General features: G+C 44.5%; 46 protein-coding genes and 2 pseudogenes. 31 read left to right on the forward strand and 17 right to left on the reverse strand.

All coding sequences use genetic code 11. The features are described 5' to 3' along the window. Positions 1–18 precede the first annotated feature (18 nt). Together AB4323_RS18665 and AB4323_RS18670 are read left to right on the forward strand one after the other, a co-directional pair. Positions 19–786: pseudogene (locus AB4323_RS18665) on the forward strand (PTS ascorbate transporter subunit IIC); the annotation flags it as partial. After that, positions 783–1,232: a PTS sugar transporter subunit IIA gene (locus tag AB4323_RS18670; RefSeq protein ID WP_017070990.1), complete on the forward strand. Its 450-nt coding sequence runs from the start codon at positions 783–785 to the stop codon at positions 1,230–1,232. The pseudogene AB4323_RS18665 and the gene AB4323_RS18670, both read left to right, overlap by 4 nt. A 134-nt stretch (positions 1,233–1,366) precedes the next feature. Here the strand turns inward: AB4323_RS18670 and AB4323_RS18675 are convergent, their stop codons facing one another. After that, the gene (locus AB4323_RS18675) at positions 1,367–2,632 is read right to left on the reverse strand and encodes an HD-GYP domain-containing protein (RefSeq protein ID WP_372153081.1); all 1,266 of its coding nucleotides are present in this window, start codon (positions 2,630–2,632) and stop codon (positions 1,367–1,369) included. A gap of 226 nt (positions 2,633–2,858) precedes the next feature. Between AB4323_RS18675 and AB4323_RS18680 the strand changes: the two genes are divergently transcribed. Beyond that, complete coding sequence (locus tag AB4323_RS18680; protein WP_017064876.1) at positions 2,859–3,395, forward strand: GNAT family N-acetyltransferase; 537 nt, start codon at positions 2,859–2,861, stop codon at positions 3,393–3,395. 145 nt (positions 3,396–3,540) lie between these two features. On the opposite strand, the gene AB4323_RS18685 is transcribed toward AB4323_RS18680, so the two are convergent. Both AB4323_RS18685 and AB4323_RS18690 read right to left on the reverse strand, forming a co-directional pair. Further along, positions 3,541–4,890, reverse strand: coding sequence for a sensor histidine kinase (locus AB4323_RS18685; protein ID WP_372153083.1), 1,350 nt, complete (start codon positions 4,888–4,890; stop codon positions 3,541–3,543). Beyond that, positions 4,883–5,572, reverse strand: coding sequence for a response regulator transcription factor (locus AB4323_RS18690; protein ID WP_017060591.1), 690 nt, complete (start codon positions 5,570–5,572; stop codon positions 4,883–4,885). The genes AB4323_RS18685 and AB4323_RS18690 overlap by 8 nt, the downstream gene beginning before the upstream one ends. 182 nt (positions 5,573–5,754) lie before the next feature. Here AB4323_RS18690 and AB4323_RS18695 point away from each other — a divergent pair. From AB4323_RS18695 to AB4323_RS18735, 9 genes and pseudogenes are all read left to right on the forward strand, one after another. Beyond that, a pseudogene (locus tag AB4323_RS18695) lies at positions 5,755–7,143 on the forward strand (putative bifunctional diguanylate cyclase/phosphodiesterase); the annotation flags it as partial. A 250-nt stretch (positions 7,144–7,393) separates the two neighbouring features. After that, positions 7,394–7,873 carry a type II secretion system protein gene (locus tag AB4323_RS18700; protein ID WP_372153085.1) on the forward strand — a complete coding sequence of 160 codons (480 nt, stop codon included), beginning with the start codon at positions 7,394–7,396 and terminating at the stop codon, positions 7,871–7,873. Between the two features lie 835 nt (positions 7,874–8,708). Then, the gene (locus AB4323_RS18705) at positions 8,709–10,454 is read left to right on the forward strand and encodes an EAL domain-containing protein (protein WP_372153087.1); all 1,746 of its coding nucleotides are present in this window, start codon (positions 8,709–8,711) and stop codon (positions 10,452–10,454) included. Between the two features lie 223 nt (positions 10,455–10,677). After that, positions 10,678–11,049, forward strand: coding sequence for a GntR family transcriptional regulator (locus AB4323_RS18710; RefSeq protein WP_102331995.1), 372 nt, complete (start codon positions 10,678–10,680; stop codon positions 11,047–11,049). Further along, positions 11,046–11,900, forward strand: coding sequence for an ABC transporter ATP-binding protein (locus AB4323_RS18715; protein WP_017079596.1), 855 nt, complete (start codon positions 11,046–11,048; stop codon positions 11,898–11,900). Before AB4323_RS18710 ends, AB4323_RS18715 begins: the two co-directional genes overlap by 4 nt. Then, a complete protein-coding gene (locus AB4323_RS18720; RefSeq protein ID WP_017083226.1) occupies positions 11,900–12,757 on the forward strand; it encodes a hypothetical protein in 858 nt (285 codons plus the stop codon). Before AB4323_RS18715 ends, AB4323_RS18720 begins: the two co-directional genes overlap by 1 nt. Before the next feature lie 941 nt (positions 12,758–13,698). Continuing rightward, positions 13,699–13,986, forward strand: a complete 288-nt coding sequence (locus AB4323_RS18725) for a putative quinol monooxygenase (protein WP_017066682.1) — start codon at positions 13,699–13,701, stop codon at positions 13,984–13,986. After that, positions 13,986–14,540, forward strand: a complete 555-nt coding sequence (locus tag AB4323_RS18730) for a nucleotidyltransferase family protein (protein ID WP_372153089.1) — start codon at positions 13,986–13,988, stop codon at positions 14,538–14,540. Before AB4323_RS18725 ends, AB4323_RS18730 begins: the two co-directional genes overlap by 1 nt. 155 nt (positions 14,541–14,695) lie before the next feature. After that, positions 14,696–15,133 carry a bifunctional diaminohydroxyphosphoribosylaminopyrimidine deaminase/5-amino-6-(5-phosphoribosylamino)uracil reductase RibD gene (locus AB4323_RS18735; protein WP_017060582.1) on the forward strand — a complete coding sequence of 146 codons (438 nt, stop codon included), beginning with the start codon at positions 14,696–14,698 and terminating at the stop codon, positions 15,131–15,133. Positions 15,134–15,150: 17 nt separating this feature from the next. Here AB4323_RS18735 and AB4323_RS18740 read toward each other — a convergent pair whose 3' ends face one another. Continuing rightward, a complete protein-coding gene (locus AB4323_RS18740; RefSeq protein ID WP_017060581.1) occupies positions 15,151–15,603 on the reverse strand; it encodes an NUDIX pyrophosphatase in 453 nt (150 codons plus the stop codon). Between the two features lie 291 nt (positions 15,604–15,894). Here AB4323_RS18740 and AB4323_RS18745 point away from each other — a divergent pair, with 291 nt between their 5' ends. The 3 genes from AB4323_RS18745 to AB4323_RS18755 all read left to right on the forward strand — a co-directional run bounded on the left by AB4323_RS18745 (position 15,895) and on the right by AB4323_RS18755 (position 19,614). Beyond that, a complete protein-coding gene (locus tag AB4323_RS18745; protein WP_372153091.1) occupies positions 15,895–17,607 on the forward strand; it encodes a pseudouridine synthase in 1,713 nt (570 codons plus the stop codon). Between the two features lie 155 nt (positions 17,608–17,762). After that, entirely contained in the window at positions 17,763–18,143 is a 381-nt protein-coding gene (locus AB4323_RS18750) for a hypothetical protein (protein ID WP_102331989.1), read from the forward strand. A 310-nt stretch (positions 18,144–18,453) separates the two neighbouring features. Continuing rightward, positions 18,454–19,614 (forward strand): multidrug effflux MFS transporter, encoded by a 1,161-nt coding sequence (locus tag AB4323_RS18755; RefSeq protein ID WP_102428768.1) that lies wholly within the window; start codon positions 18,454–18,456, stop codon positions 19,612–19,614. Positions 19,615–19,815: 201 nt separating this feature from the next. On the opposite strand, the gene AB4323_RS18760 is transcribed toward AB4323_RS18755, so the two are convergent. The 4 genes from AB4323_RS18760 to AB4323_RS18775 form a co-directional block, all read right to left on the reverse strand. Then, positions 19,816–21,174: a Na+/H+ antiporter NhaC family protein gene (locus tag AB4323_RS18760; RefSeq protein WP_372153093.1), complete on the reverse strand. Its 1,359-nt coding sequence runs from the start codon at positions 21,172–21,174 to the stop codon at positions 19,816–19,818. Positions 21,175–21,363: 189 nt separating this feature from the next. After that, positions 21,364–22,128 (reverse strand): hydratase, encoded by a 765-nt coding sequence (locus tag AB4323_RS18765; RefSeq protein ID WP_017060576.1) that lies wholly within the window; start codon positions 22,126–22,128, stop codon positions 21,364–21,366. A 205-nt stretch (positions 22,129–22,333) separates the two neighbouring features. Then, entirely contained in the window at positions 22,334–22,639 is a 306-nt protein-coding gene (locus AB4323_RS18770; RefSeq protein ID WP_017060575.1) for a DUF3861 domain-containing protein, read from the reverse strand. Positions 22,640–22,673: 34 nt separating this feature from the next. Next, positions 22,674–23,165 carry a DUF2798 domain-containing protein gene (locus AB4323_RS18775; RefSeq protein WP_017081271.1) on the reverse strand — a complete coding sequence of 164 codons (492 nt, stop codon included), beginning with the start codon at positions 23,163–23,165 and terminating at the stop codon, positions 22,674–22,676. A gap of 97 nt (positions 23,166–23,262) precedes the next feature. Between AB4323_RS18775 and AB4323_RS18780 the strand changes: the two genes are divergently transcribed. Further along, positions 23,263–23,688, forward strand: a complete 426-nt coding sequence (locus tag AB4323_RS18780) for a MarR family winged helix-turn-helix transcriptional regulator (protein WP_017060573.1) — start codon at positions 23,263–23,265, stop codon at positions 23,686–23,688. Between the two features lie 111 nt (positions 23,689–23,799). On the opposite strand, the gene AB4323_RS18785 is transcribed toward AB4323_RS18780, so the two are convergent. Next, positions 23,800–24,861 (reverse strand): MBL fold metallo-hydrolase, encoded by a 1,062-nt coding sequence (locus AB4323_RS18785; RefSeq protein ID WP_029235615.1) that lies wholly within the window; start codon positions 24,859–24,861, stop codon positions 23,800–23,802. Between the two features lie 187 nt (positions 24,862–25,048). After that, entirely contained in the window at positions 25,049–26,833 is a 1,785-nt protein-coding gene (locus tag AB4323_RS18790; RefSeq protein ID WP_017060571.1) for an SgrR family transcriptional regulator, read from the reverse strand. 602 nt (positions 26,834–27,435) lie between these two features. On the opposite strand from AB4323_RS18790, the gene rimK reads away from it, so the two are divergent. Next, positions 27,436–28,341 carry a 30S ribosomal protein S6--L-glutamate ligase gene (gene rimK / locus AB4323_RS18795; RefSeq protein WP_004740040.1) on the forward strand — a complete coding sequence of 302 codons (906 nt, stop codon included), beginning with the start codon at positions 27,436–27,438 and terminating at the stop codon, positions 28,339–28,341. 32 nt (positions 28,342–28,373) lie between these two features. After that, positions 28,374–28,802, forward strand: a complete 429-nt coding sequence (locus AB4323_RS18800) for a RimK/LysX family protein (RefSeq protein WP_004740039.1) — start codon at positions 28,374–28,376, stop codon at positions 28,800–28,802. Positions 28,803–28,948: 146 nt separating this feature from the next. Here the strand turns inward: AB4323_RS18800 and AB4323_RS18805 are convergent, their stop codons facing one another. Continuing rightward, positions 28,949–29,737: an MBL fold metallo-hydrolase gene (locus tag AB4323_RS18805; RefSeq protein WP_372153095.1), complete on the reverse strand. Its 789-nt coding sequence runs from the start codon at positions 29,735–29,737 to the stop codon at positions 28,949–28,951. Positions 29,738–29,939: 202 nt separating this feature from the next. Between AB4323_RS18805 and AB4323_RS18810 the strand changes: the two genes are divergently transcribed. The 7 genes from AB4323_RS18810 (at position 29,940) to AB4323_RS18840 (ending at position 37,109) form a co-directional block, all read left to right on the forward strand. Further along, complete coding sequence (locus AB4323_RS18810; protein WP_017071587.1) at positions 29,940–30,542, forward strand: 2OG-Fe(II) oxygenase; 603 nt, start codon at positions 29,940–29,942, stop codon at positions 30,540–30,542. Between the two features lie 295 nt (positions 30,543–30,837). Beyond that, the gene (locus tag AB4323_RS18815) at positions 30,838–32,130 is read left to right on the forward strand and encodes an extracellular solute-binding protein (RefSeq protein WP_372118521.1); all 1,293 of its coding nucleotides are present in this window, start codon (positions 30,838–30,840) and stop codon (positions 32,128–32,130) included. A 242-nt stretch (positions 32,131–32,372) separates the two neighbouring features. Beyond that, the gene (locus AB4323_RS18820) at positions 32,373–33,254 is read left to right on the forward strand and encodes an ABC transporter permease subunit (RefSeq protein ID WP_017071586.1); all 882 of its coding nucleotides are present in this window, start codon (positions 32,373–32,375) and stop codon (positions 33,252–33,254) included. Positions 33,255–33,292: 38 nt separating this feature from the next. After that, a complete protein-coding gene (gene ugpE / locus AB4323_RS18825; RefSeq protein WP_372118524.1) occupies positions 33,293–34,135 on the forward strand; it encodes a sn-glycerol-3-phosphate ABC transporter permease UgpE in 843 nt (280 codons plus the stop codon). Continuing rightward, a complete protein-coding gene (gene ugpC, locus AB4323_RS18830; RefSeq protein ID WP_372153097.1) occupies positions 34,125–35,435 on the forward strand; it encodes a sn-glycerol-3-phosphate ABC transporter ATP-binding protein UgpC in 1,311 nt (436 codons plus the stop codon). The genes ugpE and ugpC overlap by 11 nt, the downstream gene beginning before the upstream one ends. Positions 35,436–35,491: 56 nt before the next feature. Beyond that, positions 35,492–36,211 carry a glycerophosphodiester phosphodiesterase family protein gene (locus AB4323_RS18835; protein ID WP_372147373.1) on the forward strand — a complete coding sequence of 240 codons (720 nt, stop codon included), beginning with the start codon at positions 35,492–35,494 and terminating at the stop codon, positions 36,209–36,211. Positions 36,212–36,371: 160 nt separating this feature from the next. Continuing rightward, the gene (locus tag AB4323_RS18840; protein ID WP_171733130.1) at positions 36,372–37,109 is read left to right on the forward strand and encodes a sulfite exporter TauE/SafE family protein; all 738 of its coding nucleotides are present in this window, start codon (positions 36,372–36,374) and stop codon (positions 37,107–37,109) included. 104 nt (positions 37,110–37,213) lie between these two features. Here AB4323_RS18840 and AB4323_RS18845 read toward each other — a convergent pair whose 3' ends face one another. Both AB4323_RS18845 and AB4323_RS18850 read right to left on the reverse strand, forming a co-directional pair. Further along, entirely contained in the window at positions 37,214–37,987 is a 774-nt protein-coding gene (locus AB4323_RS18845) for a murein L,D-transpeptidase family protein (protein ID WP_372153099.1), read from the reverse strand. Positions 37,988–37,989: 2 nt separating this feature from the next. After that, positions 37,990–38,472 carry a GNAT family N-acetyltransferase gene (locus AB4323_RS18850; RefSeq protein ID WP_017064907.1) on the reverse strand — a complete coding sequence of 161 codons (483 nt, stop codon included), beginning with the start codon at positions 38,470–38,472 and terminating at the stop codon, positions 37,990–37,992. Positions 38,473–38,691: 219 nt separating this feature from the next. Between AB4323_RS18850 and AB4323_RS18855 the strand changes: the two genes are divergently transcribed. The 3 genes from AB4323_RS18855 (at position 38,692) to grxB (ending at position 40,975) form a co-directional block, all read left to right on the forward strand. Then, positions 38,692–39,672: a Gfo/Idh/MocA family protein gene (locus tag AB4323_RS18855; RefSeq protein ID WP_017060561.1), complete on the forward strand. Its 981-nt coding sequence runs from the start codon at positions 38,692–38,694 to the stop codon at positions 39,670–39,672. Positions 39,673–39,836: 164 nt separating this feature from the next. Continuing rightward, positions 39,837–39,995: a hypothetical protein gene (locus AB4323_RS18860; protein WP_004733064.1), complete on the forward strand. Its 159-nt coding sequence runs from the start codon at positions 39,837–39,839 to the stop codon at positions 39,993–39,995. Between the two features lie 347 nt (positions 39,996–40,342). Next, positions 40,343–40,975, forward strand: a complete 633-nt coding sequence (grxB, locus tag AB4323_RS18865; RefSeq protein ID WP_372135113.1) for a glutaredoxin 2 — start codon at positions 40,343–40,345, stop codon at positions 40,973–40,975. Between the two features lie 140 nt (positions 40,976–41,115). Here the strand turns inward: grxB and AB4323_RS18870 are convergent, their stop codons facing one another. Then, entirely contained in the window at positions 41,116–41,949 is an 834-nt protein-coding gene (locus AB4323_RS18870; protein WP_017060559.1) for a pyruvate, water dikinase regulatory protein, read from the reverse strand. A gap of 178 nt (positions 41,950–42,127) precedes the next feature. On the opposite strand from AB4323_RS18870, the gene ppsA reads away from it, so the two are divergent. Further along, entirely contained in the window at positions 42,128–44,500 is a 2,373-nt protein-coding gene (gene ppsA / locus AB4323_RS18875; RefSeq protein ID WP_372153101.1) for a phosphoenolpyruvate synthase, read from the forward strand. Between the two features lie 103 nt (positions 44,501–44,603). Here ppsA and AB4323_RS18880 read toward each other — a convergent pair whose 3' ends face one another. Beyond that, positions 44,604–45,395 (reverse strand): hypothetical protein, encoded by a 792-nt coding sequence (locus tag AB4323_RS18880; protein WP_372153103.1) that lies wholly within the window; start codon positions 45,393–45,395, stop codon positions 44,604–44,606. A 66-nt stretch (positions 45,396–45,461) separates the two neighbouring features. Further along, complete coding sequence (locus AB4323_RS18885; RefSeq protein ID WP_017060556.1) at positions 45,462–46,817, reverse strand: serine hydrolase; 1,356 nt, start codon at positions 46,815–46,817, stop codon at positions 45,462–45,464. Positions 46,818–46,909: 92 nt separating this feature from the next. Between AB4323_RS18885 and AB4323_RS18890 the strand changes: the two genes are divergently transcribed. Both AB4323_RS18890 and AB4323_RS18895 read left to right on the forward strand, forming a co-directional pair. Further along, a complete protein-coding gene (locus AB4323_RS18890) occupies positions 46,910–47,884 on the forward strand; it encodes a helix-turn-helix domain-containing protein (protein ID WP_372153105.1) in 975 nt (324 codons plus the stop codon). A 262-nt stretch (positions 47,885–48,146) separates the two neighbouring features. Beyond that, on the forward strand, positions 48,147–49,481 hold the full coding sequence (locus AB4323_RS18895) for an MATE family efflux transporter (protein ID WP_372114076.1): 1,335 nt from the start codon (positions 48,147–48,149) through the stop codon (positions 49,479–49,481). Positions 49,482–49,589: 108 nt separating this feature from the next. On the opposite strand, the gene AB4323_RS18900 is transcribed toward AB4323_RS18895, so the two are convergent. Further along, positions 49,590–49,823, reverse strand: coding sequence for a phosphonate metabolism protein (locus AB4323_RS18900; protein WP_010428389.1), 234 nt, complete (start codon positions 49,821–49,823; stop codon positions 49,590–49,592). Positions 49,824–49,932: the final 109 nt, after the last annotated feature.

Consider the following 49,932-nt stretch of genomic DNA (forward strand, 5'->3'; position numbering starts at 1 on the left):
TGATTTAGGAAACAAAGCCCTGCACTTGCTCAAAAATACACAGAGAAAGTGATGGGTACTGATCAGTTGGCGATGGGTCACTTCTCAACGTTCTCATACTTAGTATCGGGTTACATTGGTAGCAAGTTTGGTGACACTTCAAAATCAACAGAAGACATCAACGTACCTAAGAGCCTAATGTTCCTGCGTGATACGCCAGTTGCTGTAGCAACAACAATGGCTATCTTCTTTATGTTTGCCTCAATTGTTGCTGGCGGTGACTTTGTTGAAACAGTATCAGGCGGTCAAAACTGGGTAGTATTCACCTTCATGCAATCTCTTGTGTTTGCCGGTGGTGTTTACATCGTACTGCAAGGTGTGAAGATGCTGATTGCTGAAATTGTTCCTGCATTCAAAGGTATCTCTGACAAGCTAGTACCGGGCGCAAAACCTGCTCTAGACTGCCCTATGGTATTCCCTGTAGCACCAAACGCGGTACTTATCGGTTTCCTTTGTTCTTTCGCTGCTGGCCTACTAGCAATGGCAGTTCAAGGTGCGCTTGGCTGGACAATCATTGTAGCTGGCGTCGTTCCACACTTCTTCGTAGGTGGTGCAGCAGGCGTTTACGGTAATGCGACAGGCGGTCTACGCGGTGCAATTCTAGGTTCGTTCTCGCAAGGTCTGTGTATCTCTTTCCTACCAATGCTACTGCTTCCAGTACTGGGTGGCCTTGGTCTTGAAGCGACAACGTTTGCTGACTTCGACTTCGGTGTTGTTGGTCTTATCCTAGGGTGGATTGTTTCATGAGCTTATTCGATTTAATTGGTAACCAAGGCGTTATCATCAACTCTGAAGAAAACCTAACGGTTGATGCAGCGATTGATGTGACCTGTTCAACACTGCTAGCAAGCAACAAAATCGAAGCAAGCTATGTTGAAGCTATCAAGCAAAAGCACAAGGACATCGGCGCGTACTATGTTCTGGCACCAAAAATTGCGATGCCTCATGCTCGCCCTGAAGATGGTGTGAACGAAGCATCACTGCAAGTAACGGTATTCAAAAAGGGTGTTGATTTAGAGTCAGAAGACAACGGTGACGTTTACCTTTCGATTACTCTGGCGGCGATGGACTCAGATAGCCACATCCATACGATTATGGCGCTATCAGAGTTGTTCCAAAATGATGATGACATTGATGCCATCATCGCAGCGGAAACTGAGCAAGCGATCATCGAGATCTTAAAACGATACTAATCTCGATATAAAGATCCTGATAAGCCCCCATGAAAAAAGCGATAGCCTCGGCTATCGCTTTTCTGTTTCTGGTGCTTGGTCATTTCTCATCGAATATGAGTTAAGGCATCACACCTAGAAAGCATTCAGTGGCGTTAAAACGCGTACATTCGTTTGTCTGTCGATAATTCAAAGCAATATTGCGCGTGTTTATTAAGGCACTCAAACACTTCTCGATCCAACTTAAAGTTATCAACGTGGTCCCTCAAAATAGCGAGAGTCTCTTCTAACGTCATGCCTCCACGATAAGGTCGAGACTGAGTTAGCGCTTGAAACACATCCACCACAGCAACAATTCGACTGGGTTGATCCAACTCTTCCGCCATTTTTCCCATTGGGTAACCCGAACCATCTAACCTTTCATGATGATTAGATGCCCACTGACAAACCTGAGGTGACCTGAACAACTCCTGCAATGCGAATCGAGTGTCCGTTGCATGGCGTTTAATACAGCAATACTCTTCTTCAGTGAGTAAATCCGGCTTATGCAGAATGTCATTAGGGGTTTGCAGTTTACCGATATCATGGACTAACCCAGCCAGATAGAGTTTGCGCTGAGTGGTGTAGGAATAACCCAGCTGTTTGGCGAGGTATTCTGAAAGCTGCCCAACCTTTAAAGAGTGCTTAAAGGTAAACGAACTTTTGGTATCAACAACATTGGCGATAAACTCGGCAAAGGCCACCGTCTCATCCAGCGACATTTGCTGGGAGAAAAATGGCACAGGTTCAAAGTTATCCCTCATGTTCTCGATGTATGGAATCTCCATAGAAAACCAGAAGTCATCCAAATCAACCAACTCGCACATGTGTTGCACAAGGTTGGTTTCGAACATCTCATCCGCTTGTTCAGTCAAACGTTCAATGATGCTCGCTTTGCCATCGGGTGTTAGGTTTCCATAACGATCAGAAGAGGTTATGCCGTATAGATAATCGACTCTATCGGCAAGCATCACGATGGCAGCTAGTTCTCTTTCTAACTCGCTGATATGAATAGCCCTTAGCTCAGACCACGGAGTATGGTGATAAAGAACCGGCTTAGCAAATATAGAAAGAACTGGGCACTCTTTTAAGATTTGGTAGCCCTTTTGACAATGGTGATAGCTTGAGTCAGGTACAAACCCAGACGTTAAACTGAGCTGTTCATCAATTTGCGAGACACCACAGTCGTGAATCAAGCCTAACGAAAACGCGAGCTGCGCTTGCTCTTCTTCCCACCCCACACTCAGAGCACATCGATACGCGATATAGCCCACTCTCTGTCCATGATTTTTACTTTCGAAACCGACGTTATCAAGCGCCTTAGCAATACCGAATAGAGCCTTCCTTAGGTCCACGGTCACGTCCTGGCAATGTTGATTCATTATTTAAGCCTAGCATTTTTATATTTTTTATATATTTAGGCCGCTAATACTAATGCATAGCTAATGATTATATACACAACTATTGTAAGGTTTAATGAGTTTCGTGATAGAACCAACGTATAACGAAAAATCCGTGCTACAAATGGTTGCATATTAAAAATCATGCGACATTATAGCCTGCCGACTAAGATTCGCTTAAATAAGCAGCCATAAGAAAAGGAAAGACATGTTTAAAACGGTTATCGACAACGAACTCTCCATCGCATTGGTTGAAGAGAGCTTCGCTTCTCACTACGCGGAAATCTCACAAAGCCAGAATGAGTACCTAAGTCAATGGCTCGTGTGGCCGCCACATTGTAAAACCGAGCAAGACTTTAGGATCTTCATCCAACGCTCGCTACACGATTATGCGGAAGGGAAAAGCATGACCTGTGCGATCGTGTATCAAGACAAGGTCGTCGGTAACTGCAGTTTCAATACTATTGATCATGATAAGCAAAAGGTGACGATAGGTTATTGGTTATCTGAGACATACCAAGGAAAGGGGATTGTGACGCGCGTTGTCCAGAAGCTGATTGATATTGCTTTCAATGAGTTAGATATGGAAAAGGTAGAGATATCAGCCGCAACCGGTAACCAAAGCAGCCGTAAGGTTTGTGAGCGCTTACATTTCACGTTAGAAGGTATCATCACGCGTAACGAAAACTTGAATGGTCGCATCATTGACCACGCTATTTATGGCCTTCATCGCTCTAAGCTCTAAGCTCTAAGCTCTAAGCTCTAGGCTCTAGGCTCTAGGCAGTAGTAACTAAGAAGTCACTCGCTTGTAAATCGGAATATAACAAAGCCACGGTATTAGTCGGTGGCTTTGTTATTTGACGAGCCTGAAGAGCTCTTGAAGCTGCAGCTTATGCGATCTTAGGAATCACGATACTGAACTTGGCGCCACCATAGTTGCTGTCGTCGATTTTGATATCCCAAGAAAGTTTTTTAGCCGCCGATAGAGCAATCGCGAGGCCCAACCCCAATCCACCGTTGGTCGACGTTCTGCTTGAGTCTAGTCGAGAGAACGGAAGGAATACCTTATCACGCCTATTCTCTGGTATTCCAGAACCATTGTCTTCAATCACCACCAGCCAGTTTTCTGAGTTCTCATCCAGCGTCATCCACACTTTGTCTTGTGTGTAATTACCCGCATTCTTGAGAACGTTATCGAACACCAAGCGTGCCATTGAGCAATCACACTTAATCTTGCACTCTAGCTGTACCTTAGATTCAAAGGTGGCATTGTCTAGTTTCGAGTAACGAATTCGGTCTAGGCAATACTCACGAAGATCGGAGGTCACTTTAACGAGCTCAAAGAAAGAGTTATCCATGACATTCAACTTCGACAGCATGATGATTTCTGACGTGAGCTCGTTGATATCCTCAATGTAGGTATCAATGTCATCGAAAAGAACCTGATGATTATCGGGGGCTCCCCTTCTTAGGATATCGGTCGCCAGTTGAATACGACTTAGCGGAGTTCGTACTTCGTGTGGGATAGCTTGAGCGAAAATATGACTTTGTTTTACTTTGCTTTCGATCTCTTCAGCCATGAAGTTAAAACTGCTGGCCAAATCAGAAACAGGATGGATGTCGTCCATGTCAGATCGAGTACTAAGCTTGCCCTTACCAAACTGTTTCTGCTTCTCGACGAGCAACTCTATTCTTTCTTGAAAACGCCTCACAGGTAAGTAAACACTTGCTCCAATCGCCACAATCACAGCCAACAACAGCCCTAACAAAAAGTGTCGTTCTGAGTCTTCGTACCATTCAATGTCAGGAGAGAAAAAGTCCCCTACCTCACTGAACCCAAAACTGAATTTAGAGTTTGGTAGCTGAAACACGGTCGAATAGAGGTTGTCATCACTTAGATATATCGGCACACCGTTTAAGGTTGTGTATAACTCACATTGTTGGCAAGGCGCCTCGCCCGACCAATTCTCCAACAGGCGTAAATTGAAGATATAAAATTGTTGGTAGCCTGTTCTATCGAGCTCTTTATAGAGTGAGTTTTCTTGATTGTGTTGACGAACATACTGCTCCGCAAAGTAGATACCATCGTTAAGGAAGGTTTCGATCTCGGTGCGTCGCATGTACCCCTCACCAAGGTTCAAGAACAAAAATATCGTTGCCGACATCCCAGTCACAATCCCAAGGTATAAGCGAGCAAACATCGAAACCGAGCGAAGCTTCGTAGCAATGAACTTACGCAACCAGCATGTACCCCTTGTTGCGAACCGTACGAATCAACTGTTTGTCTTTTGCGTGAATGCGCAGCTTTCGGCGTAACCCAGACACGCGCATATCAATCGAGCGGTCGTTGAACGCGTAATCTATCCCTCTAAATAACTGACAGCACTGGTCTCGAGTCACGACCTGACAGATGTTATTAACGAGAAGGTTTAAGATTTCAAATTCAGCAGAAGTAAGCTTGAGGTTTTGGCCGTAGAGCGTGGCACTTTGAGCAGAGCTGTTGATTACAATATCGCACTGTTTTTCAGCCGTAGTTTCTTGCGCAGTTTTTACGGGAGTCGCTCGACGCAATAACGCTTCAATTCGCGCTAACAAGGCATGGCCACGAATCGGTTTGGCAACGTAATCGTCCGCACCAAATTTAAACAAGCTGACCTCGCTCATTTCATCGGCGGAAGCCGTTAGCACTAAAATCATTCCATTGTAAAACTCACGGGCTTGACGGCAAATTTGCGCGCCGCTCATCCCTGGAAGCATCAAGTCCAACAGCACTAAATCAGGTTCAATACTACGGATCGCTTCAAGTGCCAAGTTCCCTTCATGAACAACGCTAACATTGTAACCTTCAGCTTCGAGGTAAAGCGTCGTTAGACGAGCTATCTCTTGGTCATCTTCAACAATGAGCACTTTGGTTTTCGACATTCCTATCACCAGTATTTATTAAAAGCGAAGGCAGTATATATACTGGTCATAGATCATCAATATTGGAATCAGAGCCCTACATTTACCGTACGCAAAACATAGTAATCACTTTTGTACATACACGTTTACAGAATAGAGAACCAACAACCGGTGCGCCTTGGTTTATCAAGGTTTCCTCCTTCAGAGCACACCATTTTGATGTGCAAGGAAAGTGGCTCTTTGATAAAAGCGAACTGCTGCTAAACCTAACCTGTACAACAAAGCAAAAAGAGAAGCTGATAAAAGCCAGATACAACGCAGAACACGACTGTTTAACGGAGCTTTATAATCGCCGTGGGATCAGCAACCTTCTAGAAACCAGCATTGCCTATCGCTCACCGTTTGAATTGATGTTTGTCGACCTTGATGGCTTCAAATTAGTTAATGACACTTATGGGCACACTGTCGGAGACCAACGACTCAAACAGGTTGGTGAACGCCTTAAACAGTTGGTTGATGAGAAATGTATGATAGGGCGATTTGGTGGCGACGAATTCATTGTGATTGCCCACACCTGCCGAAATCAAAATATCCCACTACTTTGGTCTCGCATCATTGATGCCTTAAACCGAAGTTTCCATATCAGAGGCATCGGCAGTTTATCTGTCGGTTGCAGCATAGGTACCGCGCATTTCCCTGATAACGCGGTTGACCAAGAAACATTGCTAAAGCAAGCGGGTATGGCGATGCATCTTGCAAAAGCGAATGGTCGAAACCGCTTCCAAACGTTTACCCCAGACTTAGCACAAACCCTGCATCGCAAAGTAGAGATCCGCCATCGACTGGCACGCGCCATAGAAAACGACGATCTCAACCTTCACTACCAACCGATCATGAACACCAACAGCGACAAGGTGAAAGGGTTTGAAGCCTTGCTTCGATGGTCAGACAAAGAGCTAGGTAACATAGGCCCTGATGAGTTTATTAGCTTAGCGGAGGAGACGGGGCAGATTGTACCGCTCGGGAAATGGGTTCTGAACTCTGCACTCAAACAGCTATCGATATGGCAACGTGAGTTTGATAGTGAGTTGATGATGAGTATCAATATTTCGAGTATTCAGATGCACGCGACCTTTGCCGAGCAGCTATTAGCAATGTTGAACTTCTACAATATCCAACCTCAAAGCATCGCCCTTGAGATCACCGAATCTTCCATGATCTTCAAGCATGGTGAAGTCAGGCAAGCGTTAAGCGATATTTCTAAATTGGGCGTAGAGCTTCACCTTGATGACTTTGGCACAGGCTACTCGTCACTGTCGATGTTGCATGACTTACCGATTAGCACCGTGAAACTCGATAAAAGCTTCGTCCACGGTTCACACAAAGGGAGCAAAGCGATTGTCCAAGCCACCCATGCTATCTGTGAAAAATTGGGGCTAAAAGTGGTTGCTGAAGGTGTCGAAACCGAAACGCAAAAAGCGTTCTTAATCGATTGTGGATACCAGTATCTTCAGGGATTTTTATTTAGTAAACCAATTCCCTCAAATGAAGTCGAAAGTCAGTTTTTGAATGGTCGACAATCCTACAATTAAAGACTTATTTATCAATAAATTAAGTCGTTTGAATGCTTCCTAAACAATCGGCTGCTGTGGGTGTGTACGCTTACGTATGCTTACATAGCGTTTAACAGTAAGAGGAAATAATTAAGCTATTGTTTATAAAGAAAATTACTTAGAAATTCACACAATAAAACACCAAACCATGATACCCACTAACTGTAATGACTTTGGTATTTAGATTACCCTCATTCCGTCCCTTTAGCAGAGCAAATAATCGGTAACCATGAACAGACAAAACGGCTTCACTCTTTTAGAACTCATCATCTCTGTATTAATTTTAGCGATCGTTTCGGCGACAGCTATGGTCAAGTTCTTAGACGTTCAAGGAAGTGCTCGGGCGAGTAAAATACATGATGTGGCTGGTAACCTTCGCACGGGTATCGATATGATCTACGCGAAGTCAGCGATTGCTGGCGTTGAGGATGATTGCAACTATGTTGAAAAGACGGAGATTGAGACCTACTACGTTTGTCATGGTTACCCAATCGCCTATGTTGACTCACTAAGAAGACTGCTCAATATCGACGCAACAGAGCTTCATGTCATCAACAAAGAAGTAGACTCTGGCAGCAATGCAGAAAGAGTAGCCGCCATCTCTTTCGACACCGAAAACTACACCTATTCGCCAGAAGGAGACTTTTGTCAAGTGCTTTATCAGCCAGAAAAAGAACCACAGATCGTGGTGCTTGATGGTGCATGTTAAATACTCAACGATTGCACGCTTCCATAGTTAACACAAAGCCACCGCAACAGATCTTTGAATATCATGTGGTTACGCTAACATTTGCTCAAAAATAACACTAATTGATCTAACTTGTTGCTGCTTATACTTTTAGGCAGTGCTCATGGTATAACACCAACCTCATTCATATCTTATTTTCATCACTAGCCGATTAATATTTACATAGACACATATTTGATACATATGTCAATAATAATTCCATTAAAATTCTTTAATCAACACATCATGATAAAAATCATCCTTTCCCTATTTTAAATATCCCACCTTAAAGTTTAATTATTTAAATTTCGTAACAGAATAAATTAAAGTCAATCATTCAACAAATATAATTAATTCTATCATTGATTACTTTAATTAAATCACCAAAACAATACGCCACATAAATTATATTAATATCACATAAAATGACATAATTTAATTTTATCATGAAAAATTCTGATAAATCTCACACATCGATAAACCGAATGAATACCATCAGAAGCTACATTAGAAACCTCTAAATCCAGTCGCTAAACCTACCGCGTAGAAGCTGTGAAATGGATAAATACCAAAACAAATGGATAAATCCCCCTTACCCCTTGTAAATCATTGGCTTTCATTTATAAATTCAACTTTTGGGTGAACATCTCCATAACCTTTCATTAAAGCCCAAATTCTGCGATTAGTATCAACATCTTGAGATAAAATGGTGACATTTTGGTTATATTATTTAGATCGAACTCTTGTGTTGAATGAAAATCCCAGCCATCACATATCCATCACACAAATATAATAACTATCGCTTAGGAGTTAAGCTATGCACTGTTCTTTCAATATAAATAACAATAATGAGAGCTTGCAACTAATCTACAATGAAGAAAAAATATACATAAAAAGAGACAGTAATAAGATATCAGAGGAAACTCTTAATAGTAAAGAGAGTTTTGTTTTCAAATACCTTATTGAACACTCGTCAATATCAAACCCTCAATCTGCACGAGATGTTGAAGAATCTTTTAAATTACACTTTGACGAAGAGTTTAGCTTATACGCGTTAAAAAATATTATTGCTTCTATAAGAAAGAAATATCGAAGCTTATGTAAGAAAGCGAAGGTAGATAATAATAGCGAACTTATCTCTAACCTTTATAAGGTAGGTTACTTTATCGATCTCGATAAAAGCTCAACCAACCGTATCGCACCTAAGTACGACATCAACCAGTTCAAGCCCAGCCAGTTCGAGATGTTGAAACTGATGTTCAACACCTATCATCGAGAGCTGATTAAGGCTCTGATAGCCGTGTTCACCATCTCTTCCTTTTTCCTATTCGTTGTCTACTTTTCCCAAATCCTTTATACGACGAAGATTGCGAATGAATACAGTGAGAACACCAAACACATTGCCGCAGAAGTCATGGACTACGGTTGCGATAGCCACGGGGCTGTGCACTCGCTAAGGCACTCGCTCAACCTTGATTCTGTCGTCATGACCACACCTTATGACTCCTGCTATATCTCTAAAACACGTTCTAAGATGATAGAGCTCAATCAATTAGACGACTTCTACGATAGTGCTGACTTTGCCTATTCACGCTTCATGGATACCGAGCACGACATTGAGATGGTTGCTCGAATATCTAAACGATCTATCGAAGCTCGATACAAGAACTCACTATTGCCTCTATTAGTCGATTCGATTTCCATCCAGAAGAATGGTTACCACATCTTAAACCTTGGCGAAGAGAGTAAATCTATCTATCAAACCTCCCTACCAACGGGTGCAACCATCACCTTCTACAGTGACGACATTGTTGCACTATGGATTGCGCTTTCTCTGATACTCGCCACCCTGCTTTATCGCTCCTATATTCTGGGTTTCGTGATCTACCTGTTTCGTTGGAAACACATCTCCTTTGAAGAAGAGCCGATCATCAACACCGAAGACAACTGCGTTCTCTACTACGAGTTGTTATCTCGTGTGCGTAACGTTGGCGTTTTAAGCTTCATCAACACCATGAGACGCACCAATTTACTCATTTTTCATACTATTTTACTCATCGAGACAGTCAGAAAAGCGAAGTTAAACAACAGCCATGAGATCTATGGTGTCAACGTGTGTCCGAGTGCTTTGGTAGGGTCGAACTTCGCAAGGCTCAGAGAGCATTTAGCCGCGATGGAAGCGAATGAGTTTGTCGTAGAGATTACTGAATATTCGAACATTGGCTATGGGTGTGAGGTTATCGATAACATTAAGGATATCAAAAAGCTTGGTATCACTATCGCTCTGGATGACTTTGGTACGGGCAATAACAACATCGAAATCATCAATGTTATCTCTCCGGCCTATCTAAAACTGGATCGTTGCTTTGTTAAGGATATCGAGTCAGGAGAGCATCATCAGGGTGTATTGCTCAATATCTCGGAGATTGGACGCCTATCAAATATCACAATGATTTATGAAGGTGTCGAGACGCGTAGGCAGCAATATATCTTGTGTCAGTTAGGCTACAACTTACATCAAGGTTACCTGTATAGCCGGCCTAATGACTCAAAGGAGCAATAGGCCCAGCCTAATAGAAATCTTGATCAGCAACCATTCCCTATTCAAATAATCATCGCTTATACAGCTGCTTGAGAGCCCACAAGGATGTAGGCTTCAAGTGCCCTCCCCACCAAACGTGCTTTATCTAAACATAAAAATACCCGATGCACTTTCATAAAATCCTTGCCAACTCGAATAAATAGGTTAGTGTTATACACATGTATATCACCATGCAGTTTTAATTATGACCGAATGGAAAGACGACCAGCCGATCTTTAGGCAGCTTGCCGCCAAGATCAGTGACCAAATTCTTCAGGGTGTTTGGCTAGAGCTACAAGCATTGCCCTCTGTGCGTGCGGTTGCCGCCGATCTCAAGATCAACCACCTTACTGTCATGAAAAGCTACCAGTTACTGGTGGATGAAGGCTTGGTAGAGAAAAAACGCGGCCAAGGCATGTATGTGGCCGAAGGGGCACTTCAAAAATTGAAAGAGTCCGCACACCAATCATTCATCAACACACAGATCCCAGCCATCGCTGAGACGCTAGGCATCATTGATATGAGTGTCGAAGAACTCGTGAAACAGCTAGCACAACATATAAAGGACAAGTCATGAGTACTTTACTTTCCGTGAAAAACGTAACCAAAACCTATTCAAATCAAGTGGGTGTCGAAAACATCAGCTTTGAGTTAAAGCCAGGGCAAGTACTTGGTCTGCTTGGCCACAATGGCGCGGGTAAATCGACTCTGATCAAATCACTGCTTGGTGGACACAACTATCAAGGTGAGATTGAAGTAAACGGCTACCACCCTATCCACCAGCACGCAGAGCTCATGCAGCACTTGTCGTACATCTCAGATGTTAACGTGTTACCCGAGTGGATGACGGTTAAACAACTGCTTCGATACACACAAGGTGTGCACCCTAGCTTCAACAAGCAAAAAGCAGAACAGACGTTAAGCAGCACCAATATTAAGTTGTCTTCTACTATCAAGCAGCTTTCTAAAGGGATGAAAGTACAACTTCACCTTGCGATCATCATCGCGACTGACACCCAAGTGTTGATCTTAGATGAGCCTACACTTGGCCTAGATTTACTGTACCGCGATACTTTTTATCGCCATCTACTTGAGTGGTTCCACGACGGCGAACGCGCCATGATCATTGCAAGCCATGAGGTTTCAGAAATTGAACACCTATTAACGGATGTACTGATTTTGAAGCAAGGTCATTGTGTACTGCAAAAAAGCATGGAAGACATCGAGAGCGACTATTTCATTATTGAAGTCGCAAACAACCATTCAAGCGAGATTCAGAAACTCAACCCACTGACCTCACAATCAGGGCTAGGCACTACTAAGTGGTTATTGGAAGGTCAATACAAAGCGCAGGTTGAATCACTGGGTAACATCTATAACGTTGGTCTCGCAGATCTATTCCTTGCAACACAGATGGAGAAGGCATAATGCATCCAAGTTTTTACATGCTAGAAAAAGAACTCATCGAGCACAAAGTTAACACTCGATTGCCTCTGTTTGTCGCGTTATGTGGTTTCTTACTGTTCGTTGGTCTGTTCTTTAATGGCGCAGCACAACATGAGTTTTTCTTTGAAATGCAAGTGAACGGTGACGTGAGCGACATCCACAGAGAGTTCGCACAAGATCTCAACTCAGTGATCTACTTTGGCGCGGGCCTTATTTCACTGATCCTGTCGACGCTATATATCCCTAAAACGCTGCGTAAAGAGCGCCAAGAAGGCAGTTCGATGTTTTGGAGAAGTATGCCGGTATCTAACGCAATGACTCACGGCGTGAAGCTAGGATTCGGTTTAGTGGTTATTCCGGCTATCTGTGCATTGTTAGTGCTGTTCGCAGATTTTCTATTCTGGATATTGAACGTCTCAAGTGAACAACAACTGGCGCTATTGGTTGAGCAGCAATCTCTGTTTTATGTGCTGAGCAACTGGGTCGTGTTTTTTGGACGAATGATGTTAGTTGCACTGGTTTTATTGCCACTGGCAACCGTCACTCTAGCGATTTCGCAGCTGGTAAACTCTCCACTGCTTGTCATTTTCATCTCAAGCTATGCGATTAAGTTCCTCTCTGTCGCCGTGTTTGGGTTCTATGGCATCAATGACTTCCTATCTCTCATCGCGTCATTGCCAATGAATGTGCTCATAGCAAGCAACCCATTAAGTGCGATTGCAGAAGCGCCGATTTTATCTTTAGGTATTTACGCACTGATCGGTGTTGGTGGCTATCTACTGAGCCTAAAGCTAAATAGAACGGACGATGTGAGCTTAAAGACGCTGTTCCAACGTTAGAGTCTATCCTAAGCACGAGCCTTTATCGGGCAGTCACATCAGATATCAAAATCTAAATCAAAGCTTCTGAGAAATCGGGAGCTTTTTTATTATCAAGACGTTAACGAGTACAGGGATGCGATAACAAGGAACAAGGAACAAGGAACAAGCTTTAGTTTGGGGTAACAGGTTTAACAAACGAAGATAAACTTAGAGGAGGTATTAATGAGCTGACATTGAATTGCATTGTTGTTAATGCCTGCCAGCTCTTTGGGGATGATTTCGTTAGTCGCCGACCAGATGAAGGTCCTTGAGAGTGCTAATGAAATCAGTTTGTTGCGTTTTACATTTGATTAAGCTTTTCAGCTTTTAAAGCTCTACGATTAAAGCTTATTTCTTTGATGCTTCTTTTGACGTGTCTTTCCAGTATTGGATACGAACGCGATGAAGCTGTGCTCTTCTCATTTTTTTCATAAGGGATATTTCCTTTTCTTTAACTGCTCTTCATGAGCTATTTTTATTGCCAACCATTCGAATCTAACGGTGTTTGATGTCCAGATCAATGATACAAATCACAAAATTTATAGAGTTTTGAGTACCATTTACATCAAAGTATGACCTAGATATCAACTATGGCTCAATTCAATCCTATGAGCCGCTCTTCAAAATTAAGGTTAGTTCTCTCAGATGACAAATTCATTTCAGTATCAATACAGTTCAATGATACTAATTTAATAGACCGGACCAACGCGGATTTAGTTCCAACGTCTTATTTTTTATTGCTCACATCGCCCCTAAAGTTACGCTGTAACCAAAGATGTATTCAATGTGAACAATTAATCGCCACATTAGCCTATACGTCACAACATCAAAATGGGATTATGTTTGTAACGGGTAAAGCTTTTTATAGAAAAAAGCCGTAGTGGACAAAATTAAATAGACGTAATTAAATGGACGTAATTATGAGTAAAGTAATTCTGCAAGGGCATATTCTAGTGCCAGACAACGACCTAAAAGCCGTCACACAAGCCTTGATTGTACACAAAGAACTGACACTGGAAGAACCTGGTTGTATCGTGTTTCGAGTCAGTCAAAGCACGCTTCAACCTAATCGCTTTGAAGTGTATGAAGAATTCACTAGCCGAGAAGCATTCGAAATGCACCAACAGCGAGTAAAAGCCTCTGAATGGGGTGAAATCTCCCAGAACGTGACACGTCACTACCAAGTCACCGACGTTCCGACATCATAATGATACATCCGCTAGCCAACCACATCGTCACGTTGATCAAACAAGATCCCTTACGAATGCAGGTTTTAGACTGTGTCGCTCACCTGGATTTGCCGCAGTGCTATGTTGCTGCGGGCTTTGTGAGAAACCTCGTTTGGGATCACCTACATGGTTATGCCTCCCCGACTCCACTCAATGATATTGATGTGATCTACTTTGATCCCATTGATACCTCTTACGAATCGGATCTTCGATACGAGGCTCAGCTTCAACAACGGTTACCCGAACTGAATTGGCAAGTTCGCAATCAAGCCTACATGCACACTAGAAATGGGGATGAACGTTACCAAGGCTCATTGGATGCGATGAGTTATTGGCCAGAGAAAGAAACCGCCGTCGCCGTGAAACAAAGCCTCCATGGAAACATCGAGTGTATTTCTGCCTTTGGCTTAGAGAGTTTGTTTGATTTGCAAATCACACCCAATCCAAAGCGTAGCCGAGATATCTTTGATCAAAGAGTGCAATCCAAAGGTTGGCTAACCCAGTGGCCCAAGTTAACGATGAGTCACAGTTAACTAGCAGTCGAATTCAAACGCTAAAACCATTGACTAAAAGTCCAATCAGATCGAACATGCCCCACTTATTAGCTTATTAAGTTAGTAATTAACCAACTCATCAACCACGCGTGGCGACTAGCTGCTACGCTCTCTCGTCATACTGAGTAACGACCATGAACCAACAATACATGCTGCAAGCACTCGAAGCTTCGCGCCAAGCCTTACCTGATTGCCAACCAAACCCGCCAGTAGGGTGTGTTTTGGTGAAAGACGATAAGGTGGTGTCTGTTGGATACACGCAAAAAGTCGGCGGAAACCACGCCGAGGTTGAAGCACTCAATAACTATAACGACAAAACGGACGGAACAATGGAAGGGGTTACCGCTTACGTAACTTTAGAGCCATGTTCGTTTGTCGGCAGAACACCCGCTTGCGCCAATACATTGGTTAAAGCAGGTGTAAAACACGTAGTCGTGGCGATGCTAGACCCAGACCCTCGTAATAATGGTCGTGGAGTTGCCATCCTTGAATCGCACGGTGTGAAGGTAGATGTGGGGTTATGCCAAGCGCAAGTGAGCACCTTTTTAGCCCCTTACCTTGGTAAGTCCTAGATCTTAAACAGCCAGTATTAGTTCAATTTCACTCGATAAAGCGGATTGACTGGCTTATCGACAAAATACGACCAAATATGATCGTAGACGGCATGTTGGTTGGGGAACGGCGCTAACGCTTTTGCTTCTTCTAAATTACACCAGCGGTACTCGGTGTGTTCGTCATTCAGTTCAATCGCTTGGTTGGGTGGGCATAGCACCGCAAACACAGGGATTAGCTGAATCACATTCACGTGCGCCTCATAAAACTGCTCCAGAAACTGCGCGTTATACAAAGCTTCCACTTTAATTTGGGTCTCTTCTTCAAACTCGCGCACGATAGCCTGCCAGCCTGTTTCACCCGCTTCAATCGAGCCTGCGACGTGACACCAAAACTCACCTTTAACACGCTTCATTAATAGCATTTTCATTTGTCCGTCGCTCTCTGAAATAGCGACACCGGAAACAATCGAAGTATTGAGTGGAATCATAACGTTACCTTAGTTTTAATAAGAGGGCGGCAAGGCTACCACCCTTGGTTTGTTAAATTGTCTTCTATGATTAAAAACGAGAAGTTACTCATCAATTAATGGCGTTCAAGCCATAACTCATGGGTTCAGTGTTAACCATCTAGCTTAGCTATCCTGTAATAGAACCATTTCTTATTTGAGGCGTATTTCGATAAAGAGTAGAATCGCCGCCTTGTACTGTGTTTAAAGCCTTTAAACATACACAGTAGACTCACAACCATTTATCACCACGATATAAGTATTAATACGACTATGCACTCATCAAAACCAACGCACGACTCAGAAAACAGCCATACTCCTGAGCATTGCTTCACTCGTTTTCAACAGCCGATCGAGTCATATTCGTTGCCTGAGCGTTTCACATTCCCGTTCTACTACGAACCGCACCCACTGTGTGAAATAGCCTCTCATCAGCTTCAACAATATCTAGAAACACAAACCGACTGGCAGCATGACTTCGGACTAGATTCTGACGCTGGTCGCGGCAAAATGTTTGGTGTGTTACTGGTGAAAAGCCCAGAAGGTGAATTGGGTTACTTCTCTGCTTTCTCTGGAAAAATCGCAGACCAAAACCTACTGCCTCACTTTGTGCCGCCCGTATTCGACATGTTGAGCAGCGATAGCTTTTTCCATCAAGACACAGCCGACATGATGGCTGTAAATGCGAAATTTAAAGCGCTGCAAGCAAACGCTGAATACCTTGAATTGTGTGAACAGTTAGCACAACAGAAAACACAGGCAGAACAGGAGATCGAAGCGCAACGTTTGTTGATTATAGAAGGCCGAAAAACACGTAAAGAACAACGCGAACAAGGTAAAAAAAACCTTGATGAACAAGCCTTCGAACAACTGAATAATGAGCTTAACAAGGCCAGTGTTGCTGACAAGAACCAGCAGAAGTACCTAAAGCTCAACTGGGAACAGATCCTAAACGAGTTACAAATCAAAGTTGATGTGTTCACTAATCAATTAGCTGAACTCAAAGAGCAAAGAGCACTCCTTTCTCATCAGCTTCAGCACAAACTGTTTTCACAATACGCTTTCCAGAATGCGGAAGGAAACGTTGAAGACCTTAACCAAATCTTTGAAAACACGCCAAACAAGATACCACCAGCTGGCTCTGGTGAATGCGCTGCGCCTAAATTGCTGCAATACGCGTACTTACATGGTTACACGCCACTGGCATTGGCTGAATTTTGGTGGGGCCGCTCTCCAAAGTCGGAAATCCGCAAGCACAAGAAATACTACGCTTCTTGTCAGAGTAAATGTGTGCCGATTTTAGGCCATATGATGAAAGGCCTAGAAGTCGATCCAAACCCATTGCTAGAGAACCCAGCAGAAGGCAAAGAGCTGGATATTCTGTTCCAAGATGAGCACATCGTGGTAGTACACAAGCCAGCAGGTTTTCTATCCGTGCCGGGTAAAACCATCAAAGATTCCGCCTACACACGTGTTCAAGAAATGCATCCCGATGTTGAAGGCCCATTTGTGATTCATCGCTTAGACATGGCGACCTCTGGCATTCTAATCTTCGCTCTCACACGACGTGCGAACAAGAGCTTACAGAAGCAGTTCATTACTCGTGAAGTCGAAAAGCGTTACGTGGCAATGATTGAAGGCGTTCTAACAGAAAATGAAGGCTATGTTCGACTGCCATTGCGTGGTGATTTGTATGACCGCCCTCGTCAAATTGTCTGCTTCGAACACGGCAAGCCAGCAGAAACCAAATGGGAAGTGATTGAGCGAAACGGGCAAACCACTAAGGTTTACCTGCATCCTAAAACAGGGCGTACACACCAGTTGCGTGTTCACTGTTCACACCAAGAAGGCCTTAACATGCCTATCGTCGGTGACGGCTTGTATGGCAATAAAGCCGACCGATTGCACTTACACGCAGAAAGACTTGCGCTGCACCACCCAGTCACCAAAGAGTGGATGGAATTCCAGTTCGACGCCGAATTCTAAAATCTCTCATTAGTACCGAGCTTTGATAAGGAGTCACAACCGCTTGTGGCTCCTACCTCTTTTGGGTATATATCCACGCTTATTGCACTACATCAAGATTCACTTTGTTGTGAAGAGTAGCATGCCCTCCTTCTTCTCTCCTTGAGGCCTTTGATATGTCATCAGCTGCTTTGAATTTACACCACAACACACAAACTTCTTCTTTGATAACTGCGCAAGCACCAAGCTTGAAACCACTAGCAACCAAAAAGCCTAATCTAAATTTGGCAATGCTAAGCTTAATTGAAGAAGTTAAAAACGAACTCCCACTTTACGAATCGGAGACGTTTATCTGTGGGCCAAAAGGAAACTGCTCGGGTTGCTCTAAAAAGCTACTAGAGATGGTCGACAGTGAGTTGATGTACTGGGAGCACCGTATTTCAATTGGCCAAGGCCCCAACTTCGAGGAACTGCGCCGCTTTGGTAAGCTATGCAGCAGTGTTAGACGCGGTTTAGAGCGTAACGGTTTAGTCGAAAAGCGCCCAAAGAAAAGATAACAAGCCAACTCGATAATCATTACAATGTGTCGTTGGCGATCACAAGCTACCCTGCTACTAACTGATTGAACTCGTTAGCTATAAAAGTAATAATGTTTTGTAATACAATTCAGTATACAGACCGACTTCGTAGATTCGGACTCATAGAGATAAGTTCATCGATACTTTCACCATATTCTTGAACAACTCTATCCTTCTTGTCTGACGTGCCTTAACCTTCTGTATATCAATATCACATCAATTAGAAACCTACCTTGGACAACGGAGAGCGACCTTGAAGAGACCACAACCAGTACTGGGAAAGACCGGTATGCTATTTTTTCTCGTCATAATAAGTGCTTTCCCTCCATTGACCATCGACCTTTACTTACCTGCGCTTCCGCAGATGGTCGAGGTGTTTAATACTGACCGATCAATGGTCAACCTAACCCTGAGCAGCTACTTCGTTACTTACGCCATCGGTCTTTTGTTCTGGGGGCCGCTCAGCGAAAAATTTGGTCGTAAGCCGATCCTATTAATTGGATTAGCGAGCTATATGGTCGCGAGCATATTGTGCGCGATGACCAATAGCATCGAACAGTTGATTAGTGCTCGTGTATTCCAAGCCTTTGCTGGCAGTGCTATCACCGTTATCGCTACCGCCATTGTCAAAGATCTTTATGACGGCCGAGAACGTGAAAAGATCATGGCGACTATCATGTCACTGGTGATCATCGCGCCAATGGTTGCGCCTGTATTTGGTGCCTTTCTACTGAAAATTGCTTCTTGGCGAATGATGTTTGTCACGCTCGCCATTTTTGGTGCATTTGCGTCAGTATTAGCTTGCTGCTACCGAGAAACACTCGAAAACAAATACCAAGGTTCTATATTCCGATCATGGGGAAGAATGGGCGTGGTCATGAAAAACCGCTCGTTCGTCAAGCTGCTGGTCATTTTCTCTATCATACCGATGGCGTTGATGGGCTTTCTTGCGGCGGGTTCTTATATCTACATCGATCACTTTGGATTGACCGAACAACAGTTTAGTTACGCGTTCGCATTCAATGCACTGTGCGCCTCATTTGGTCCAACAATTTACATGAAGTTGTCCTACCGAATGCCGGTTCAAAAGGTCATCTCAGGATGTTTTGCTTTATTAGCGCTTGCGGGAATCTTCACCCTAACCATTGGCGACCTGTCCCCTTGGTTCTTCATGTTCATCGCTGCACCAGCGACATTAATGGCGATCATCATGCGAGTACCGGGGACCAACTTGATGTTGAATCAACAAGATCATGACACGGGCTCTGCCGTCGCACTGATACAGTTCTTCAGCATGATTTGTGGCTCGCTTGGCATGGTATTAGTTTCAATCCGCCCAGAGTCACTGATTGAAAACCTAGGCTTTATCCAATTATCCATCGGTACGCTAGGCGGCCTGATGTGGCTAATGGTCAGAAACAAAGAGTTCGTGACTAATAAGCTGAATTAAAGCTCTCAAGCCTAATTGTCATTCACACTACAATAAACTTGAAAACCGCTATAACGAAATTAGAAACCGTCTACATAGGCGGTTTTCTTGTATTTGAAGACGTACATTGAATTTTCAAGCCATGAGTTTCACGCACAAAAAAGCTCCTATTAAGGAGCCTTCTTATCAGAGCCAGTGAGCACTCAGTTTGGTCAATTGTTACTAAGCTTGAGCCACTTGACGTGCTGGGTGTTTAATAAACACAGCAACCACAGCCACGATTGCAAGAGCAAAACAGTAGTAAGAGTTAGCTACAATATCCAAAGGCGATAGGTTAAATACCGAACCTAACAGCAATACCTGCGCACCGTAAGGCAACACGCCTTGAATCACACAAGAGAAGATATCCAACAAGCTTGCAGAACGACGTGGAGACACATTGTTCTCTTCCGCCAATTGACGAGCCACACTACCAGACACAATAATCGCTACCGTGTTGTTTGCAGTACATAAGTTCACCATAGATACCAAGCCAGCAATGCCTAGCTCACTCGCACGACCACTCGCTTGCTTAGAGTGTGAAGAGCCAAACGCACGAATCACACCACTTACTAAGTTAGTCAGGAACGCCAATCCACCTTGACGACGCATTAGCTCACTCAAACCGCCAATTAGCATCGACAATAAGAAAATCTCCTGCATGTTGCCGAAGCCTGCATAGATATCTTGAGCGTAATCAGTCATACCGTAGTTCTCAACAGAACCTAGGCTCACGCCACCCGCCAGCAAGATACCAATCGCCAACACGACAAAGACATTCATGCCCGATACCGCAAGAATCAAGATAGTGATGTACGGAAGGACTTTTAGCCACTCGATTGGACCTGTTTCAGGAACCTGAGTTGCCGTGCTGTTGAAAGCAAAGATAACAATCGCGATAAGTGCAGCAGGAAGTGCAATGCGGATGTTCTCTTTAAACTTATCTCTCATCTCACAGCCTTGCGAGCGTGTCGCGGCAATCGTGGTATCAGAGATGATAGAAAGGTTGTCACCAAACATAGCGCCACTTAGCACTACGCCAGCGGTTAGAGGAATACTCATGCCAGCTGAGTCAGCAATGCCTAGTGCAACAGGAGCAACCGCAGCGATAGTACCCATAGAAGTACCCATTGCCGTCGCAATGAACGCCGAAATAAGGAAGATGCCCGGTAGGATCATGCTCGTTGGGATAGCAGATAGACCAAGATTTACCGTCGCGTCCACGCCACCAGAAGCTTTAGCCACAGCAGCAAAAGCACCCGCCAATAGGTAGATCATACACATTGCAATAATGTCTTTGTGACCCACACCACCTAAGAACTGCTCGATCGCACGGTTCAATTTATCTTTGCTCAATAGCAACGCTAACATCACGGCAGGCAGAGCCGCAATCGGAGCTGGAAGCTGATAGAAAGCAAAATCGACGCCTTGTAGCGACAGGTATGTACCCACGCCAATAAACAGCGCAAGGAAAACGATCAGAGGGATAAGCGCCACTGCAGAAGGGGCAATTACCGCGTTAGAATTTTTTGAATTGGACATGGAACGACAACACAATAGAACAGGAAGGTGAGCAGACTAATGTCACACTTAGAACTTGTCAACGTCTAGACGTCTAAACGCCTAATTTAATGCAAAGTAATAAGAACCCTATTAAGCATCACGTAATAAAAAAGGCTATTTACTCATCAGTAAACAGCCTTTCGATAACAGATAGTGCGCCGCTAGAAGTTAGCGTTTCTGCTTGAACGTTACTTGGTATTCACCAATGCCTTCGTAGTGGAAGGTCGTTGGTTTATCGAATTCCATTTCCACGATACCGCAGTAAGAGCCCGTGATAATGGCTTCACCCGCTTGGAAATCAACACCACGACGTGTCATGTAGTTAATCAGCCAGTAAATTGGGCTTGGTGGCAGTGTATTCGGGTGCTTACCGTCGAATGCTTGAACTTGCTCGCCTTGAGTCACTTCAATACTGATCTCTGCAGAAGTGAACGCTTTTTCGCGATCAATCTCAGAGCCAATAAATAGACCTTGGTTTACTAGGCCATCGGCCAGCTTTTCATAGAACTCAGCGCCGCTGTCATCCGCAAAACGAGACTGCATTAACTCAAGTGCCATGTGGCAAGAACCAATCGCTTCGTTGATTTGCTCTTCGCTGTAGCCTTCTTGGCTTGCAGGCAGGCTCTTAGCAAGCGTAAATGCGATTTCAGGCTCAACGCGTACTACGCCGTTGTCAGCAAACAGTTCACAAACTTCGCCTTGTTGAACGCTGCCCGAGAAGATTGGCGCAACAACAAACTTGTCTTCAGCCAGAGGAAGTAAGCACTTCCAACCGCCGACTTTATCGCTTTTCAAATCGATCATTGAAGATTGGATCTTTAGCGCATCTTCCAAGTTATTCGGACGGTACTGTTCGTCCAATCTTGGTGCTTTGGTGCCAGCAACACGACGACTCAACAGTTCTTCAGCTGCTTGTTTAAATACATTTGTCATATAATACCACCTTTAGTTTTATGACCAGTATAATATCGGATTTCTTAAAGCTTGAATAGACAATTCAACAACGGTGCTACACCGAAAATTCAGCCATCAATTTTCGCATATTCTAGACGCAAACAACTGAAACTATTTTGATTTAAATGTAAAAAAGCCAGTAAGTTCGTTACTGGCTTTTCGATGTGTTGCTGATGGTTAGGCTTTACTGCCCTTTCAACGTCTTCTTCAAATTCTGCATGAAGTTTCTGAAGTGAGGCATAAAATCAACAAACAGAGGGTGTTTTCTATCTTGCATCATCAATGGGCCTAACAAGCGAATGCTCACTCCTAGTCGCGCTGCTGATTGCTCATCTAAGCCGCTGTCATGTTTGATCTTCTCAACAATCGCGAACATATCTTCTCTGTCTTCAATTTCAAACTGCATGGTTTGAAGTTCACGATCTTCTTTGATGTTCACTTCTTCGATAGTGATACGGTAGTTATTGTGTTTGCCTGTGAATGCTTTCATTTGGACCTCCTAAAATGCTTAAAAAGTGTTTTGGTTAGCTCTTCATGAATCGTTCGAGCTTAGGTTTAACCGTCATCGACATCACGACCATGATCGCAAGGCCAATGGGAAGTGCGGCAATAAATCCATTAAACCATCCACTGGTAAACGCCGATGTATCCGAAAATCCAATGTTATTTGCCGCTGTTACAAATGCCATCATGGACTCCATTATGAATGCCATGATCAGTCCTACGATCAGGTTGCGAACTTTCTCGCTATAAGTTGTGAACACTCTAGCAACGGCTTTGGTGACTAAAGCCATCATCACCGTGCCCATTGGCATCATGATCACGACAACAAGGGCTAACGAAGAAAGCCAGTTGCCAATAAATTCCTCGCCGAATCCGACATTCATGTAAGTCATCACAGCCGTTAAACTGCCGCCAATCGTCAGCATTAAGCTCATCATGACCAAAACTTTGTATAAAACCGGTGTGCCTTTTTGCTCAGGAAGAGTTGGCGTTAGAGTTGCTTGAATCGTCATATCTATTTCCTGTCTTGAATTTACGAACAATTAAGTTGATAATGTCAACTATAAATACAATAGTTGATAATGTCAACTATATTTCTAAGGATCGTTTATGTCTGATAACACATCGCTAGAATCAATCTTTCGTCTAGTGCACTCTTTGAAACGTCAAATGAGCGAACAGATTGAGAGCTTAGACTCAGAGATCGCACCTATGAACATTCGTGTCATGAAGATCATTACTAAGAAGTCTCCATGTACCGCTATCGATATCGCACACTTCCTAGATCGTGATAAAGCACAGGTCACTCGGCTCATTAATGCCTTGATCAATCAGGAACTTGTGAAGAAGTCTCCGAACCCGGAAGACAAGCGCAGCCAGTTATTGGTTCTGACTGATAAGGGTCAAGAGATCATGAGTAAGGTCTCGGATATCGATCGAGACATGCTGAAGAGAATGACCAAAGGCATGGCCGAAGACGAGTTAGAACAATTCAGAAAAATTGCGAAGAAAATGGCGCAGAACTTAGAAAGCTGATCTTAAAAATAAAACTAAAAAACGCCACCGAATCGTAAGATCGGTGGCGTTTCGTGTATAAGTTGGGTTGTACAGCTTAGTGGTTTAGCTATGTCTATTTGGATGACAGCTCTAATTCGATGCTAGTTTCCACCATGCCTGAACAGGTACAGGCTCTGAGATCACCAAACGTTCACCCATCACCGGGCTTACCATTTGTACATCTCGCTCTTTGCTAATCGCCAGTGCTTGTTCCATTGGGTCTTGCCAATCATGCATAGAAAGGTCGAAGGTACTGTTGTGGATTGGCATCATCACCTTACCTTGCAGATCAATGTGTGCCTGAACACTCTGTTCTGGGAACATATGAATATCCGCCCAAAGTGAGTTATACGCACCCGTTTCAACCATGGTTAAATCAAACGGCCCAAAACGGTCGCCAATCTCTTTAAAGCCATTGAAGTAACCAGAATCACCGCTAAAGAAGACTTTCTTGTCTGAAGCGTTAATAACCCAACTGCCCCACAGTGTTTGGTCACGATCAAGCAAGCCACGACCAGAGAAATGCTGTGTCGGTGTCAACGTGAACTCAATGTCTGAGGCCGTTGCCGATTCCCACCAGTTCAATTCGATGATCTTCTCTTTATCCACGCCCCACTTTTCCAACAGTGCGCCCACTCTTAATGGCACTAAGAACGTCCCTACTTTGTCGGCTAATACCTTCACGGCACCTTTGTCTAAATGGTCGTAGTGATCATGGCTGATCACTACCACATCGATGTCAGGTAGATCTTGCAGTGAGATTGGGGTTGGGTGAAAGCGCTTTGGCCCCATCCATTGCACTGGTGATGCTCGATCACTGAACACAGGGTCAGTCATCACTAGCTTGCCATCTAGCTTCATCATCACACTTGAGTGACCTAAGCGGTACGCAACGTCTTCTGTCTCTTCGATCAATTGCTCGGCTGTCATCGGAATCAAAGGCAATGCAGCACGTGGCACTGGCTCATTTCTTTCCACGGTTACATACGCTTTCAAGATTGAAAAAATATCAGACATGCCCGATTTGTACTCTAACTCACTGTTAGCAAACTTCTTTGGAAGCTTATCTAGATTGTCATTTGATTGTGAACCTGTGCTTACGATAGCGACCACGGCAAGTACTCCTAAAATCGGTAATAGATATTTTTTCATTGGTATCTCTTCAACCGTTGGGAAAGACCCAACTCAAAAACTACACTGACTAGTTTACATACCAAAACCAAAAAGTAAACCACAGAGTGTAATTTTTAATTTATCTAGACGTAAGCGTGTCAAAGTCGATTTTGGAAAAACCGACTTTGAAAACGAGCTAACTTAGTTATTTAGTTAGTAAGAAAGGTTAATCAGCAGACCATACATTCTTGAAGTCTGGCCATCCCCAGTTTGTGATGGCCACGTTTTTCAGAATCCCTTGGAAACGAACGGTCTGTAAGTGGTGGAACATAGGCACTAACCAATAATCTGAGATCAGAGTAGACGCGATGGGTTCTAGCTCTGCCAAGTAATTAGGCAGTTCCACGGATGCTTTATGACTATCCAAGCGCTGCTTGAGCCAATCGCTGTTCATCTCTCCCAAAGCAGAGTGCAAAACAGGGTCGTTCATCATCCACGAGAACAGCGAAGACGGAGCATTGTCATCGAGGTTCAAGTTACACAGCACCAAGTCCTCCTTTAACTCGCCACTCTGAGATAACTGAGCCAATTCTCGAAAACTGTAGGTGTTCACCTCAACTTCCACACCATATCGTTTGAGTATGTCAGATACGCAAATCGCACATCGATACAACGCATAATAATCGTAAACCGCTATACTCATCTTTTTCGGCAGTTGTGTCTCTTTCGAAGGCGTTCGATACAATTTCTGCCAACTTGGCAGTATATTTTGAGCTAAAGAGACACTAAACAGACCCTTGTTATGTTCCAACTGTGACAAAATCGCTTGTGGGTTGGTCAGTTCTGAAAGGTATTTGCGCTGCTCATTATTTAGTGGGTTAGCCGCTGAGTTCTGATTGAACAGGATAAACAAGCATCCATCCTCGACTCGGCTACGAAGGCCGTCTGTGTCTGCTGAAACAAGTTCCGCATCGCTTTTCCCTAATTGATGGAAACAAGAAGAATTTCCATAAGGCGATACGTGCATTTGGCTGTCATCGAAACGAGCAGTGCCCGTCATTGATTCCTCAAACTGCCAGATAGTCACCTCATCGGTTAACGAGCGACAACCATAATAATGCTCAAATGCGGCGAGCTTGATTCGTTCATTATTGGTCTCAACCACTTTGAAGGGGCCGGTTCCAATAACAGCATGGGACACGGTACTTAATGGCGACGGTTCACGGGTGACTTGCGCTGCGGGTTGAATCGAATATTTAACGCCAGCAAGTAAACCAGCAAAGCCGGTATCTGCTTTGGTGAGTTGAAAGCTGATCCTCAATGGCTGCTCACTGTAAACTGAAGCGACATGGGCTAGCTCTGTCTGATAGAAAGGTAAGGTTTGCAACGCAGAAAACATCGAAACTAATTGCTTAGCATCCACAGGTTGCCCGTCATGGAAAGTAAGTCCCGGGCGCAGATAGAAAGTCCAAACCAGTTGCTCAGTGTCATATTCCCAATGGTGAGCTAGTTCAGGCTTTAACTCACCTTTACCATTACACGTCACTAGGCAGCTAAAAACCTGTCTTATCAAAAATCGTTCGCTACTGCGGTGTATATGGTGCGGAAACAAATCCTCAAACTTACGCTTATAGGTTAATTGAACGTGCAGCAGCCCTTCACGCATGGTCGCGCCGGAAGTTTCTTGCAGTAAAGAACCAAACACAGCGCGGTCATTATCCAATATGGAAAGTGCTTTTTCGTACTTGCCCTGCTCTATCAGTTTACTTGCAACATGCTGCGCCAACTCTGAATTGCTAAAACGCAGTGTTAAGTTAGAGCGTTGATTCCTGCCAACTTTTGGCTCCCACACCACCCATTCAGCTTGATGCATCTTACCAAGTAAGGTTCGAGCGTGACGCAAGCTTGTAAACAGCATATCCGCTACTTCGGCTAGGGTGACTGAATGAGAAATGTTTGGCTCGAACGACTCTAGCCGCGTGTAGTAACGCATCATGTTTAGATCAGACAAATAATGAACCTTTTAAAGATAGCTCTTCCTAATTAAGCCCATTATAAAACACATTCATCAAAAAGTAGTGTAATGCGACCAAAACAGGAACAACCAATAAAAATAACATCTGTTTTTTAGTTCCTCTTAATTATCCATAATGAACGGGTCAGCAACAAACCATAGGTTGTAAATAAAGCCTAACCAGAGAGAGTAATGACCATGAGAAAATACTATCTTAACAAGCTAAAAAGCACCTGCAGTAAGCTCGAAAGAGAAGCACTACGAACACTTATAGATCTATGTAACTGGCGTTATTAGTACACTTTTTAGCACCGAGTAAACGCGAGTTGGGTACAACCTAATATGCTCCTACCCCCAATATGAGTTAGGTCTCAACTCGCTTTTCCATTCCAATTCCCCTCTCAAGCCTGCTGTACCAATAGCTCACACAATCGATAAATTTCCGTTGTCGACTCGACAAATTTAATTCGTTTTCTTAGTTGAACGAAAAGCCTTAAGGTTCGCCCCGAAGCAAGCAAGGAGCCTCAGAAAAAACTGAAAGCTCAGCTAACAACTAATTTATTTGCAGTTACCAATCAGGTATTAACTAAGGAAACGCCATGCGTATCGCAATTCTTTCTCGCAACGAAAATCTATACTCTACCGCTCGTCTAAAGCAGGCTGGAGAAGCACGTGGTCATCAGGTCGATGTTATCGACACGTTGCACTGTGATATAGATATCGCGAGTAACAATCCGAAGATTCGCTACATGGGTGAAGAGCTACCTCAATACGATGCTGTTATTCCACGTATTGGCGCTTCCATTACCTTTTACGGAACTGCGGTTGTTCGCCAATTCGAAATGATGGGCACTTTTTGTATCAATGAGTCAGTAGCAATCAGTCGCTCTCGCGACAAACTGCGCTCACTACAACTGTTGTCTCGTAAAGGTATTGGCTTACCAAAAACAGGTTTCGCTAGCCGCCCAGACAAAATTCAAGACCTGATCAAAAACGTAGGTGGCGCGCCACTTGTGATCAAGCTACTTGAAGGTACTCAAGGTATCGGTGTAGTTTTAGCTGAAACAAACAAAGCAGCAGAAAGCGTTATCGAAGCGTTCATGGGCCTAAAAGCGAACATCTTGGTTCAAGAGTTCATTGAAGAAGCAAATGGCGCAGACATCCGTTGTTTTGTTGTTGGCAACAAAGTAATTGCTGCAATGAAGCGTCAAGCTGGTGAAGGTGAATTCCGCTCTAACCTGCACCGTGGCGGCACTGCTCAGCTGGTTAAACTAACCAAAGAAGAGCGCGCAACAGCAATCAATGCAGCGAAAATCATGGGATTAAACCTATGTGGTGTAGATATCCTACAATCTAAGAACGGCCCAGTAGTAATGGAAGTAAACTCTTCTCCAGGCCTAGAAGGCATCGAGAAAGCAACGGGTAAAGATGTAGCAGACATGATTTTCGAATTCATCGAGAAGAATGCAAAACCAAACGCTAACCGTACTCGTGGCAAGGGCTGATTGAATACCGATAACTCATGATTGGAAAGAAAATGAACAATAAAATGATCATAGGGAATACCGAAGCACTTTGCTTACCAGAGTTAGGGATAACTGGACTACATACACGTGTTGATACAGGGGCTAAAACCTCTTCTCTACACGTAGACAATCTACTATGTGTTAAATCAAATGGTGAGAAATTCGTAGAGTTCGACCTTCACCCAGACGTTTATCACCTAGAAGAGACGGTGCGCTGCAAGGCGAAACTGAAAACAAGTAAGAAAATTAAATCATCTAACGGCGAAGTTGAACACCGTTGCGTGATTGAAACCATGCTAAGAATCGGTGGCCAACAATGGCCTATCGATATCACGCTAAGCAACCGTCAAGACATGACTTACATGATGTTGCTTGGACGTCAAGGCATGAGTGACAAAGTGATTGTTGACCCTGCGGGTGAATTCCTGCTGACTCACTAATCCGAGTCATCGTAACCGCTCCACAGGTTATAACTAAAGCTACTCACAACGATATAAGGCCAGTCTCATGACTGGCCTTATTGCTATCTATTTTTCTATTTCTACTTTCAGCTCTGAATACACGACTTTGCATTCAAGCTTCTGATCTATTTCTTCGATTTACCATGAGATTGAAAACCAAATCGCCCAATCGATAAAAGTAATTTCTTGGTTTTGATTTTCGTCACTCGCCAATGTGTAACAGGCCTTCTTGGGGCACTCATCAACAGGTGTTCAAAAGCCTTCTGACTGAAATCGACTTGCCCACCATGCGCCACCAGCAAGGTATCGAGCTGCATGTCATAAATGCGCGATACAGACGCTCGATACTTATTAGGTTGAAAGATAGGAAATGGCGGAATCAGCTTCTTCTTAACCTCGACCATTAAATCGGCCACATAAGCCACGCTGTGTGATGGGCAATAGACCGAGAGATCACGGTCGGTATGGCCCGGTGTTTCAAGAACCAACCAATCATCAAACCCTGGAATACTATCCCCATCAGACAGCTTGTAGTCCGGCTTTAACTTTCTTGAATACCATAGGTTTGCTTTAGGCTTGCCTAAGCGGTTCGCCATCCACCTAGCAAGCGCTAAGTCGGTCAGGTGCATCAAAATGCCATCGATGCCGTGATACCAATCCTTGTCTCTGTTTGCTGCCACCAAATGACAATTAGTCAGCTTTCTGAGCGTATGCGCTGCCCCTGCGTGGTCCGGATGCATGTGTGTAACAACCACAGTATGTAGGTCGCTAAATTCACGGCCAAGCTCATCTTCAATGAAAGCCCTAAGATGAGGAATATCCGCACGGCACGCACCATCAAGTAACAGCAATCTATCTGGGTACTCTACGAGATACATGTCTTGGATATAGCCTTTGATGGTATGCAGCTGCAAAACCGCTCCTTGTGATAATTCAACTGGTCAGACCTACACCATAGCAAACTCACATTTATTTGTAACAAATTTGTTAACTATAAAATCACATCAAAGTACCATGCTCTTCCGCTCTTTTATCGTGACGACAAAATACGTGATTTGTTGACCTAAGTTATTAGGACTATATATGCGCCTCTAATTTATTGTCTGAGTGCTATACATGAACCAATTAATCGATGCTCTTTCTACCCAAGGTTATTTCGTTTGGGATGACTTCTTAACTCAAGAAGAAGTGGTGGCATTGAGGGATTGCATTCCAGAGAACTGGAAAAAGGCTAGGATTGGCCGTAACGATGAAGTAACGCGAGAGTCGACCATTCGTAGTGACAAGATTCAATGGGTGCGCCGCGATATGGGTCAGCCAGCATCTCTGTTCCTAGACAAAATGGAACAAATTCGTTTAGCGGCAAACCAAGCGTTCTTTTTGGGTCTGTTCGAGTACGAAGCGCACTTTGCTAAATACGAAAAAGGCGACTTCTACCAGAAGCACTTAGACTGTTTCAAGGGCAATGAAAACCGCCGCCTGACCACTGTGTTCTATATGAATGATGAGTGGACAGAAGAAGACGCTGGTGAACTTGTGGTTTACGACCTAAAAGACAACCACATCGCGACCATTCCACCAAAGTCAGGCCGCTTATTTGTGTTCTTATCTGAACAGTTCCCACACGAGGTACTGCCGACAAACACAGAGCGATTCAGTATTGCAGGTTGGTTCCGTATTAACGGCGTGAAAGACAACCAACTCGATATCGCACACTAGAACAAAGCCGATTATAACAAGCTCTAGCTTATTCAAAGCCTCTCCTTCGAGAGGCTTTTTTATTGAACAACAGTTGTTCAATAAAACGTCTTAAAAACCGAACATGTTCAACATCAAAACCATCAATAACTTTACTCTTAAATAAAATCGAAACGAATCTTTCATATCAGTGAAACGGTTTAGCCACGTAAGTGAAATATGGCCTGTTCAAGATAGCTTCAAACGACACCCCTACCGTCTCGTTAATACTCTAATTCAATACCTCTACATCGATTTCATCCAAAAGGAAAAGAAGATGAATAAGCTAATTTTGGCAGGCGTTCTTTCTGCGACAGCGGCAATGCCAGCGTTCGCAACGACTCAAGTCACTTGGTGGCACGCAATGGGCGGCCAGCTTGGAGAAACCGTCAATAAGATTGCGACCGACTTTAATGCGTCACAAGATGATTACGAGATCACGCCAATCTACAAAGGTTCATACACAGAGACCTTAACAGCCGGTATCGCGGCATACCGAGCAGGTGAAGCACCCAATATTCTGCAAGTCTTCGATGCAGGCGCATCAACCATCATGAACGCGAAAGACGTCGCGAAACCGGTACAGGATATTCTGGTTGAGTCGGGTTACAACTTTAATTCAAACGACTACCTAGCGGGCGTTCGTAACTTCTATGCCGACAACCAAGGCAAGATGGTTGGTATGCCTTTCAACAGTTCGACACCGGTTCTTTACTACAACAAAGATCTTCTCGCGGAAGTGGGTGCAGACGCGCCTAAAACTTATGAAGAACTAGAAGTGGTCGCTAAGAAACTGAAGGCTGAAGGACACATCGCGTTTTCTCAATCTCTGACGCCGTGGATCATGTTCGAGAACTTTAAGTCTCGCCACAACCTGCCAGTCGCAGATCAAAACAACGGCTACGATGGCTTGTCCACTAAGATCATGTTCAACACCAAAGACATGATGATGCACGTTAGCAAGATGAAAGAGTGGTCAGATCTAGGTTACTACAAGTATTACGGCAGCGACTGGGATGCAAACCAAACCCCTTTCGAGCGCCAAGAAGTGGCGATGTGGATGGGTTCTTCAGGCTCATTCGGTGGCTTACGTAATCGCGTACCTTTCGAACTCGGCACCACATACCTTCCATACTGGAAATCGGTTAACCCAGACGCAGGCTTAACCTTCATTGGCGGTGCTGCTCTGTTTGCACTCAATGGCCATGACCAACAGCAAGACAAAGGTGTAGCAGCGTTCTTTGATTACCTGACGAAGCCTGAAACTCAAGTCTACTGGCACAAAACCACTGGTTATGTACCTGTAACAACGGCTGCCTATGAGCTAGCGAAAGAGTCTGGCTACTACAACGAACAACCAGATGCAGAAGTGGGCGTTAAGCAGCTAAGCCTAAAATCGGGCGAATGGACTAAAGGTTACCGCTTAGGTTACTACCCTCAAATTCGTGAAGTGATGCATCGTGAATTCGACAATATCTTCGCCGACCGCTCTAGCGTCGAGAACAGCCTAGATAAAGTCGAAGATGAGAGCAGCAAACTGCTGAAACGCTTCGCTCGTACGATGAACTAATTTGGCTTTTTTACCAAAGTAGATTACTGAGCTAAAGGCTTAACAAACCAAAGCCGTTCATTGCTCCTCACCACTTGTCACTGCGTCATTAAAAACGTAATGGCAAGGTGTGAGGAGATTCTTCACTAGCGCCATTTCTTGCTCCAAAAACTACAACTCAACTGGATGCATTCCTTTGCTATAGCGCTAGTGCTCACCGTAACTAACAGTGATAACAGTCACTAATTTTTGGGGATTACCCTGTGGAACGACGTCAGCAATTCTTTCACTCTCCGCTGCCTTACCTATTTTTGGCGCCTCAGATACTCATCATTGCGGTTTTCTTTATCTACCCAGCGGCAAAGGCAGTTTACCTGTCCTTCATGCTAGAAGACCCTTGGGGCACCTCTTCCATCTTCGTGTGGTTCGAAAACTATCAGATGCTATTCGAATCGAGCGAGTATCTGAACTCGATTGGCTTCACATTAATGTTCGCAATCGTGGTCTCTTTCTTATCGCTTGCCTTAGCGCTGCTGCTCGCGGTTAAAGCCGACAACATCATTCACGGACAAGGCGCTTACAAGGTCACTCTTACTTGGGTTTACGCGGTTGCTCCTGCGATTGCAGGCGTAATCGGTGCTTTCTTGTTTAACCCACACATTGGCGTGTTTACCGAGATATTTGCGGTTATAGGCTGGGACTTTAGCTTCCAAACCGACCCTTTAGATGCCACGTTTGCTCTGATTTTGGTTTCGGTTTGGAAACAGGTTTCGGTGAATTTCATCTACTTTCTGGCTGGGCTTCAATCGATCTCTTACGCCGTAAAAGAAGCGGCGATGCTCGATTGCGTCAGCGACTCAAAACGTTTCTGGACCATTACTTTCCCGCTACTCGCACCTACAGGCTTCTTTCTTCTGGTCATCAACCTCACCTACTCGTTCTTTGAAACCTTTGGCGTGATCGACACCATGACCAATGGCGGCCCAGGTGGCGGCACAACGTCGTTGGTGTACAAGGTGTATCGAGACGGGTTTGTTGGCGCAGATTTAGGCGGCAGCTCTGCGCAGTCAGTTGTGTTGTTGCTACTGGTACTCACTCTTACATTTATCCAGTTTCGCGTTGTAGAAAAGCGTGTTCACTACTAGCCCACCACAGCTAGGTTTTAACGCGACAGGAGTTATTTATGAAAAGTAATAAGGTCTATGACCACCTAATTCTAATTGCTGGGATGCTGTTCATGTTGGTCCCTATCTGGCTAATCTTCGCCAGCTCGACGCATAACCCGAACACCATTGTCAGCGAGGGCCTGCAATGGCTGCCAGGCGATAACTTTACGGCCATTTATAGCGAAGCTTGGAACAAAAGCATGGGCTTCAGTGGCGAAGTCACCGCCAGCAAAATGATCGCCAACTCGATGATCATGGGGCTAGGTTTTGCGATCGGTAAGATCATCATTTCGATGATGGCCGCGTATGCTTTGGTCTACTTCAGACTGCCTTATGCTACAGCTTGGTTCTGGTTGATCTTCGTGACGCTTTTGCTGCCATTAGAAGTGCGCATTATCCCTTCCTATGAGGTTGTCGCTGGGCTTGGGCTTCTTAATAGCTACACAGGTTTAATTCTGCCTTTGATCGCCTCAGCCACCGCGACGTTCTTTTTTAGGCAGTTCTTCAAAACCATCCCCGATGAATTGTTAGAAGCCGCTCAGCTAGATAACGCAGGTCCATTTCGATTCTTTGTCGACATCTTATTGCCACTGTCTAAAACCATGATTGCCGCAATCTTCATCATCATGTTTGTGGTGGGTTGGAACCAATATCTGTGGCCAATCATGATGACCACGGACGAAGGCTACAACACCATCGTGATGGGCATCAAACAAGTACTCAACAACATCAATGAAACCAGTTTACCGCGCTACGACTATGTTTTTGCCATGGTGATTTTAGCTATGTTGCCACCCGTTTTAGTGGTGGTTGTATTTCAACGTTGGTTTGTAAAAGGGCTAGTAGAAAGTGAAAAATAATAACGACAAAAATCAAATGAACGATAACCGCATTCAATCACTCGCTGAGTACAAGATGTCTCACCTGCATTCTCACCAAGCTATCCACAAAAATACAGAGGACACCCCGATGCCAAAGTTAAAACAAACGTTAGGGCACACCCAAACCACTCACAGCCATACACACAAAGCACCTACCATGTTAGGCATCAAAAACTTGGTAAAGACTTATGAGAACGGTCATCGTGCAGTGAAAGATGTCTCGCTTGAGATCGAAAAGGGTGAATTTCTTGTGTTGGTTGGCCCATCGGGTTGCGGCAAGTCTTCTATCCTACGTTCAATAGCGGGGCTGGAAAGTATCTCTGGCGGAGAGATTCACTTAAGTGGCCGCCGTGTTGATAACGAAAAGCCAGCTCAACGAGATATCGCAATGGTCTTTCAAAATTACGCACTCTACCCTCACATGACGGTATACAAAAACCTCGCTTATGGTTTAAAGAACCGAGGTGTCAGCCAACACGTAATTGAAGAAAAGATTGAGAAAGTCGCCAAGACACTAAAGATCGAAGAATACCTAGATCGCAAGCCAGCCAAGCTTTCGGGTGGTCAGCGCCAGCGCGTTGCTATGGGACGAGCGATTGTACGCGACCCTCAACTGTTCCTGTTTGACGAGCCTTTGTCTAACCTAGATGCCTCATTGCGCGCTCACATGAGGTTAGAAATCAAAAAGCTACAACGCGAGCTAGGCGTAACCAGTGTTTACGTGACTCATGACCAAGTCGAAGCCATGACACTGGCAGATGGAATCGTGGTTCTCAACAAAGGTCAGATAGAACAAGTCGGCACACCAAGAGAAGTTTACCACCAGCCTGCCAGTACCTTTGTGGCAAGCTTTATTGGCAGCCCCGCGATGAACTTCCTTACTGCCACGCTCGATGATGGCTATCTTGAAATCGGTGATCAACAAATGTACCTGCCAGAGTACGCGCACGTTAAGAACGCGACTATCACGCTTGGCATTCGCCCTGAACACTCTGAGGTTTGTTCCGAATTAAAAATGAACACCTTGCCTCTCGAACTGCGTATCAGTGTGGTTGAGCCATTGGGGCCGAATCAATTGGTTCATGGCCTTGTGAACGAACAACCCTTTATTGCAGTGACACCCGAAACGACGCTGTGCCAAGCCGTCCCTCTCGGGCTAAGCATTAATAAATCCAACCTGCATATTTTTGACAGTCGTGGGAAGCGTATTCAGCCGAATAACTTTACTTCACAAGAGTCACGCGAAGAGACGACAAGCATAACGACGGCTCTCGCTTAATCGAGTACACTGATATTTAATGCGTTTTTACGGTGCGTCTTTAAAAAGGATTAATTATGTCATCTATCATCGTAGGTCACCGTGGTGTAGCGGGTACTCACCCAGAAAACACCAAAGCAAGTATTGAACAAGCCGCTAAACTTGGCTTGAAATGGATTGAAGTCGATATTCAGCAAACTCAGGATGATGAGCTTGTCGTTTGCCACGACCACACTCTCGAGCGCTGTAGTGATGGCAAGGGCCGTGTTGATGAACACACATTGGCAGAGCTGCGTCAGCTTGATTTTGGTAGCTGGAAGTCAGAACAGTTCGAAGGAGAAAGAATACTCACACTTAGCGAGTTACTTGAACTTATTGAAGAACATAACCTCAGCGTTAACCTAGAGATAAAAGTCGATAGCCGACACCAAGCCCCTCATGTGGTTGATCTTCTACACAGTGAGCTGATCCGCTCAAACATAGACACGGACAGAGTGCTGCTTTCAAGTTTCAGCCATGAAGTTGTTGCAGAAATGGCTCACCACTTACCAAGATACCGCGTTGGCGTGATCACAGAGCAACTGACTCAAGATGATCTTATGCTCATCAATGAGGTCAAAGCGTTCAGCTGTCACATGAACTACGAGCATGTGAATCAGAGCGATCTTGATACACTAAGTGAAGCAAACATTCAAACTTGGTGCTACACAGTAAACGATCCGTCTCACTTCAAATTCATCTCAAAAGTAGATGCCGTATTCACTGATTTTCCGAATCAATTTACCTCTATAAATTGACCAAGCAAATACCGCAAAAACAACCCCGAGAGACTTTAAAATTAACTCTCGGGAAACCTTAAAATTAGGTAGCAAACACAAGTGAGTAGGAGTACATTCCGCTACTCACTTGGTTTCATTAGCTCGCTCTATACAGACAGCTTCATTGGTTACTTAATTTATGGATCTCATTTTTAGTCCAACCTTCCCAATTTTGGGTGCAATCTTCATTTTCGCCGCTATTGTTCGTGGCTTCTCAGGTTTCGGTTTCACCTTAGTGGCATTGCCATTAAGTGCGTTATTCGAGCCTGTTATCGAACTGGTTCCCGTCTTCATGTTGATCGATCTCCTAGGCAATGTTCAATTACTGCCTAAAGTTCGAAAGCATGTTAACTGGCGCTGGGTTTTAAAGGTATTTATCCCTTGTTTTGCCTTCACACCAGTCGGCTTACTTCTGCTTAAATCCGTTAGCCAAGACACGATCATCTTGATCATCAGTGCCTTCATTTTTGCGTCTGCACTTATGATCTACAAAGGTTTCCATTACAAAAGCGAACCTAGATTTACTCCCTATATTCTAGGAAGCCTTGCGGGTGTAATGAACGGCGCGGCTTCGATGTCAGGGCCTCCAATTGGCACTCATGCATTAGCAAGCCCAGTCGCTCCGCACATTGCCAGAGCAGGCCTGATAGCCTTCTTTGTATTGGCTGATTCCACTGCGTTTGTTTCGGCATCTATCGCTGGGTTAGTCGACCGCGATGTAGTTTGGCTGACTCTCGCGCTTCTACCAAGCAGCATGTTTGGCGGTTATGTGGGTTCTAAACTGTTCGAAAGATTTGGTGGAGCGAAGTTTAAGCCAGTCACCATTGCATTGCTGATTGTGATTGCAATATTCAGTGCAGGTCGAGTCTTACTGTAACGGCTTTAGCGTTTAATTTTGGACGTTGCTTTTACGAATTGGTTTCGCGAATTGATTGCGCTAATTGACTGCGGAAAGTGATTAAGAAAACTGGGTACCAATGACTACCATTCGATATGGATAGGAGTACCCATTTTTACAAGTTGGAGAAACTCATCCATATCTTGATTGGTTAACGCGATACAGCCATCCGTCCAATCAAAACTTTGAATAAAGCTCGGCGAACGACGCTCGCCGTTTTTGATGCCATGGATTTTGATGTTTCCTCCAGGATCTACATCATTTTGCTCTGCCCATTGCATATCCGAAGGTTGCGGATAGTTAATATGTACTGAGCGATAAAAGTCCGACTCTTCCATCACATAATCGAGCTGGTATTCCCCTTCCGGCGTTCGGTTGTCCCCTTCAAAGCGTTTATGCCCTTTCGGTTGTTTGCCTAGCGCAATACGAAACTCCTGAATCACCTCTTCACCTTTTAGCAGATACATCCTACGTTTCGATTTATCGACTTTAACTAACGTAACCACTTGCGACAGCGAATCTATCTCAGATGCGCTATCCGGTACGTTATAAAACTGTCGAGAGGAACTTTGAGGTGGACGTTTCGATGACCCTTGAGAAAACTGAGCTACCTTTTCATCAGGGCTACTGTTAAGAACCTCATCCACAATAATCACATGCTCGGAGTTTGAGCTCGTGGAAGAGGTTGAGTTAGATGAAGACGTTGAGACACGTTGAGAATGAGCCGGTGCAGACTCGAATACGATGGTTTCGATAGCGGTCGCGTCAGAGACTATTTTCTCGACCACGACTTGCTCAGCATTCGCGTTCGAAGCCACAAACAGTAAACACAGTGATAAAGGCAGAAACAGACGCACCTTTAGATCTCCTCAAAACGCATGGACATGGTTCGTGACTGAGTTTCCATTCCTAACGACTCATAGAAACCCTGAGCTTGTTGGTTAAACTCCATTACCTCCAACCTAAGTTCTATCGCTCCTCTCGCCTGCGCCCATTGATTAAAAGACTTCATTAACGCTCGACCAGCACCTTTGCTCTGAACCTGATCGTTCACCACAATCGTATTGACCCTTGCCACCTTGTGCGGCTGAATAAAACTGACGCCTTTATTCTGCGTTACCTTACCCGCTAAAAAGCCAACGACTTGCTTGTCGTCTACTGCAACCAAGAAAGCGCCAAGTGGGTCAAGCATCAAACCTAACCAATACTCTTCACTGTCGGCCAAGCCTTGTGACGCTGGTGCAAATACCATAGGCGCACCAAGATGATGTTGACGGTTTATCTGCTCAGAGAGCGCTAAGATCGCGTTAATATCAGTTACCTTGGCCGTCCGGATTTGCATATCATCACCTTGTTTGAATTCAATAACACCTTAGCAAAAATGGCTTAGTTGTGCACCGTTACACTGGTCAACTCAGACGCTCTGTGAAGGCTGAACATTAATATTAGGCACTATGTTTAGGGAAATTGTTCCGTAAATCTCAGGCACATTGCCAGCCGTTGAGTGCTACTATCTCTGCAGAATCAATATACTAACGACGACTAACGACTGGATACCTATATGATTAAGTTTGCTGTAATTGGAACCAATTGGATTACACAAAAGTTTGTTCAAGCTGCGCACGAATCTCAATCGATGCAACTTGCTGCGGTTTACTCTCGAAATCTAGACAGCGCGGCACAGTTCGCCCAAGAATTTGACGTTGAAACCACGTATGACTCACTCGACGCATTGGCCAATGACAACACTGTAGAAGCCGTGTACATCGCTTCCCCTAACTCACTGCATTGCGAGCAATCTATCTTCATGATGGAACACGGCAAGCATGTTATCTGTGAAAAGCCGGTTGCATCAAATATTGATGAAGCAACACGCATGTTCGAAGTCGCTGAGAAAAACGGTGTGGTGCTGTTTGAGGCGTATAAATCTCAATTCCTACCGAACTTTAAGCAAGTTCAACTTGGGTTAGAAAAGATTGGCAAGGTACATAAAGCACACATCAACTACTGCCAGTATTCATCGCGCTACCAAAAATACCTAAACGGCGAGAACCCAAATACCTTCAACCCAGCTTTTTCTAACGGCTCATTGGTCGATATTGGCTTTTACTGTGTTGCCGCGACAGTCGCGCTATTTGGCAAACCTGAAAACGCACAGGCTTCTGCAAAGCTACTTGATTCAGGTGTCGATGCTCATGGCTGTGCGATCTTCCAATACCCTGAGTTTGATGTGACCCTTGCGCACTCCAAAGTCAGCGACTCTTATGCGCCAAGCGAGATCCAAGGTGAATTAGGGGCGATCATCATCGATCACATCGCTGAATGTACTGACGTTAAGATCCGCTACCGCGATGGCACGGTAGAAAACCTTACTCAAGCACAAAGCGAAAACTCCATGAGTTACGAAGCGCAGGCCTTTGCTAGCTGCATTGCTGGCGACAACGCAACACAAGCGCAGGCCCAACTGCGCGCTTTAACGGTTGCGAAGTTAATTACAGAGATGCGCCAACAAGTTGGTGTAGTGTATCCAGCGGATAAATAACGTCACAGCGTAAGTTAACAAACTGATTTTTAATACATAATTATTTATACATAACTGAATTTAATCTTTACGACAAATAACCGGATTAGTTGATTGAGGTCCCATCTGTTTTAATCCGCGTTCGATATCTATCGTATTTATTTAATTTATTGAAGGTGTGTAAAGTGTTTTCAGTTGATGATCGCGTTGTAGCAACAAAAGGTGTTGAACTAGGTGAAATGGTAGTAACTGGCCTAAGTGCTGGTGGCGGCTACGTTCACGTTACAACGGTAGAAGGCGCAATGACGCTTACTTACCCAGCGCAAGATCTTAAAAAAGCATAGTTTAACCACTCTGCCCTTTTAGTAGTCACTCTACTAAAGGTAACAAAATTGAGGCTTTGGCTGACTTCACTCTTCTGCATTAGAGTGAGCAGCCAGAGCCTTTTTTATGCCCGTCATTTACCCACCAGCTTTCTCATTAGCTTACTCGTTACAATAAAACCGCACTCAACTGACAATAGAATTAGGCAACGAGTTTCTACACTAGGTGCTTATTCTCATCGTTCTCTTGATATTCCCGTTCACTTAACCGCAGTGAATAGTTCTTGTTAACAAAGGCTTATTGTCTGCGAAAGTTTCTGGTACATTAGCATCATTTTATACTAAGAATGACCCGAATGAGGGAAGCTATGAAGCTTTACATTTACGGCCACTGCCCTTTCTGTGCAAGAGTCTCCTACATTGCTCAATCGCTAGGCTTGAACATTGAGCTTGTTTCTGTCGATTATGATGATGCCCAAACCCTTATCGATCTGATCGGTAAAAAGATGGTACCCGTCTTACAAAAAGACGATGGCTCTATCATGGCAGAGAGCCTAGATATCATCGCGTACTTCATGGACTTGAAATCAAGCGATGAGCAGCGTGTGCCATCTGAGCAAGTGACTGTGTTCCAAACTCGCGCATTCCCTCTTACTCAACAGATTGGACGCCCACGTTGGTGGAACCTCGACTTGGCTGAATATCGCTCTGCTGGAGCCAAAGAAGCTTGGCGTGCCAGTAAAGAGACCGAAGGTTTTAACTTTGAAGAACTGTTAGAAAAGACGCCTCAGTTCGTTCAACTGATTAACCCATTACTGAAAGATGCCGAACTCTTACTGGATCTAGAGAATGGTGAGTCATCACTGCCTCTAGTCGATCAAGCGGTGTATTTCTCGATGCTTCGTGGCTTTTGCGTAGAACCAAGCATCACATGGCCACCAGCACTTGAACGCTGGTTAGAAAAGAAAAGTGAAACGCTAAAGCTGTCTTTACTTCGCTAGAAAGCTATCTCGATTAAGAAAACAAGCTCTGACTCGCAAGCGACTACAACGAGCACAAACAAAAAATCGAAGCTCTCAGGTGTAAACTGCGAGCTTCGATTTTCTTTTATCTGGCCATTCTATTTCTCTAAGGCTTTGTCTTACAGCAGACGCCTTCTCAAACCTGTTCGCTCCAAGATTCGTGTCGAAATTTCTTCAACCGATAGTGAAGAGGTGTTGATGTAAGGTATCGCTTCTCGACGGAACATCGCCTCTACCGTTTGCAATTCATACAAACATTGTGAGTCACTGGCGTATTCGCTGCCTGCTAAGCGGTTCTCACGAATTTCAGTGAGCCTTTCTGCATCAATGGTCAAACCAAACAGCTTATGTCGGTAAATCTCAAACTCTGGCAACAGCTTTAAGCGTGCCAAGTCATCGTGGATAAATGGGTAGTTTGCTACGCGTAAGCCAAACTGCATCGCCATATACAAACTTGTTGGTGTTTTGCCACTTCGAGAAACACCCAACAAGATGATGTCGGCTTCTTCCAGCCCTTTTAGCGTGATGCCATCATCATGCGCGAGCGTGTACTCAATCGCAGCAATACGGTCGAAATACTTCACCGAGTCCTTGTTTACACTGCGTGAGCGCTGCAACTTAGGAACAGGCGCCATCTGAATGTCATCCTGTACTTTCTGCACGATGCTCTCTAACACGTCATAACAGTGCGCGGGCGCTTCTAGCAATTTGGTTTTGATATCAGGTATCACAATCGAAAAGAACACTAGCGGTTCTAATCCGGTATCACGATACGAAATTTCAATCTCTTTTAATAAATCAGAAAGTTTGTCCTCACTTTCCACAAACGGAAAGGTTTTTTCATTGGCTTTAAAAGGGAATTGACCTAGAACAACATGCCCTAAAGTCTCACATGTTATGGCCGTTCCATCAGAAACATAGAATACATCACGACTTTGAATATCAATTTGCATTTTTTATTTAATGTTTAAAATTATTTTGAGTAGGATGGTAACCATAATATAGATAATAAAACCCTGCTGACTATTACGTCCCCCACAGCTTTAGAAAATAATTTACATTTTTTTAAACTGATACGTAATCGTTTGCCTTTAAATCCCTACAATGCTTGCTATGTTTCTGGAGAAATAAATGCAAAATAATACCCTATGGTTCAATGGCCTATCCATGGAAGATGTCGACAAAGTCGGCGGTAAGAACGCCTCACTGGGCGAGATGGTTTCTAACCTGTCCAATGCTGGTGTTTCTGTACCTAATGGTTTTGCTACCACCTCTTATGCGTTTAACGACTTTCTTGATTACAAAGGTCTTGATGAGCGCATTCACCAACTACTTGATGAACTTGATGTTGAAGACGTTGACGCCCTGCGTAAGACAGGTGCAACGATTCGACAATGGGTTCTAGATGCACCCTTCCCAGAATCACTAGAGCAAGACATCCGTGATAACTACCGCGAGCTAATCGAAGACAACGAAGAATTGTCTGTAGCTGTGCGTTCATCTGCAACCGCAGAAGACCTTCCAGATGCTTCATTCGCAGGCCAGCAAGAAACCTTCCTTAACGTGAAAGGCATCGACGCGGTACTCGAAGCAACCAAGCACGTTTACGCGTCACTGTTTAACGACCGCGCTATCTCTTACCGTGTACACCAAGGCTTTGACCACCGTGGCATTTCATTGTCTGCGGGTATCCAGCGCATGGTTCGCTCAGACAAAGCCTCTTCAGGTGTGATGTTCACGCTTGATACTGAGTCTGGCTTCGACCAAGTGGTATTCATCACCTCTTCTTGGGGCTTGGGTGAAATGGTTGTACAGGGCGCAGTGAACCCAGACGAGTTCTACGTTCACAAGCCAATGTTAGAAACGGGTCACTACCCAATCGTTAAAAAGACGTTTGGTTCTAAGTTGATCAAGATGATCTACTCGACCAATCAAGAAATCGGCAAGCAAGTCGATATCATCGACACCGACACTCAAGAGCGTAACGAGTTCTCACTCAACGATGAAGAGATCAAAGAGCTAGCAAAACAAGCGATGATCATCGAGAAGCACTACCAACGTCCAATGGACATTGAGTGGGCGAAAGATGGCATCGACGGCAAGCTTTACATCGTTCAGGCTCGCCCAGAAACCGTATGTTCTCAAAGCGATCAAAACGTTATCGAGCGTTACGAGCTAAACAATAAGGCGGATGTCTTGGTTGAAGGCCGCGCTATCGGTCAGCGTATCGGCTCTGGCCCTGTTCGCTTGGTTGATTCTCTAGACCAAATGTCACTGGTTCAAGAAGGCGACGTGCTGGTAACTGACATGACAGACCCAGACTGGGAACCTGTGATGAAGAAAGCGTCTGCGATTGTGACTAACCGTGGTGGCCGTACTTGTCACGCTGCGATCATTGCTCGCGAGCTTGGTATCCCAGCGATTGTTGGTTGTGGTACAGCAACAAGCAGCCTAAACGATGGCGATACCGTGACAGTGTCATGTTCAGAAGGCGAAACAGGCTACGTTTACAACGGCGAACTCGATTTTGAAATCAAACGTTCTGAGGTTGATGAGCTACCAATGCTACCAACCAAAGTAATGATGAACGTGGGTAACCCAGATCGTGCCTTCGACTTTGCACAAATCCCGAACGAAGGTGTTGGCCTTGCTCGTCTAGAATTCATCATCAACAAGATGATCGGTATTCACCCTAAAGCGCTGCTTAACTTCGATGCACAAACGGATGAGCTAAAAGCGGAAATCAACGAACGTATTCGTGGCTACAAAGATCCTATCGATTTCTACGTAAGCAAATTAACAGAAGGCATCGCGACTATCGCTTCTGCATTCTGGCCTAAGCGTGTGATCGTACGTATGTCTGACTTTAAGTCGAACGAGTACAGCAACCTAGTCGGCGGTAAAACGTTTGAACCGCATGAAGAGAACCCAATGCTGGGCTTCCGTGGTGCATCTCGTTACATCTCACCAGTATTCGAAGACTGTTTCGAGCTAGAAACTCAAGCGATCAAACGCGTTCGCAACGAAATGGGCCTTAAGAACGTTGAAATCATGATCCCATTCGTTCGTACTCCAAGCGAAGCGGCATCGGTTATCGACATTCTGGCTAAATTCGACCTTCGCCGTGGCGACCAAGGTCTGAAAGTGATCATGATGTGTGAGCTACCATCGAACGCAATCTTGGCTGATGAGTTCTTGAAGTACTTCGATGGCTTCTCTATCGGCTCAAACGACATGACGCAACTGACACTTGGCCTCGACCGAGATTCAGGCGATGTGGCACACCTCTTCGATGAGCGTAACCCAGCCGTGAAAGCAATGCTGAAAATGGCGATCGATGCGGCAACCAAAGCGGGTAAATACGTGGGTATTTGTGGCCAAGGCCCATCTGACCATGACGACCTAGCAGAGTGGTTAATGGAGCAAGGCATCAGCTCTGTTTCACTAAACCCGGATACGGTTATCGATACGTGGTTGAAGCTAGGTAACGTTGCTAATAAATAAGTAAATAAGTAAATAAGTAACGCTTCACGCGGTACCTTAACGACAAAAGCCAGTCACGTTGACTGGCTTTTTTAGGTTCTTTGCAAATTAGCTGGCTAGAGCGCTAGAAGTAGTATCTCACACCAACCCAAGCTTCGGTTTGCCAACCATTCGGCATTGACACACCTTTCACATCAACATCCGCTTTGGTAATGTCATAGCGCGTATTCAACCACCAAGTTCTTGCAGTGTTCATCGGCACATTTAACGATGTTTTAAATGAGAAGTTTTGCATGTCGATATCATCACCAGAAAGATCTTGCCACTCAGGAACCAAAGACACATAAGCGCCAGAGTCACCGAGATGCTTCGCGGTAATCAAACCAAGCGAGTATCCCGTTAAATCATCTTTAGATGAAGTGACGCCAGGGATCTCCATACTACCAGTCATCAGTCCTGCTCTTGGAAATACCAGGAATCCACCGGTATAAGCTGGATTAATCGCAACAACACCGCCAACCGACAATAAGTCATTTTTAATACTGTTGCGCGTATTAATATAATCTAATGAAAGACCCACTTTAGGCGTAGCTTTCGTCCCCGTTTCAAAGACGTGGAAGTACTGAATTCTAGAGTTGCTGTACTCTGTACCGAATTTGTCTGGATCGCGAAGCGCTGTGTTGCTTTCATCGACAAACGTCCCTTCGGCCAGTAGGGCAAACTGCTGACCGTTTTCTAAACCGCCAGAAACTTGCCCTTGAAATTGGATATCTGAACTACCATTCAGCATCAATGCAGCTTGAGTATAAACTTTAGTGACATCAGCAGGATCGATAACACGTTCGGAATCTGAATCAGCATGTGCAGGAAGGGCTAGACCTAAACTCAACGGGATTAATAGAGCAAAATTTTTCATTATATCTCTCGAAAGTCGTTTGCTTCCTCCTTGAAGCCTGGAACATCCTGTTAGGTAATAAATAGATTACTTGTCAGCAAGTAGTTTTGCTGCCGAACGCATTAGTGCAGGGCCTTTATTCTCACCAAAACCTGAGTGGTATGGGTTGGTTGAGAACATCACACCCACAAAGTCACGTGCAGGATCGATGTAAATAAATTGGCCTAGGTTGCCACTTTTCGACATTGCACCGTCATTGAAAATGAAATCAAATTGGTATGCGTTGTAGTCTGCTTTTTCGTTGTATGCGTGCAGTGAACTGCTCTCTTTGCTAGTACCTACGAATGCTTTTGGATCACCGCCGTTGCGGATACGATCAATCACAGCTTGTGACACCACTGGCTCATCAGCCACCGCTTTCCAGCTAGGTGTAAATAGTGTTCCCCAGCGAGCCATGTCTTCTACCGTTGATGAAACCAAGCCAACCGCGATCGCCATGCCATCTGGCGTCAAGTTGAATTGCATTGGTTGACGTGCGTGCACTTTTGACCAAACACGATCTTCGAATACTTGAGTCCAAGTTTTGTTCTCAACGTTTTCAACTAACTTAGTCAGCACCATGGTGTTGATAGATGCGTAACGGAAATGGTCACCGGCTTTTTCACCTTCCAGTTTCTGTGCACCTTGAGCCACTTCCATCCAAGTTTCCATTTCACCCGTTTTTGCACGAGGTGAGTTAAACGATGCCGCAAAGAAACGCACCACATCAGAGTCTGGGTTCAAGATAGACTCTAATGTCTCTTCATTGTCTAGCGCGGTCGACATGTTCAGAACTTGGTGTACTGTGATGCCATCCCAGTTCGTTCCTTTCAATTCAGAAACATACTCAGCGATCTCTTTTTCAGGGTCGACTTTGCCCTCTTCCACTAACATTGCGATCACTGTGCCAACCGTCGTTTTTGCTGTAGATGCCCAAACGTGCGTATCTGTCGGCTTCATACCTGGGTAAGCTTCGTAAACGATCTCCCCTTTGTGAATCAACATAAAGCCTTGGGTACGGAACTGTTCATCCGCCAAGTACTCATCCATTGTCAACTGACCTTTGCTTTCAGTATCAACTTTCAGTGCAGCGAGTCGTGGGTCGATATTTTTGACTAAAGGCTTGTACTCTTCGTTTGGAGCCGCCAGTGCCGTTGGTAGAAACTCACTCATGTGCATGTTGTAGTAAACGCTGTGGTCGCCGCCCATCTGCCAATGAAAGTTATTGAATAACTCACGAGCTGAGTCAGTAAAACTTGGGGTAAATGCTGTGCTCGCCTCTTTCACGGTCAAGGTAACTTGAGCACCTTCAACTTTCAGAGCTTCTTCAACTGGGTTTGCTGCAAGAGCAAATGATGATGGGGTCGCTAACGATACTAGAACGGCAATGTGTTTAAGTTTCATAATTGTTCTCCTGTTTGGGTTAGGAAAAGTATAGGGAGATGCGCTACACTTAATTAGGTCACTTGATGACATTTAATGGTAGGCACAAAACAATGAAAGCATCATCGAACACCACCAGCATACTGCTCACTTCGACCAGTAACATTGCTCCATATATTCAGTATTGTGACAAACATAGACTGGATTGGCGCACCGTCGCCGTTGCGTGCGGTCTACCCATTGAACTGACACAATCCAATCAATGGCTTCCTACACAAGACGTGATTCGCTTCATTCATGGCCTTGAGCGTAAGTTTGGCTATTCGATAGGGATTGAGGTTGGACGTAAGGCCTCTCTAGAGCAATTGTCACCTGAGCTAGACCGAAAAATTGAACAATGCACTTCTCTCGAGCAAGCGGTACGCTGCTTGATTACTGAAATATCGACCTTAAGTAATCACGTCACCATATGGACGGAAAAAAGCGATGGATTGTGGTGGCTGTGTCATCGAAGTTGCTATCACCCATCGACCTCAGGTTTTGAACAAGCAGAATGGTTTCGCGCCCTGACCGTGATTAGCCTATGCCGTAAGTTCATTGACAGTCGCTGGCAACCATCACACGCCAAGTTGGTCTCTAAGAACAACAGCGCACGTAAATTACCTAAGCATTTCTTTGATTCTGATATTCAGTTTGAAGAGCAATACGGTGCGTTCTCGATTCCGCTGCCCGATGATTATCGTGCCATTTCAGAACGAAATAGTACCCAAGATTGGCATCACGCTGTCGAGATATTAATAGACACCTATGCGACTCTACCTTGGTTCAATATTGAGTGGTTTGCGACCATGCTCGGCATGACAAAACGAACGCTGCAGAGAAACCTGAAGAACAAAAACATTCTCTTTAAACAAGCCAAAGAACAAGTTCGGGAAGCTAAAGCAAAACAGCTACTTGAAGAGACCAACCTTTCTGTTCAAGACATCAGTTGGCAAGTGGGTTACAGCGACTTGAGTAATTTCAATCGTGCATTCAAAGGTTGGGTTGGAGTCACGCCACCAAGTTATCGGGATAAAGCGAAACATTAGAAATAGTCGAATGGAAAACCTTTAGACCCAATCCGCTAATATAAAACTCAGAAACAAGATACGACACCTTAAATTTCAATAAGCGAACGCATAAAGTTGCATTGCACAATGCTCACATACCGATGAAACTGTGCAAAGGTAATATCGATAGATTTAATGACATTTATTGGTATCGAGCTAACGTTACGTTATCCTTTACGCAATTCTTCATTGAGTGGATTGTCACTACGACAAACCTACCTTCAAGACTGATAAGAGTGTTATGAATTCTACGACCGCAACTCCCTCGCCTTCTCTTGGCCGACAACTCTATACAATGACATGGCCAATGCTGTTTGGGGTGCTCTCCCTGATGAGCTTCCAACTTGTAGACAGTGCTTTTATTGGCCAGTTAGGCGTACTGCCGCTCGCGGTTCAAGGCTTCACGCTACCAATTCAGATGATCATTATCGGGATTCAAGTCGGACTAGGCATCGCGACAACGGCTGTGATCGCGAGAGCTATTGGGGCTAACGAGATACGCTATGCCAAACAGCTCGGCGGATTAGTCGTTGCGATGGGCAGTGTGAGTGTCGCGCTGTTCTCGGTCATCATCTATCTGTTGCGTGGTCCTATTTTACAACTCCTCGATGCACCACCGACGGTACTGCCGATCATTGATTATTACTGGATCTATTGGCTGGTAAGCTCTTGGACAGGCGCACTGCTCTACTTTTTCTACAGTGTGTGTCGTGCCAATGGTAATACCATGCTGCCCGGTTCGATGATGATCGCGACCAGCATCATCAACTTGATATTGGACCCGATTTTCATATTCACGCTCGACATGGGCATCAACGGAGCCGCGATTGCGACCATCTTGGCGTTCGGTGCGGGTATCTTTATCGTTGCTCCTAAGGTAACTAAGAAGCATTGGATGACATTCGACTGGCACGATCTTGATATCGGCAAGAGTATTCGTTCTATAGGAAACATCATGGGGCCTGCGATGATCAGTCAGCTACTGCCACCAGTCTCTTCGATGCTCGCCACCAAACTGCTTGCAGGCTACGGCACAGCAGCCGTTGCAGCTTGGGCGCTAGGTTCACGTTTTGAGTTCTTTTCGATTGTTGCAGTGCTTGCTCTGACTATGTCGATGCCACCTATGATTGGCCGAATGTTGGGAGAAAAGAACCTAGGGAACATACGTAGTCTTGTGAAGATTGCCGTGATGTTTGTATTAGGATTCCAATTGGTGATCGCACTGGTAACTTGGGTGTTCTCTAGCGGGTTGGCAAATCTCATGACCAGCGAAGACGAAGTCTCGACCATTTTGAACTACCACTTACTTATCGTTCCTATCAGTTTAGGGCCGTTGGGTATCTGTATGCTGATGGTTTCTATCTCGAATGCGCTTGGTAAGTCTTATACTGCCTTAACGATATCAGCACTGCGCCTGTTCGCCTTCTTCTTGCCTTGCTTGTGGGTTGGTTCGCAGCTTGCTGGTATTGAAGGCCTGTTCTGGGGTGCCATGGTGGGTAATGTGCTTGCCGGTACATGTGCTTGGTTTATGTACCAACGCGCACTTGGGCAAGTCGAGGCTAAGCTTTCTAATTAATCAGTTAGCGAACTAAACGGCTTGCCAGCTAAACCGCTATAAAGTTATTAAACGAAAAAGCAGCCACTTAGGCTGCTTTTTTAGTTTCAGACTTAAAATATATTGGGGTTAGACTTGCTCAAAGTAAGCCAAAAACTCACCGCAATCTTTTTGGAATGGTGGCAATATTTCTGCTAGTGTTTCATCATCCCAATGCCACCATTCAAAGCTTTCTAATCGCTCGGCATAGCTAGGAGCATCAAACCGAGGACGCAGTTGCCAAACGCAATCGAGTATGGCGGTACGCCTTAAGCAGCGGTTGCCAACGAAAACAATCAAGCAGTTCAGGCCCTGCATCAACATAAATGAGTTAATCATTCCATTGTATCAAAGTACTTCACCAGCCTAAAACTGCAGTACTTCAGTTTCATTCGGGACCATTTTAAAAGGAAGTTATACCAATTAAAGTAAA

This window comes from Vibrio sp. 10N.261.52.C11, assembly GCF_041471405.1.
Lineage (GTDB): Bacteria > Pseudomonadota > Gammaproteobacteria > Enterobacterales > Vibrionaceae > Vibrio > Vibrio crassostreae_C.

Bases quoted from the DNA above. Each gene is read 5' to 3' on its own strand.
- AB4323_RS18670 (WP_017070990.1), top strand. From the start codon at position 783: ATGAGCTTATTCGATTTAATTGGTAACCAAGGCGTTATCATCAACTCT.
- AB4323_RS18675 (WP_372153081.1), bottom strand. From the start codon at position 2,632: ATGAATCAACATTGCCAGGACGTGACCGTGGACCTAAGGAAGGCTCTA.
- AB4323_RS18680 (WP_017064876.1), top strand. From the start codon at position 2,859: ATGTTTAAAACGGTTATCGACAACGAACTCTCCATCGCATTGGTTGAA.
- AB4323_RS18690 (WP_017060591.1), bottom strand. From the start codon at position 5,572: ATGTCGAAAACCAAAGTGCTCATTGTTGAAGATGACCAAGAGATAGCT.
- AB4323_RS18700 (WP_372153085.1), top strand. From the start codon at position 7,394: ATGAACAGACAAAACGGCTTCACTCTTTTAGAACTCATCATCTCTGTA.
- AB4323_RS18705 (WP_372153087.1), top strand. From the start codon at position 8,709: ATGCACTGTTCTTTCAATATAAATAACAATAATGAGAGCTTGCAACTA.
- AB4323_RS18710 (WP_102331995.1), top strand. From the start codon at position 10,678: ATGACCGAATGGAAAGACGACCAGCCGATCTTTAGGCAGCTTGCCGCC.
- AB4323_RS18715 (WP_017079596.1), top strand. From the start codon at position 11,046: ATGAGTACTTTACTTTCCGTGAAAAACGTAACCAAAACCTATTCAAAT.
- AB4323_RS18720 (WP_017083226.1), top strand. From the start codon at position 11,900: ATGCATCCAAGTTTTTACATGCTAGAAAAAGAACTCATCGAGCACAAA.
- AB4323_RS18725 (WP_017066682.1), top strand. From the start codon at position 13,699: ATGAGTAAAGTAATTCTGCAAGGGCATATTCTAGTGCCAGACAACGAC.
- AB4323_RS18730 (WP_372153089.1), top strand. From the start codon at position 13,986: ATGATACATCCGCTAGCCAACCACATCGTCACGTTGATCAAACAAGAT.
- AB4323_RS18735 (WP_017060582.1), top strand. From the start codon at position 14,696: ATGAACCAACAATACATGCTGCAAGCACTCGAAGCTTCGCGCCAAGCC.
- AB4323_RS18740 (WP_017060581.1), bottom strand. From the start codon at position 15,603: ATGATTCCACTCAATACTTCGATTGTTTCCGGTGTCGCTATTTCAGAG.
- AB4323_RS18745 (WP_372153091.1), top strand. From the start codon at position 15,895: ATGCACTCATCAAAACCAACGCACGACTCAGAAAACAGCCATACTCCT.
- AB4323_RS18750 (WP_102331989.1), top strand. From the start codon at position 17,763: ATGTCATCAGCTGCTTTGAATTTACACCACAACACACAAACTTCTTCT.
- AB4323_RS18755 (WP_102428768.1), top strand. From the start codon at position 18,454: ATGCTATTTTTTCTCGTCATAATAAGTGCTTTCCCTCCATTGACCATC.
- AB4323_RS18760 (WP_372153093.1), bottom strand. From the start codon at position 21,174: ATGTCCAATTCAAAAAATTCTAACGCGGTAATTGCCCCTTCTGCAGTG.
- AB4323_RS18765 (WP_017060576.1), bottom strand. From the start codon at position 22,128: ATGACAAATGTATTTAAACAAGCAGCTGAAGAACTGTTGAGTCGTCGT.
- AB4323_RS18770 (WP_017060575.1), bottom strand. From the start codon at position 22,639: ATGAAAGCATTCACAGGCAAACACAATAACTACCGTATCACTATCGAA.
- AB4323_RS18775 (WP_017081271.1), bottom strand. From the start codon at position 23,165: ATGACGATTCAAGCAACTCTAACGCCAACTCTTCCTGAGCAAAAAGGC.
- AB4323_RS18780 (WP_017060573.1), top strand. From the start codon at position 23,263: ATGTCTGATAACACATCGCTAGAATCAATCTTTCGTCTAGTGCACTCT.
- AB4323_RS18785 (WP_029235615.1), bottom strand. From the start codon at position 24,861: ATGAAAAAATATCTATTACCGATTTTAGGAGTACTTGCCGTGGTCGCT.
- rimK (WP_004740040.1), top strand. From the start codon at position 27,436: ATGCGTATCGCAATTCTTTCTCGCAACGAAAATCTATACTCTACCGCT.
- AB4323_RS18800 (WP_004740039.1), top strand. From the start codon at position 28,374: ATGAACAATAAAATGATCATAGGGAATACCGAAGCACTTTGCTTACCA.
- AB4323_RS18810 (WP_017071587.1), top strand. From the start codon at position 29,940: ATGAACCAATTAATCGATGCTCTTTCTACCCAAGGTTATTTCGTTTGG.
- AB4323_RS18815 (WP_372118521.1), top strand. From the start codon at position 30,838: ATGAATAAGCTAATTTTGGCAGGCGTTCTTTCTGCGACAGCGGCAATG.
- ugpE (WP_372118524.1), top strand. From the start codon at position 33,293: ATGAAAAGTAATAAGGTCTATGACCACCTAATTCTAATTGCTGGGATG.
- AB4323_RS18835 (WP_372147373.1), top strand. From the start codon at position 35,492: ATGTCATCTATCATCGTAGGTCACCGTGGTGTAGCGGGTACTCACCCA.
- AB4323_RS18840 (WP_171733130.1), top strand. From the start codon at position 36,372: ATGGATCTCATTTTTAGTCCAACCTTCCCAATTTTGGGTGCAATCTTC.
- AB4323_RS18850 (WP_017064907.1), bottom strand. From the start codon at position 38,472: ATGCAAATCCGGACGGCCAAGGTAACTGATATTAACGCGATCTTAGCG.
- AB4323_RS18855 (WP_017060561.1), top strand. From the start codon at position 38,692: ATGATTAAGTTTGCTGTAATTGGAACCAATTGGATTACACAAAAGTTT.
- grxB (WP_372135113.1), top strand. From the start codon at position 40,343: ATGAAGCTTTACATTTACGGCCACTGCCCTTTCTGTGCAAGAGTCTCC.
- AB4323_RS18870 (WP_017060559.1), bottom strand. From the start codon at position 41,949: ATGCAAATTGATATTCAAAGTCGTGATGTATTCTATGTTTCTGATGGA.
- ppsA (WP_372153101.1), top strand. From the start codon at position 42,128: ATGCAAAATAATACCCTATGGTTCAATGGCCTATCCATGGAAGATGTC.
- AB4323_RS18880 (WP_372153103.1), bottom strand. From the start codon at position 45,395: ATGAAAAATTTTGCTCTATTAATCCCGTTGAGTTTAGGTCTAGCCCTT.
- AB4323_RS18885 (WP_017060556.1), bottom strand. From the start codon at position 46,817: ATGAAACTTAAACACATTGCCGTTCTAGTATCGTTAGCGACCCCATCA.
- AB4323_RS18890 (WP_372153105.1), top strand. From the start codon at position 46,910: ATGAAAGCATCATCGAACACCACCAGCATACTGCTCACTTCGACCAGT.
- AB4323_RS18895 (WP_372114076.1), top strand. From the start codon at position 48,147: ATGAATTCTACGACCGCAACTCCCTCGCCTTCTCTTGGCCGACAACTC.
- AB4323_RS18900 (WP_010428389.1), bottom strand. From the start codon at position 49,823: ATGTTGATGCAGGGCCTGAACTGCTTGATTGTTTTCGTTGGCAACCGC.